Here is a 57,671-nt window from a genome sequence, read left to right as displayed (position 1 = left end):
AGCGCTCGAGAAAAAAGAGGATGCTTTGAAAACCTACCGACGGTCGCTTGCGCTCGATCCGGCTTTGCCGTTTCCGTATTTGCGGATGGCGGAGTTGTTCATGGAAGACGAGCGCTGGAAAGAGGCACAAGCGGTGATTGAAGAAGGGCTCACTCAAGACGACCAGCAAGACATTTTGCATTTATACTTGGGCCATATTGCCATCGAACAGAAGCGCTACGTACAAGCGGAAACGTCGTACCGGCGCGCACTCGAACTCGATCCCGAAGATTTGTTTGCGCCGGTTCATATTGCGCACGCCTTGTTCGGCCAACAACGCAACGAGGAAGCTTTAGCATTATTGAACGACTGTTTGCCAAAAGCCGACGCTGCATTCCGCTTGCGCGCTGCGGACATTATATGGGACCAAGTGACGGATGCTAGTGGGAAAGTGTACGCCTTGGAGTTGATCGAAGACGGTTTGGCGGAGGCCTCGACAGAAGATCTTCATTTGCTGGCACAGCGCTACGCAGAATTCGGTGAGGAGCCAACGGTGAGACACCGCGTCATCAGCGGTCTCAAACGCTTGCGCCATTTGGAGGACCCGCTGCTATTATGTTTGGAAGCGGACCTTCACGAACTTGCGGGCAATGGGCGTTTTGCAAAGCAATTATACGAGCGTGCCGGCAATTTCCCTGAGGCACTCGTCAAGCGCGGGCTGCTGCAGGAGTCGATAGAAGACTATCCGCATGCGATCCGATTGTATCAACAGGCAACCGAGCAAGAAGCCGGCAATGCACCGGCGCTCGGCGGGTTGGTGCGCTGTTACCGCGAACTGGAAATGCACGGCAAGGCCTTTACGGCGACACTTGATTATTTGTCGGTCGAACCTTTGTCCACGGTCTTGCCGGAACTGGTCGATTTTGTCGACACAGAAGACGATATCCAAAAACTTGAGCGCACCATTGACCGCATCGAAGACCAAGTGCCGGCAGAGTGGCTGTATGCCGCTCGCGCCCATGTCCAGGAAGCGGCAGGAAACTTTCAGGAAGCGGAACAATGGTTCTTGCGCGCCAATGAAGAGCCGTCGGCGTTTCCCTCGCGCTTTCAATATGTCCAGTTTTTAAACCGCGTCGGCCAAACGAAACGCGCGCTCTTATTGCTCGAACAATTGATCAGCGAAGTGCCGGAAGAAGCCGAGTTGTACAGTGAATACATCGCGACGCTAGAAGCGCTCAGCAAAATGCCGCGCATTCATAAACGCATGAGCAAAGTCTTGTCGGGTGAGGCGCTGGGCAAGGCCTATGTACACGCGGCAGAAGCGCTCATCGCGCGGGTCGAGACGCTGGATGCGGATGAAACGCATGGGTTTTTCGGCAAGCTGCGACTTCAAAGCAAAAAGGTGCTATTTCCTAAAGCGGTGATCACATTGTGCGAATCGGCGGTGAAATTATTGCCGGACAGCGAAGAGCCGGTGTTAGTACTCGCGCAATTTTACTTGACTGGTGGCATGGCAGGTGAGGCGGCGTCAGAACTCAGACCGTATGCAGGCATTCCGGGCAATGCGAAGCGTTTGTTCATTTTCGCCAATTTGCAGCAAGCCCATGAAACGGCCAAACCGAAAGACTATAAAGCGGTACTCGCACAGCTTGAATCCTACGACCAGGCCTTCGATGCCGAAATGCTTACGTGGTGGAGCGAAGCCTTGGCGGCGACAGACGAGCCTAAGCAGGCGATCGTTAAATTAGATGAAGCGATAGCGCTAGAGCCATTCACTCCGGATCTCTACACGCGCAAATGGGATTTGCTCAGTCAAGTGGATGAGCAGGCATTGGGGGTGTTCGAACAGTCATTACCTGAGGAGCTCTTGGCGGCTGAATGGCTCATTCTGATCCGTGCAGCGACTTATTCCACACAAGGACAAGGCCAGCGGGCGAAAGAGTTAGTTGATCCCTTGCTCGCGGAACTGCCGGAGTTTGTGCCAGCGCGTTATGAATTGGCGCGCGCTGAAATGGCCCGAAACAATCCGAAAGTCGCAAAGGGGATTTTGCAGCAGTTGCTTGCTGAGGAGGAAAGTACCGCAATTTGGGAAATGGCAAGGGAAGACAGCCTATTCGATGATATTTTTGTTGAGCTTTCTAGGGCGAAATAGGGAGAATTGGCACTCGCGCCGGTGTTTTTTATGTGATATTGTGAGAGGGCAATAGAAAGATTGGATTATTGCAAAGCCACGGAGATTACCAAAAAGGGGTGTTCCGTATGAAGCTTGAAAGTATCCGCACCTTTTTATCAACGCTACAAGAATACCGCGGTGTGCGCATCACCCAAACTTTTAATTCCCCAGAGGGAAAAAGTTTGACTGTGACATGCGAACCGAGCACCGGGGCGTTTGTCATCCGTGATTTGGACAGGGCTGAAACTTGGCTGCACCAATCGATCGAAGATGCCGAAACGTTTATCGTCCACTACCTACAACTAGAAACAACAACTGTTAACGCTTGAACTTCGTGTTCAAGCGTTTTTTTATATGAGAAAATCGATCGTATATATTAAAGGCATTGCTTACAATTCAGGTAATAGTATTTTGAAGGGGAGGCGCGGAGATGAAAAAATGGATAGGGCTCATGACGCTCATATTCCTGCTTGCGGCATGCGGCAAGCAGGAATATGAGACGATTGCGATTGAAGAGATCGAAGCAAAACAGCAAGAGGGTTATCAAGTGATCGATGTACGGGAGCCGCTTGAATATGAGCAGGCGCATATTGTCGGAGCGGAAAACGTGCCGCTGAGCGGGCTACGGGAAGCGCAATTTCCGGGGCTGTCGACAGATGAGCAGTATGTGGTGATCTGCCAGACGGGCAACCGTTCCCAAGAAGCGAGTGCGATTTTACATGAGGCGGGGTATAAGGTTGTAAATGTGTCGGAAGGCATGTCGACGTGGGAAGGCGATGTAGAGTAAGAGCCGCTTTTTTGGGGCTTTTTTTTAATATGTAGAAATTGGAAAGGGTTGAGATTGCGCTCCTGGCGGAAGCTTGCCGGGGGGTGGGCGTCGAGCCCTTGTGGCTTCGCCACTTTGGTCTCGCCAGTCCCACGCGCCCCCCAGGCGTCACCGCCATGCGCTCCATCTCTAAATTATAATTAGTAAAACGATCTTCACTTTTTATACACCTAAACGTCAAAAATATAGCGCTCTTAACAAGAAGTAATGTTCATATTAGTAGGTTTTAGTCAGACATATGAGTATAGAATTGGATCCGTTTCGTTCCATCCATCCATCTAACTAAATAACTAACTAATGAAGTCTTTAAGGAGCCGAGCGCATACGGGCTAGCCGGAGCAATGAGGTAAGTGTTCTTCTTTGTTCATTGTGAGAGGCATACCAAAGTATGGCTGCGATTATTTGAAGAGTATATCTCTAGAACATATATGCAATTTACCTTTTCAAACCTAAAAGGGATGATTGAAGCCATGGATACAAAAAAGCGCAGCTCAATGGCTGCGTTTTTTGCTATTCGACCGTTTTTCCAAAGCGTTTTTGCGTGCTCGATAGTCTATAGAAGAAGGGCATAAGCAGCGAAATGAGCGGCATGTAGATGAGGAACACTAAAACGATAGTCAGCCACCCTGCATCTTGATAGGTACGTAAATAAGATGTTAAGAAAACAAAAGGCATCGTAAATAACATCGTAGTCAGGAAGCCTGATTTGCCGGAAACGTATTGGTTTTTATGGCAATTCGGACATTCCTTCTTTCCTTTAAAGCTGAGCTGCATCATGTCGCCCCAGCTCCATTTAAAGTCGCAGTTTTGGCAATGTGCCATGAAAGAACTCCTTCCTGAATCACTCCAGTTTTCTTACCAGAGCGGTTTTTGTTCGTTGGAAAGCTTGATGGTATAAGGCAAGATGCTGAGCATGCTGAGAATGTGCAACACGGAAAGCGTGATGAAAATCGGCATCGGGAACTCGAGGAAGCTATTAAAAATAATCAAGGTCAGCAACGGGAGAAACAGCAATACGTAGATTTTCGGGCTGAAGTTCGGAGTGATGTATTGCCTTGATCCACATGTGTCGCATCGTTTGCTTCCTTTAAAGCCGATTTTCAGAGTTTCGGCCCAGCTCCATTCAGCACCACAGTTTTGGCAGATCGGCAAGGTGTTCATGATCGATCTCCTTTCTCGTTCAACAACAGTAGCAGGTTAATAATCATATACCCTACATTTTTCGGGAAACCCAAAAATATGGAAAAAAAACACAAAATTCCTTCTGCACAGATAAAAATGCTGCAGGAACTTCTTCTAGCATGGCGTTTGAACAGCTTTGGTTAGTGGCTAAATCTTAAGTTAGATTCAATTGATTTTCGAATTCAGATAACGACTCTTAATTGCGTTTTTTGGTGTTCGATAGCTTGTAGAAAAAAGGCCAATGTCCCGAAAGCCATGAAGACGATGAACGCCCCAATCGCCAGCGGCCAGCTGAAACCGAAATCGGTCGTGAGGTAGGAGTACAGCAGCACCAGCGGAAAAGCAGCAAGAAAAGCCGACAGGTAATTCGATACGCTCAATACATATTGGTCTTTCTGGCAGTTCAGGCAAGGCATCTTTCCTTTGAGCGCACCTTTGATCACATCGCTCCATGTCCATTTGATTCCGCAATTTTGGCAATGTGGCATCGGTTTTCTCCTTCTTGATATGTCTTCATTGAGAACGAACCCTCTTTTATTTTAAAGAATAGCTTATTTTCAGTAATAATGAATGAATTTTAAAAAATTCTATTGACTACAATCACTGAAGTTTTTCATCGATCAACAACTCCGGGCACCGCTCCTTCAGTTCTGCTATAAATGCATCCTGGTCTGTCGGTGAGATTTTTATCGTGCTGAACATTGTCTTATTATTGGTGAGTTCCAGTGCATCGCGCGCCGACAACAAGCGGTAGCCGGTGAAAATGTTGCGTGTCGGGGAAACTTTCAAGATGTCGTTGTAAGGAATGCGGCTTCTAAAAGGGCCGCCTTTAACGAATAGATGATCCTTGTGAAAAATGTATTGTATATCGAAAATAGTCCAAAGGATAAAACCTGTAGTTACAAAGAAAATGGCCATTAAGATCAGCATTTCAGAAAACTGAACATCTTCAAGAAATAGCGGGACAATAGTAGCCGCTGCAATTAACAGGATCGCCGCCGAGATAGAACCGATAAAAGGAGCATCCATTTTTGAACGGAAAATCATATGTTTCGTCACCTCCACTATAGTTTACGGACAACTGCGATGAAAGGTTCACTTTTTTAGCTATTCTTTATAAGAAGCAATCACAATCTATGCAGAGAAGCTTGCTAGTTACCCCACAGCCGAGCACAAAGCATGCCCAAAACCTGGTTGCGGTTAAATTGATAATAAAAGTAAAGCGAATCCGATGTCACACCCTTAAGTTATGCTTATAAACGCCAACAAATCAATCCTCTTAACCGAAACAGCACGTGTAAGCGCCTTTCTTAACCTTGCTTTAACCTTATTAAATTAAGCTATGGCTATAAAGCGAGAAGATAGGGGGAGTGACATGAAACGAATAAAGAATGAAGTGAAGCTTGCGCTGCTCATCGCGGCGAGCGGCGCCGGGATGCTTTCACTTAATGCAGCATCAGCTTATGCGCAATACCAAGAGCTTGTCGGGCTGCCGGATGGCGTAGTGGCGAGCGATTTGGCCGTACATGACAAACAACTAGTAGCGGTGCTGGTAAAGCGTTCGGAAGCGCAAGCGGTCGTCGGCTATAACTTACAAGGCGGGGAACTTTGGCGCAAACCGCTCAACGGTGCACATTATGCGATTGGCGACGGGGCGTTTGCGGTCGTTTCTGAAAATACAGTGGCGGTGCATTCTCTCGAAGACGGAGAAGAAACCGTCACGTTTTCACTTGCCGATGAATTCCGCATGAGCGGTTCAGGTGCCAGTATCGAAATCGAATCGGGCCACTTGCTCATCACCGGCAATCTCGGTTCACGCCTAAGGGTCTATCAACTCAATGGAACGCTAGTGGCAGACGTTTCGGGGGGCACTATCCGCCAAGCGAATATTTCAAGCGAATATTTGGTGTATTTCGATGGTACAGTTCTTCAGGGGCGTCTACTGAGTGGAGGCCAGGTATGGCGCTCGAAGGATGTATTAGCACCTTATGTGCTGGGACAAGATGGCATCATTTATTATGTAAAAGCGCCGACAGAAGACATGGACACACTGGTCTTGGTCGCGCGTTCGCTCAAGCAGGAAAAAGTGCTTTACGAAACGGCGTTGCTGGCCGCAGAAGAAATGGTGTTGTCCGGTGTCGATAGCGAGGGAGTGATCGCCGAAATGGTAGCTAGCGGTGAATGGGTATTTTTCGACGCACAAGGTGAGGAGCGTATGCGCAAACCGGTCCGCTCGGCTGCTTTTAAGGCAATGGAACACCGCTACCGCCCTGTTTTCACACAAACTGAACTCGGGCTTGAGAATCAATGGAATCATCAATTATTGGTGCTCGGTGAAAAAGGGACGAGTGCACTCGGCAATCCGTATCAGCTCGGGGCGATTGACGTCGTTTCCAAAGACGGCGGATTCCAGAAAGTGCTGGAGCATGCGGTCGAAGCGGCCGCACTCTATCCGTCAGGCGCTGCGGCAGTGCTCGGCGGTGAAAAATTGAAGTTTTACGATCCGAAAGGCAATCCAATCAAGGCCGAAACCGTACCGGACGGCAGCGAGGACTTGCTGTTGTCGAATGGGGCCTTATATGTCTATGGCGGTAGCGGCATCGCGTCGGTAATGGATGAGCCCGAACCGAAAGCGGCGGCAGTCGAGAAAATCAGCAGTGCCGACCCTTATGAAACGGCAGTGTTGTTATCGGCGGCTGTCTGGGATTCAGCTGACACGATTGTGCTGGCCACCGGTGAATCTTTTGCTGATGCCTTGTCTGGCGTACCCCTAGCCTATCAAGAAGGCGGTCCGTTGCTGTTTACTAGGCAAGACGGTTTGAATGACCAGATGAAAGCGGAAATCGAGCGGCTCGGTGCAACAAACGCTATCGTTCTTGGCAGCAAATCAGCTATTTCGGATGAGCAGCTGGAGGAACTTGAGGCAATCGGGGTGTCGAGTGAACGCATCGGAGGGGAAAACCGCTACGCGACGGCGGCTCTTGTTGCCGAGCAGATGGATGCTGACGGGGCGATCATCGCGGACGGATTGGCGTTTAAAGATGTTTCCCAAGCATCGGTTTTTGCCGCTCGGCACGGTTATCCGATCTTATTGGCTAAAGACAGCAAGATGCCTAGTGAAACGAGTCGTGCGATGTCAGGGCGCAGCGATATCGTGTTGGCTGGTGATGATTTAAGCTTGAAGTCGCGTGCCGACGCCGAGCAGCCGCAGACATTGGCGGTGATCGCCCCTGCGTCGAGCTTTACGGATGCTTTATTAGCAGCAACTGCAGCCGCCAAGCGCAACGGCACATTGTATTTGGTTGAAGACAGTGGCATGACGGACAAGCTGGTCGAACAGCTTGCAGAGTATGAATCATTTCTGATTGTCGACTCGCTTGGTCTGATGGATGCCCAAGTTGTGCGTACACTCGAGGCGCTTGTCGATTAAGCGCTGTGCGCTATAATAGAGAGATGACTGCTTGAAAAGGATTTTGTACATGAAAAAATTAAGCTGGGCCTGGTTATGGCCAATCGTATGGATGGCGTTGATCTTTTATTTGTCCCATCAGCCGGCGGGCGTCTCGAGCGGCATCAGCTCCAGTTTGGCGCGGCATTTATTTGATGTGGTGGCACCGATTGTCCCGGTGGAGTTTGAAACGATTCATACTTTGTTGCGGAAAAATGCACATTTCTTGGCGTATTTCGTTCTGTCGATTTTGCTCGTCCGTGCTTTGCGAAAAAGCGGTGTGGGACTCGCACGTGCCATCATCTGGGCATTTGTCGGCAGTAGTTTGTATGCTGTGACGGATGAAGTGCATCAATTGTTTATTCCCGGGCGCAGCGGTGAATTGCGCGATGTCTTGATCGATAGCGCAGGAGCGGCAACGGGGCTCTTCGTCTACGGGATCGTTTCGCGAATGGAGTGGAAACAGCAGAAAAAGGCCAGTGCACATCAGTGACTGGCCTTTTTGCTTGCCGCGAGGGTGGTTTTTGGAACCGCAGAACGGGAATAGGAGGAGCAGGAGGTGGATCATTTTGAAAAACAAATTGAAGGATAAAGAAGAAAAGTTCGCCATCAGCAGTGAATACCGTGAAAATCTCAAGCAGACGATCCAAGTATTGCAAGAGCAAGTCGACATCACCGAGCAGTTTGAAGAAGATAAGGACATCGATGCGATGAAAGGGAAAATCGGGGATCTCGTCGCAAAGCACGAGCAACTCGATGAGCAATCGCATCGTTTGTCGAAGCTGTTATTGGATATATAAGCCTGGTGCCGCAGCGTTTTCTGATCTATTCAGGAAATTTGCGGTTTTTTTGCGGCAAATAATAAATGGAAGAATATGTTTTTAACTTATTTTCTTCCAAAAATTATGTGCCCAATGCCATTTCCTGCTAAACTTAGGACAACGAGTAGAGCGGGGTGTTTATATGGAAGAAATCTTTTTTTATTTCCTCGAAAATATGGCGCTGATCATCGCGATGATGTATCTCGGTCTGAAAGCGCGCGAATATTGGATGCCGAAGCTGGCAGAATCGAACAAAGGGCCGATGTTGAATGGCATTTTGATCGGTTTATTGGCGTTCGCCATTATGTACAATCCGTTTTTTTATGAAGGGATGCGCCTCGATTTACGCGAAGTGCCGCTTTATTTCATCGGCTTTATCGGCGGCTGGATACCCGGAATCATCGCGATGATTGTTCCGCTTGCCTACCGCATTTACATGGGTGGGCCGACAGTGTGGCTCGGAGTGGGACAGGCGATTTTGCTGCCGGTCTTTATCGGTGCGCTGTTTCACAACCGCAAAAGGCTGCGGACGCCTTTTGCATTGGTCGATATTCCTCGCTTGATGGCGGGGTTGCTGGTCTTCGAATTGATTAAATCAATCAGCATGGTCATCACAACGCCTGCGACGCCCGGTCTTGCAGCGATCATGGCATTGATGGCGGCCATCGGCGTACTGGCGCTCGGCTGGATTGTCAACGATGCACACCGGAATATTTTACGCTGGAAAACGCTGGAACATCAGTCGATGCATGACACGCTGACCGGATTGCCGAATTTGCGATTTTTCCATGAACGGGTGCGCGATTTGAAATACCGAGGAGTGCCACTGGCGATTGTCATGATGGACGTCGATTCGTTCAAAAACTATAACGATACGCATGGCCATCCTGCAGGAGACGAAGTGCTCAGAACAATCGGGCGCTTGATGAAGGAAGCGGCGCGCCCGGATGATATCGTCGCTCGTTACGGCGGCGAGGAGTTCATCCTGTGCTTTACCGGTGTCGAAGATGAGGCAGAAGCATTCGTATTGGCGGACGCATTACGCGAACGCATCGAAAGTCATGATTTTTACGGAGCCGAGAGCCAACCTACTGGGCGCTTAACAGTGTCACTCGGTGTCGGCATTTCTGAGCCGGTCAAACCGATTGATGAGCTGATCGAACGTGCGGACCAAGCACTGTATCAATCGAAAAGATCCGGGCGCAATCAAGTAACGGTGGCCAAAAGTGAAGATGAATCCGAGGTTGGGCACGAATACCAAATGAATCGGTGACACATTATGCTGAAGCGGTCCTTGAGGCCGTTTCGGTTTTTTTATAGAAAGAAGTTAGCGATGGCATTCTGAACAACGCGTATAGGCGAGCGGATCTCTTCGCCGTTCTATATGCTGTTTCAAGCTTGTAGTTGACATGCAAAAAAGCTAACCCAAATGGCGGGTTAGCTTTTTGTCAGTTCTTCGCCGATTTATAGTCGTTATACCAAGGAACGACAGTATGATCGACGTATTGATGGAAAAACCATTCGCCGGCGGACAGGACAACTGCGCAGATGAGCGCCGGCACGGCCATAGCGGCCAGTTCTCCGGTGAGCAACCAGCCGACGAGCCAGATTATGGCGACGGCCATAAACAAATCGCTGACGGTAGCGATCGTATTGCGGCCGTATTGGTTTTCAGGTTTCCCAGCGTTCAGGAAGATGAGCATGTCGCCGGTCGCATACGACAGCGCAGTGAGCGCTAGGCTGATGAGCAACGTATGCAGCAAGCTGACGTCGAATGCCCAGGTCAGAACGACGAGCAGGACGATGGTGATCATGGCGAACTTGATGGCAAGCGCGATGAGGTGCTTCACGATATTCCTCCTCCAATAAGAAGTTGTGTTAGGGATGTTTACCCTGTTCTTGGTGATTTTATGCAACGGAAACTAGGGAATACGGTAGAGGAGAGTCGTCTGATAAAATAGTTTCAGCTTATTTCTTACTAAATAAACCATTCTTTTTTGATTATGGTAATATTATGTAAAAAAGCAGAAAAGGGCGTTTTAATGTGGGGAAACTAAAATCGGCCGGAAAGTTTATCATCGGCCAATGGGATTATGCCTTGTTTGTGTTGTTATTGCTTGGGAAAGTGTATTATTTCTCGGAAGTGAGCGGGAATCTCTTTACGACGTTGGGACCGGTTGCATACGCTAAGGAATTTACCGCCTGGCTATTCGGTGCAGAAAGTGAGCAGATTTTTGACGGGGTGCTGATGATCAGCATCGGCACGGTGTTGTTGTGCACGTTTTGGCTATTGCTGCTGAGCGGCCGCAAGCGCTTGTTGTGGATGGCGATCACCAATATCGTGCTCAGTTTCATCATTTTAGCGGATTCCGTGTATTTCCGTTATTTCGAAGACATCATTTCGGTGACGGTGCTCATGCAAATGGGCCAAGTGGGGGACGTTGGGGACAGCATTCTCGCATTGTTCCGTTTGAGCGATGCGCTGCTTGTGGTCGATGTGCTGCTGATGGCGGTCTTGCTTATCGTCATGGCGCGCAAGAAAGTCGTCATCAACAAGACATCCCCATGGGCGAAAGTCGGTACCGCGCTGTTGGTGTTGGTGATCGGCTGGCAGATGACTGCTGTGCCGTTCAATAAATCAATGGAAAACGGCGGCGAATGGCAGTTCAATAAATTGATTTCCAATATGCGTGTCTATAATTTTACCGGCTTGCTTGGCTTCCATAGCGCCAATATTACGCGCTATGTGGAGGATAACCTCATCAACCGCAAAGTGTATAGCGCAGATGAAATATCAGCGGCTGAAGACTGGTTTGCCGAGCGCAACGCCGACCGCGCGCCGGGCCCTTATAGCGGCGCGGCAACTGGTGACAATATCATCGTCTTGCAAGTCGAGGCGCTGCAGCAGTTTGTCATCAATGCCGAAGTGAACGGCCAGGAAATCACGCCGAACTTGAACCGTTTGATCCGAGAAGGTTTGTACTTCCCGAACTTCTACGAACAGACGGCGCTCGGCCGGACTTCGGATGCCGAATTTTTGTTGAATACGTCCTTGTACCCGACAGCGGAAGGCTCTGCATACATGCTGTATGCAGAAAACAGCTATGACGCATTGCCGGCGATCTTGCAAGAAAAAGGCTATCAGACGAATGTGTTTCATCCTTACAAGCCGAGCTTCTGGAACCGCTACATCATTTATCCGCAGCTTGGCATCGACCGCTTCTACAGTGAAGGCGACTTCGACGAAGCGGAAGTGATCGGCTGGGCAATCAACGATGAAGCCTTGCTCGAGCAGTCTTTAGCTGAAATGGAAACGATGGAACAGCCGTTTTATTCGCACATCGTCACGTTGACGAGCCATCACCCGTTCGAGATGCCGGAGCGGTTGCAAGCGCTCGACACAGACGGCTATAACGGCTATCACGACCGTCATTTTCGCAATTACTTGCAGTCGATTCACTATGTCGATGGGGCAATCGGCAAGTTTGTCGATGCTCTTGAACAAAAAGGCATGCTCGACAATACGATGCTGGCCATTTACGGCGACCATAGCACAGGCATGACCTCCGATACCGAAGCATTTATCCGCTTCACCGGTGCGCAAGATCCATTTGATTATTTCGAGACCAATAAAAACGTTCCGCTTATCTTGAATATTCCTGGCGTTGAGCCGAATCAATTCAGCCAAGTGGCTAGCCAGCTCGACTTGGCCCCGACTTTGCTCGATATTCTCGGGGGCGATCCATCGGCGCATCATTTTATCGGACGTGATATGTGGGATACAGATGAAAGCCAGGCAACCTTCCGCGACGGGTCATTCATCACGAACGAACTGACGTATATCGCTTCTTCCGATGGCATCGATGAAAACGGCAGCTGCTATTGGCGCATGACGGGCGAATTGATGGGCGTCGAAGCGTGCGAAGAACCGCGCGTAAACGGCGCGAAGGAATTGGAAATATCCGATGACATGCTGCGCGGCAATTTGCTTGAGAAATTCAATCGCGAACCTTAAGCAAAATCCACCAACTTTCTTTGCGGGAGCGTTACACTAAGTGTGTTGAATCCACTCGAGAAAGGAAGTTTTCGCATGCATTACAATTTCGATGAAGCGGTCGAACGCCGAGGTACCTATTCATTAAAATGGGACGGAGCGGAATTGATCAAACAATTCGGCATTACCGACCGGTTCGATGAAGACACCATCCCGCTGTTTACTGCGGACATGGATTTACCGGTTGCGCAGCCGATCGTCGACGCGCTCCATAAAACTGTCGACCACCGCATTTTCGGCTATACGATTTTGCCGGACAGCTATTTCGAAGCGATCCAGCATTATTTCAACAAGCGCTATGAATGGAATATCCCGAAAGAGCAGATCGTCTTTAGTCCAGGCACGGTGCATGCCTTGAACATTGCGGTCAAAGCGTACACCGAACCTGGCGACGGCGTCATCATCCAGCGACCGGTATACCCGCCATTCACATCGGCTGTGGAAGGCAACGGTCGCGTCGTTAAAAACAACGCACTCGTAGCTGGAGAAGACGGCCATTACACAATCAATTTCGAGGAATTTGAAGAACTGGCGAAAGACGAAGACACGAAATTGTTCATCCATTGCCATCCGCACAATCCGACGGGGCGTGTCTTCACTCCGGAAGAATCGCAAAAGCTTGCGGCCATTTGCAAGCGCCACAACGTGACGATCATCGCCGATGAAATCCACGGAGACTTGATCCGTACCGGACAGACCTTTACGCCGATGGTGCTCGCGACAGACGACAGCGATCATATCATCACGTGCACTGCCATCAATAAAACGTTCAACGTCGCAGGCTTGCATTGCACGAACGTCATCATCGAGGATGAAAAATTGCGTGAGAAGTTTACGTTGGAGCTCGGTATGCAATTGCCGACGCCGTTTACGGTCGCGGCACTGATCGCCGCCTATACCGAAGGGGACGACTGGCTCGAACAATTAAACAGCTATCTCGACGGCACGCTCGAATGGGTGCAGGCGTTTCTCAAAGAGCGCATGCCGAAAGTGAAAGTGCGCATCCCGGAAGGTACGTATGTCTTGTGGCTCGATTTCCGTGCTTATGGCATCGACGATCAGGAGATCCACGACCGCATTTACAATAAAGCGAACGTTGTGTTGGAGGATGGGACGATGTTCGGCGAGGAAGGCGTAGGATTCCAGCGCATGTGCATTCCGTCGCCGCGACCGCTTATCGAACAAGCGATGGAGCGCATTGCGCATGAATTCGAAGATTTGAAATGATGTTTTCGTGTAAGGTTTTCCGGGAAAGCTAGAGGGAGACGGAAAACGAAAGGACGTGCTCCTGTGGCATTGAAAGCGGTATTTCTTAATTGTTCATTAAAGAGTTCAGAAGAAGAATCCAATACAGAAGGTTTCATGAAAGATGTGCAAGTGCATTACAATCAGCTCGGCGTTGAATCGGAAATTATTCGTCTGGCGGATTACTACATCGCATTCGGCGTAGAAGAAGATATGGAAGACGGCGACGAGTGGCCGGAGATTTTGGAGCTGGTAAAAGATGCGGACATCCTGATCATCGGCACGCCGCTTTGGCTCGGCGAGAAAAGCTCGATCGCGACACAAGCAATCGAGCGGCTTTACGGTTCGAGCAGCGTGACGAACGATAAAGGCCAGTCGATTTTTTACAACAAAGTCGGTGCTGCGGCAATTACTGGAAATGAAGATGGTGCCAAGCATGCGGCGGCGTCCTTATTGTATGGCTTGTCGCATATCGGCTTTGTCATACCGCCGAATGTGGATGCCTATTGGGTCGGGGAAGCAGGTCCTGGGCCGTCTTATTTAGAAGCAGGCCACGGCAACGACTTCTCGAAATCGGCCATCCAGCGCCTTGCGTATAATACTTTCCATTTGGCGAGCATGTTGAAGAACACGCCGATTCCGGCACAAGGCAATACATTATAAAAATAAGCCCCTTTCTCATTTTGAGGAGGGGTTTTTGTGTTGTGTCATTGAATAGGAGATGGCGCTCCAAGGGGCACGCTTTAGGCCCGCAGGATGCGGGTCATGCAGCTGGCGCGACAGGACGTCGCGATGCCAGCTGCCCTCGGACTCGTTTCACTTATTCCGCAGGAGTCGCCTCCTTGCGCTGCATCTCTAGTTTTAGAGCGGGGAATCAAATACAGCATTCACTAAATTCATGGTGTAAAAGCAAGTTCCTGTAATTAAAAATACATATGCTTGAGTAAAGGGAGAGATTGAATGAAGACTATTGCGGGGTTTCTCATATTGACGGGCATCATCCTGTTTTTGACGGATGCTGATGTGCTAGCGCCTTTGGCGGAGTTTGCGTATTATTTCATCGGCGGGGGTTTGTTGCTGTTAGGCATCACTCAGCTTGCTGGAAACCGCGAGAAGCATTGGCTGTGCCGGATCGGGGTTTCATGATTTCGATCGCCAGGAGCGTGTGTTGGAAATGCCCGCCATGCGCTGGTATCGTTGCAAGCGCTGCGGCAAGGAAAAGCGGGCAGCGTCCATCGTCTGATGAATAAAAAACCAGGAATCTGCATTCCTGGTTTTTCTACGGTTAAAAATCGAGTGCTTCGCCGTCTGCTCAAACATAGTTTTAACTGGATTGAGCCTTTTAAATAATGGGGGGGCCTTCAATGCTCGAAAGGAAAGTCTTTCAACTAAACAATTTTTAACAATTAAAAGGCTTGTATCTGAACCTATATAGTAATATTGTAGACAGATGAACAGAGCGATTCGGAAAATATTTCAAGGTACTTGCAGATGTACACCGACGATCAGTTGGCGAGAATGGAGAGTTATTGTATGGTGAATGATCAATCGCGGTATTCGAGGCTTGCGAACATCACACGCATTATCAATACGAAGCTGGATTTGCACGAAGTTTTACAACAGGTAACGACGGCAATTTCAGAGGAAATTGTCCGATGCGATTCCGTCGGGATCTATTTGCCGGAAGGTGATGGAACTTACCGCGGATTTGCGGGAAAACCGGAGGTAATGAGCGGAGTGACACTGCAATCGCAAATTATCGATCCGGCAATAGACCCTTTGGCGGCAGAATTAATCGAGACAGGAAAAACCATTTATATAGCGGACACATCAACAGACAACCGGCCGGATCCGAGGTCGGTGAATGCTTTCCAAATCAAATCCCTATTGGCCTTGCCGATCTCTTATGAAACAGAATTTATCGGAATGGTGTTCCTGTTCGATTACGGCACGCCGATGAATTTGACACAATCCGAGATTGAAAGCGTTGAAGCTTACGTAAATATGGCTGCGGTCGCGATTCAAAACGCGAAAAGCTTTAATCAAAAAGAGAAGTTGTTGACAGAAAAGCAATTATTGCTCGACCTTACCCGTGAACTGTCTTTCTGTTCGACGATCCAAGAAAGCCTGGACGTTTGCTTCGGCTATTTGAAACAAGCGTTTGACGATGGGAATTTTGCCGCACATATTATAAAACCATCGAGCGTGTATGGCGGCACGCCGATCCAATTTCACGCAAACGATGGAATGGCCGAACAGGACTGGAATAAACACATTGACAGAACCGCCTTAACAACCAGTTATGTGGAACTGCTCAATCGTGCTGCATTGCATAAAAAGCCGATAAGGACTGACCTAGGCGCTCATCAAGAGTTGCTCCTGCTTCCCGTAATTTCCATGGGAAAAGTGCACGGCATTGTTTCTGCGGTATGCAGCTGCGGGGCGGCACAACATGCCATCGAGTTGCAGATTCCTTTTGCCCAATCCGTTATCGATGCCACCGCTCCGGTATTTTCGAATTTATTGTACATGGATCAATTGGCAGGTATGGTCGAAGAGCGGACGAGTGCACTGTATGCCGCGAACAAGCGGGTCAATAGTGTGATCGAAAACATCACGGACGGTTTTTTTGTGTTGAATAGAAACTGGGAATACACCTATATCAACCAGCATCTTTTTTTACCGGGAGGCAAAAAAGCGGACGAGGTGCTCGGCAAAATGATTTGGGATGTGTATCCGGAAACTATCGGAACACTCACCTATAACGAGTTCCATCACGCCATGGAAGAGCGCGTGACGGTGCGCTTTGAGGCGCAATCCGATGCGGAAGATTTTTACTTTGAAATTACCGCCTATCCGTTTGATGACGGCATATGCTGTGTGCTGAAAAACATCAAGGAAAAGAAGAAATACGAGAAAGAACTGAAAAGGCTGGCCAATTTGGATTTGATCGGCCAGATGGCGGCGGGGATCAGCCATGAAATCCGCAATCCGATGACCACGGTACGCGGCTTCCTGCAATTGATGGTAACGAATGAGCAACTGGAGCCGCATGCTGCGCATTTCAACCTGATGATCGATGAACTGGACCGGGCGAACACCATCATCACTGAATTTCTGTCGGTCGGCAATACCCGAACTTCCGATATGAAAATGATGAACCTAAACACCATTCTCGAAGATATTTCACCATTGATCAAAGTCGATACATCCAATCAGAACAAACAAATCCGAATTTATACGCAAGAGGTGCCGGAACTTTTGCTGAACCATAATGAAATCCGGCAATTGATCATCAATTTATACCGCAATGGACTCGAAGCAATGGATGAGGGGCAGACGCTGACCATCGGCACCTATTTGGAAAACGACGATTGCGTGGTGCTGGCAGTGCAGGATCAGGGCAGCGGCATCGATTCCGCGATCATCGAGAAAATCGGCACGCCTTTTTATACGACAAAAGACGAAGGTACAGGCCTCGGCCTCGGCATTTGTTACGCAGTGGCGGCACGCCATAATGCGACGATCAGCATCGAAACGGGACCCGAGGGAACCATCTTTTTTACAAAGTTTCCGGTCGGACCACAGATAGACGGGGAGCATTCATCTCTTCGTCAGTGAACTAAAGTTTACCTTAGGGTCAACTTGATCCGTGAATAGAAACAAGGGCAGCTGGAAAAGGTCATATCTCATGACCTTTTCCAGCTGCCCCTGTTAGTTCTTAAAAATTGAAAGCTTCACCGTCTTGTGGAACGTGCAGTTTATCAGAGAAGCCTTGCTTGACTGCATATTGCTTGAGATCTTCGCGGGATAATGTCCAGTGATTGACTGCTTCCATATGGCTCGCGATCAATGTCGCTTGCGGCGCCGCTTTGTGCGTTTGTTGGACATCCTCTTTGCCCATGACGAGTGAGCCGCCTTGTAGGAATTGATTGTCGCCTGCGTTCAAGACGATGACTTCCGGCTGATGAGCCTCAATCGCTTCTTGTACGCCTTCATACCAAACCGTGTCTCCAGCGACATAGAGCGTTTTTTCGTCTTCGTGTTGAAAGACCACGCCGCAGACAAGCCCTGCCATTTTCAAGATTTCGCCACGGCCGTGTTCGCCTTGCGTCTTGATTAGGCGGATGCCTTCGAAACTCGTATTTTTGCTGAGGATTGTGACATTCGTGAAGCCGTCGTTGCGGAGCACTTGTGCGTCCTCTTCGTTTTGGCTGAAGAGCGGCAGATGTTTCGGCAAGATCTCTTTAGCCGCTTTGTCGTAATGGTCCAGGTGAAGGTGAGTGATGATGAGCGCGTCGATTCCTTCGATGAGCTGTTCTTTCGGTATCGGCAACTCCTTCAAGGGATTGTTTTGATCTTGCCGTGCGGAATTCGGGAATGGCGGATAGCTTCCTTTATCGCCGAGGAACGGGTCGACGAGGAAATGCTTGCCAGCGTATTGGATGCGTAAAGTGGCGTTGCGGATCTGTTCGATTTTCATGATTCGAACTCCTTTCCTGAGGTGTGCCCCTAGTATATACTGAAACTCATGATAGAGACGATGGCCTCGTGAAGGTCTTTTGGCGTTTTCACTTGATTAATGAAAGGAATTGACCTGGGAATGGATTCGACGGATCAACTTATCCTGCGTGAACTTTCCGGCAACGGCCGCATGACAATGAAAGAGCTTGGCGAAAAAGTGCATTTGACGGGGCAGGCGACCGCTGCGCGCGTCTTGAAATTGGAGGAAGCGGGAATTATCGATGGCTATACGATCCGGGTGCCAAAAGAAAAACTCGGCTATCCTGTACACGCTTTTGTCACGGCCATTATGCACGAACCCCGTCACCAGAAGTTTCTCGATGTCTTGGACCGCCGGACAGAAACCGTCAGCCGTTATTTCAAGACAAGCGGAGAAGGCTGTTATTTGATCGAATGCCATTTCCCGACGCATCAAGAACTTGACAGTTTTCTAAACGACATCAGCGAGTTCGCGAGCTACAAAGTCACCATCGCCATCCAGCAATACGGATAGGATTTCGAATGAATACAATCCAATGCAAAAAAAGCCGTGCAGCTGCACGGCTTTTTCCGTTCCTTATTTCTTTCCGATCGCCAAGGCGAACTGTAAATACATCAAACCGTTGCGCGCTTTTTGCGTCATCATCAATGTCAGGCGCTCAAGCTCCGCTTCTGTAATGTGATGGCTTTGCGCACGGGCGCTTTCTTTCTCAAATGGCTCCGCTTTTTTGACTACTTGCAAATAGCTATTGTCGATGCGGTTGCGGATATGCAATGCTTTTTTCACCAACATGCTCTGCTCTTCAGACAACTCATAGCCGTATACTTCTTTCGACAGCCAGTACAAGGCCTTTAGTGCATCGTTTTTTGTCGTCTGGATAAATGGCTTGAGCGGTTTTTTCAAGCTCTCTTCTTCAAACCAAATACGCTGGAAGTTCGCCCGTGGCTCCTCGACGCCAAGTTGCAGCGCGTGGTTCATCAATAGCGCCATTTTATCGAACAAGGAATAGGCTTGGCGATACACTTGCTTTAAGTTTTCGTTGCGCTGCGAGTAGACTGTATTGTCGCCGTCCATCTTATGATCATCCGCCACTTCGTCGGCAGTCAAAGCCGTATAAAGCGAGCGGCGCATCGACGTGAACTCATGCGTCAACGAATCCAGGTAATTCCCGAGAAATGCATTGTTTTGGATACGCAGCGGCAAATCGCGTTTTGCCATTGTATCGGGCTCGATATCGTTGCCGCTGTTAAGGAACAAACGCTGTTCGGCAGACCAGTCCAAGTAACGTTGTTCGTCCTCAGTTGGCGCCGGCTGGTCGACCAGTTTCACCGGTTCGACGTCACCGAGCTGCCCGACCATGTTTTCGGCGAGTTTGATGCGCTCCTCGTATAGCTTTTTGCCTTTGTCATCTTGAATATCGGTTTGCGCAACATGGAACAATTCAAGCGCTTTTTCCAATGCGCGCAGGCGTTCCGCTTTAACGGGCAGGAATGTTGAGTAGAAAATCAATGTCCAGCCGAACTCGCCGTTCAAGCGCTGGAATGATGGATCTTTATCTTCTTTGACCATTTCCTTCAACACTGCTTGCGCGTCAATTGAGCGACCGGTGTGGACGAGCGTTTCGGCATAGTTTAAGCATACTTGGTTCCAGACGCTCGCCGGTATGCGCCCACGGTAGGTTTCGAGTGTGTTGTCGTACAATTCTAATTGGAGCTGTTTGAGGTCCGAGTTCCAATCTTTTTGCTGTTGGTGGCGAATCGATAGATGACTCGTCTCCAGCAAGACGACGAGCGGGTAAGCCGCTTTGCCTTTTAGGCGTTCTTTCAAATGGTTAATCATCGAATTGATGCGGCCCGGGTAGGCTTCCGCTTTTGCTTGCTGCAATTCCTGAAGCAGCTGGTGGGTGGCACTGTAAATTTCCTTTATTTCAAATTGACCTAAATCGTCGGATAGCGCGATGTCGCTTAAAGTTGCCATGCCATTTCCTCCTTGATGCGTTTTGATGTGTCTATCTCCATTCTAAGGGAAAAAAGTCCATTGGTCACCCCGCTGCAGGAAATTGGCAGAAAATATGGAATATAAGGGGAGAGGGTGAGAGGAGGAATGACGGTGGATAATTCTCATGAACCGTTTTTGTGGATTCCCGTAGTGACTGAACATCAAGGAGAAGACTTTCAATTAAAGGACACTATGATCACAGGCAAGGAGTTCCGGACAGCCGCGCAGGGTGAATCCCGTAAGCATGCCCCGATTTCGCGGGCCAATCTAGAAGAGATGGTGCGCGGCTTTGAAGGATATGAAGTGGAAACGATCGAGTTGAATATCGTCGGCGGCATCGAAACCGGCGTTGCCCTGCAATTTATTGTCGCTGGGAAAGCAGAAGCCGGCATGACGGTGACATTGAAAAAGATAGGTGCGGTGAAAGAGCCCAGGAGGGAATAGCTGGTAACAGATGCGCTGCCAAAAGCAGCGCATTTGTTCGCTTAAAGAAGTTTATGGAGGTCGAGATGTTATTATTTATGGGTTTATTTACATACAAGGGTGTCGATCTATGAGTAAGATCGTAAGCGCTTGAGTGAAAAGAGCTATGTGAAAAGCAGTAGTTTAAAGGTATAATGTTTATTATATTCCAATAAAAAGAGCTATATGAATCATATAGGAATTTCCATGTTGATTAAAAAGTCCTTGTTACTATAATTAGCTCTTACAAATAATAAAGGCCTCTAAAAGGATAGTCCATTTTTGGGTTTGCTATGTCAGGAGGGTCTGCTGTGTCCACGGTTCCACATATTAGTTTGATTTCACTCACATTTGTTGTTTCCGTTGCCACCAGTTATACGGTTTTGATTTTGATTGAATATGTCCGCAAGCGTAAACCGGCTGATAACATCCGTCAAACCTTAATAGGAGCAATAACGCTCGGAAGCGGTTTGCTTGCGATGCATTTGATCGGTATTTTAACGTTCATGGCAGAGTATCAATTTACGCCAAGATACTGGTTGCTCGGTTTAGCGTTCATTTCGGCATGCTTAAGTGTCGCTCTTTTATTGCGCATCCTTGGAAAACCGCTTGTCGGCCGTCGTACGCTTTGGCTGAATGCCCTATTCACGGGTTTTTTCGGCAAGGCTGCCTATTTTTTAACCGTTTCGGGAATGCTTGACGTCAGGTTTGCATCGATTTCGCCACTGTATTATTTATTGTCGGTCATGATTGTAGTTGCAGTATGCTTTTTTGGCTATCGTTTCATACAGCAAATGGAATTAAAGCCTCAAACCGAAACGAGACGCATCACGAATGCGTTTATTATTGGAGCAGTGCTGACACTGCTTCATTACACATCGATGAATACTTTTTACACGGATGCGGCGCTGCCTGCTCCTGCATCAGAAGGTATGTGGGCTGTGAACATCGCTGTCGCTGTTGCAGCTGTTGTTGCTTTGCTTTTAGTCTCATCGATAAATCTGGCAAAGGTGGACATGCGGGCCATGAACACGGAGACAAAGCTTTTAAGCCAAGTGAGGGAAAGTGAAAAGCGTTTCCGAACTCTTGCTTATACCGACCAATTGACAGGCATGCCGAACCGGCATTGGTTCTTCTTCCATTTGAGGGAGTTGATGACCAGTGAGCAGAAAGAAGTACAATCGGTGACGGTCGTATTGCTGGATTTTGATGATTTTAAATCGATTAATGAATTACTTGGCCATGACGGCGCCGATCAGTTTTTGAAATTGGTTGTCGGCCGCTTGGATAATGTGTTACCAAAAGACGTGCAGCTCGCACGCCTTGGAGGCGATGAATTTGTCTTCGCCATTCCGGATGCATCCACTGCCCAGGTTGAAAAACTATGCAAAGTCATTTTGGCGGAGATGCAGCAACCAGTTGCGGTCGGAGCACGGCGCATTACGGCGAGCCTCAGCATGGGCATCAGTTGCCAACAGCAAGTGGAGTTGACTGAAGAGGACTTAATCAAGCAAGCAGACGTGGCATTATTCATGGCGAAAAGCCGCGGCAAGGAAAACTTTGAATTTTTCTCTACTGAATTATTGGATGGATCGATCCGCAAACAGGAAATCGCCGCCGCGCTTCAACAAGCACTGCTCCACGGCGAGTTTTCAGTTCATTATCAACCACAAGTGGAATTGTCGAGTGGCCGGATTATCGGGTTTGAAGCGCTATTGCGTTGGAACTCGGCGCTCGGTGCCGTGTCGCCATCCGAATTCATCCCGATTGCCGAGGAATGCGGTGCTATCCATTCAATCGGCGAATGGGTGCTGCGCGAAGCATGCCTGCAGTTGAAATCATGGCGCGAGCAAGGGCGGCCGGACATCCGCGTCTCGGTCAATGTGTCTGCCAAACAATTCCGCGACCCTGAGTTTGCCCAAAAAGTAGAGCGTATTTTAGTTGAAACAAAGGTCCCGCCTAAGTTCGTGGAAATAGAAATTACCGAAAGCTTGATGCTCGACATTGGTGCAGCAGCGGAATTGCTGCAAGAGCTGAAAGCCATCGGCGTCAATCTGGCAATCGACGATTTCGGGACGGGCTATTCATCGCTCAATGCAGTCAAAAATATTCAAGTCGATACGTTGAAAATCGATAAATCCTTAGTCGATGAAGTGCTCGGCAGCGACCGCAGCATGGCCATCCTCACGACGATCATCGAACTTGGCAGAAACTTAGGTGCCGAGGTGGTCGTCGAAGGTTTGGAGACAATCGACCAAGTAGCGTTGATGCGCCAATACGAAGTCATCGGCCAAGGCTATTATTTCAGCCGGCCCTTGCCTGCCGACAAGGCCACAAGAGTATGGGACAAATATTTGGAGCAGCCGAACGGCATGTTCCGTGCGCCGATTCTATATTGAATTTAAAAAGGCATAGCACTAGGTGTCGGATAACAACTTTTAAATAAATAGAAATAATGATTAATGATTATTATTAAATATGAATTTGAATGTTGAGCAATGCGAGTTTGGTTAACTAAATATCTTCGATTAACGGACGCAGATGAGACTGCGTCTTTTTTTTATGCAGAAATAATTTTTACAATAGTGTGATAAATATGTTCTATTTATAAACCTTTTAAATATTATTTCAGGTCATTTGCTGAGAAATAAAAAGTTTAACTAATCTTTAACCTTTAAGAATAATAATGAAATTGACAAGTAATTAAGTATCAAATTCTAGATAAGGAGGATGGGGAGATGACGTTAGAAATTCAAATACCAATCATGACTATCGTTGAAAATAAAGAGGAATGGAATCAGATTGTGAAGACCTTCGCCATCCAAGATGTGTATTACACGTATGAGTACAACGAATGGAATGCCGAAAAAGAGAATGGTAATGCTAAACTAGTTTATTTTCAAAATAGTTTAGCTAGTGTAATTTATCCATTTATCATTAGAAAGATCGATTGTAATTTTACTGAGCAACCTATATACGATATAACAAATGCTTATGGTTATGGCGGGCCTATTTGCATAGGAGATCCTGGAGGGCTTAAGGAGTTTGGAACACTTTTTCGAGAGTACTGCAAAAACATGAATATCATTTCTGAAGTGGTACGCTTGCATCCTCTTATTGATAACGCTAGTTATTTGGATATTTATTGTAAATTGCAATACATCCGAAAAACAACGGCTGTTGATTTGACCGATAGCCTTCAAAATATTCAGCAGCGTTATAGTCCTATGACAAGACGTAATATCAAAAAGGCTTTATCAAATCATTTGCAATGCCGAGTAGTTGAAAAGAGCGATGAAAATATTGCTATGTTTCTAAAGCTTTATAACGATACGATGTGTAGAAAGGAGGCTTCAAATAGTTATTACTTTAACTCGTCAATAATCAAAAAACAATTGGAAGATACAGGAGTATCCAAATCATTTTTGATATTTGTTTACTACGGGGAGCGAGTAATAGCGGCAGTAATCTTACTGATGACCAAACGTTTTGCGCATTATCATTTGGGAGCCTCAGATAAATTGTTTTTGAGTATGAGACCTAATAATTTATTGTTCGATTTCATGGTATCTTTTTCCAAGGAAAATGGCTGCGAAACTTTGCACTTGGGTGGGGGCTATCAAGAAGATGATTCTTTATTCAAGTATAAAACTTCTTTCACCAATCAAAATAATTATGATTATTATTTAGGAACTAATATTTACGACGATGCATTGTATGAAAAACTCACACTATTAAAGAACAACAGTGACAGTGAAAGGAATTTTTTTCCTTTGTATCGTAAGCCGTAAAAAGCAATGAAAGTATTTTCATAATATTAAGGGAGGAATTTTAATGAATATTCATGGAAAAAAAGTTGTTTTACGTGCTCTAGAAAGTTCGGACATGGAAAGTCTGAGAAGTTTTCATAACGATCCAGCTATCGGTCAATTACTTGGAGGATGGTCTCACCCAATATCATCAGAACAGCAAATTGAATGGTTTCAACGACAAGCGCTCGATACGCATAATTTACGCTTTGCAATTGACACTAAGGAAGACGGTTTTATCGGTGTTTCGACCATTACGAATATTGATATAAAAAATCGATCAGCTTACCATGGAATTATTATTGGTAAAAAGAATATGCAAGGGCATGGATATGGTCGAGATACAGTTATGACAACAATGAAATATGCGTTTGAAGAACTTCAATTGCATCGTTTAGATGGTGATATTGTCGAGCATAATGTACCTTCCTATAATCTTTTTGTTCATAAATGTGGATGGAAAGAAGAAGGGAGAATTCGTGAGCATGCCTATCGTAATAATCGTTATTACGACCGGATTATTGTAGGGATATTGAAAAATGAATATGAGGAGTTGTGTAATCAACAGGATTATTGGGGGCGTAAAACAGCAGAGCCGCTGAAAAGTTAATTGAAGATTTGATAATGGCTAGTGGGGGAGGGATATATATGGATCGAAAGCTAGAAGGGAAAGTCGCCATAATTACTGGAGCAGCAGGAACGCTGGGGACTGCCATAGCGGAACAGCTACTGGCAGAGGGTGCGAAAGTCGCGCTTATTGATCTCAATCAACAAGCCTTAGATGAGTTGGTAGAGCGCTTTAACAATGCTGAAGAAGTGCTTGGTTTGGTAGCGAATGTCAGTGTGGAAGAAGATGTTAAACGTTATGTGGGAAGAGTGATCGAACATTGGGGGAGTATCGATATTTTCATGAATAATGCTGGGATAATTGGTAAAACTGCTCCTCTAACTGAGCAAACTATAACGGACTTCGAAGCAATAATGAATTTGAATGTACGTGGAGTTTTTTTAGGACTTAAATATGTCTTGCCTATTATGTCTGCTCAAAAAAAAGGTAGCATCATTAATACCTCATCTGTTTCGGGCCTCATGGGAAGTAGTGGTAATTCACTTTACTCGGCTTCTAAGCATGCAGTTGTAGGATTAACAAAAACAGCCGCCTTAGAAGTTGCAAGAGATTCTGTCAGAGTTAACTCAATTCATCCTGCGCCACTCATATCAAGCATGATGGAAACAATTGAGCAATCAATAAATAAAGAGGAGCCTACTCAGGTTAGACAAAAAATAACTTCTAGAATTCCACTTGGGCGTTATGGTCAAACTGAAGAGGTTGCGAAGCTTGTTTTGTTCTTGGCTAGTGATGACTCTCAATTTATTACTGGAAGCCAATATAGAATAGATGGTGGCATGGGTGCACGGTAAGACTGGTCTTATTAATCAATAGAGGGGAATGATAAATGAAAATATTGATAGTGACAGATAATATAACAAGTTGATGAGTATTCTAATGGAATGCGGAAGGCGATTTCCTGGTGAGATTGCATACTATGTGCAAGTGTTTGTAATAGTAAACAGTCCTGAAATAACTTGTCTGTTTGAACAGTCGAGAATGAGTAAATTTTGTACCTGCGTTATCAACCCTATGAACTAAAGAGGTGAAGTTCCCGGCAGTCTTCATTAGACTATCGGGATTTTTTAGGTTTAACCTATGTTTAACATTTTATAAGTAAAATGTTAAACATAATTATTAAGAAAGGGGTTGCCGATTATGACATTTTGGAAAAAACCGCGAGAAACAGAATTGCTTCCACGTAATAAAGAAGACGTAATCCGGGAAATGTGGAGTCCGAAAAAGACATCGGATCAATTGTTCAATGTGAAATCCTACGGTGCAATCGGCGACGGCAAGGCGGATGACCGCAAAGCGCTGCAAAAAGCGATCGATGCGGCGTACGGTACAAGTAAGGGTGGCAATTTGTTTTTTCCGCCTGGGCTTTACTGCATTAGCGGGCCAGTGGAAGTTCCGGACTGGGGAACGGCTGCGGTGTCGTGGATCGGCCACAGTTCCGAGACGACGCGCATCGCACCTTCTGAACCAATGGATTACCTGGTACGCATGCGCGGGGGGAGCGGGGCTGTGAAGGGCATTCAGTTTATGGGGACAGATCCAGAAAACGGCCATATCCAACTGGCGAAAGTGTGCATGCTCGCGAGTGATATCCGCGATAAGTTGTTTTCAGGTGCTGCGTTCACTTGGGCATCTGTGCACGGTTTGCAGATTCTAGGCGAAGGCAATAACAATCTTTGCGTGTTCGACCGACTTTGCCAGTTTTCACAAAACGGCTCGGTCATTGAAGGAAGCGGCGCATCTGGAGGTGGTACGAGTGTTTCCTTCATGAAATTGGATCCTGAAGCGAGCGATGTCCATGTCGGCGCGTATTTCAAAGTCGGCTCCGGTGAAGGGTCGGTCTATCATATCGATGAAGTCGGTTCGCGCAGCATCAAAGTATCGCCGCCGTTAAAAGAGACGATTTCTCCGGGCACCCCCTATAAAATCCACCTCGGCTGCGGGTTGCAGACCGACCGCGGCAGCGACAACAACGTTTACGGTATTTATGATTGCCATTTTGTTGGTAATGCTGCTACAGGATTGATGGTGCGAGGACTTTACGGACATCACATTCAAGGCGGCAACTTCGATTCCAACGGCATATCCGGCATCCATATCGGCAGCGGAGCGATTAACACGACACCTGCTTATTCGGGCAGCATCAACCATAGCTATTTCGAAAACAATGGCTATGCCAATGTATTGCTCGATTATGCCTCAGGGCTCAGCATCATCGAACCGCTCCTCGCCGAACCTCGTGACGGCGTCGCCGGGGGGCTTGCATCGATCACTTCGCTGTATAGTGAAGAATTCCAGTATGATACGACGAGTATTTTGTTCAACGGCCGCTTGCACCAATACGTTCCGGAAGGCGGCCGTTCGCCGCTCGATATGAAAGATGAGCCGCGCGTGACGGTCAATCGCAGGGCAGGAGCAAACGATGAAGAAACGGTGAAATTACCGCCAGCGCCGAGCCACCATTTCAAAGAGGAAGTGGAGATTTTCGTTGAACACAGTGGTGGACAGGGAGTAAGGCTCATCTGTGACAACGCCAAAGTGAATAATAAGCCGGGTGAGGTTGGTGTGTTAGCACCAGTGGGTATTGGCTATAAGATCACAGCGTATTATAACCGGACAGAAAAAAGTTGGATGGTCTCGCATACAAGGCCTCTAAATTAATACTATAAAATAGAAGCTGAATTTTCAGAATTCAATTGACGATTCTGTTTATTATTGGTATTTTTGTATTACTCTAAAAAGGTTTAATGAGTATTTTGATTTTTTTATGTGCTATATGATCGATATTTTATAAAGGAGGGAGCTCTATGGAAAAGAAGAAGATTTTGATATTAGGAGGCACATTTCATATGATTGAAGTTGTGGAAGCCGCTAAACGCATCGGTCTGTATACGATCGTTACAGATAACATGAGTGGTTCGCCGGCAAAAAAAGTGGCGGACCAGTTCTATAACGTCAGTACAGGGGATATTCAAAAGCTTGCTGAAATCGGACGCTTTGAACACATAGACGGAGTATTCACTGCATTTGACGACCACAATACTTGGCATGCGATTGCACTTTGCAAAACGATGAACTTACCGTTTTATGCTACTCCAGCGCAGTTCGACACAACTTGCCATAAAGATCGCTTCAAAGAGTATTGCCATACATTCGGCGTTACGGTCATTGAAGAGTGTGAAGGCCGCTCACGAAGCCAGAAGCCGCTGGTAGATATTGAGTTTCCATTCGTAACCAAACCAATCGACAGCTTCACCAGTAAAGTTATACCAGTTTACTAGACGAAGGACCATCTTCAAAAGTAGTGATAAATGGTGACACATCACGGAATTTGGAAGAAGATTATGCTCGAGCACTTTGTTGTTAGTGACATTCAGACTCAAATTTTTTTATCTTCCGAACAGACCATAACATCTCGACAATTGTCGTGTACAACTGTATTACAAAAGAGCGGTGTGTCTCTACGGTGATTGATTTTTTATTTGGGTATTAGGCACTGCTGAGCCTGAGGAAGGTCCATTTTTTAAGAAGGCATTATATAAAACGGAAAAGATATGTATAATAGAAAAAAATTTGGGATTTCAAATTGACAAAACCTTAATTTGGTTGGTAAGTTTGTTCTGTTCACTATGAAAAAAGTTTCATAACTTGAAGCCTGAAAATAACTAGTTAATGGTATCTATAAAGACTAAGGGGGGTGTTTCCAGTGGTAAAACAGAAGAAGTTGCTCATTCTCGGGGGCATTACGCATATGATCGATGTGGTCGAAACTGCTAAAAACATGGGTCTTTATACCATTGTGACCGATAGTAACAAAGAGTCGCCGGCAAAGAAATTCGCCGACAAATCTTATAGTATCAGTACTGCAGATATCGATGCCTTGGAATTTTTGGCACAGCAAGAGGAGATCAGTGGTGTGCTAACTGCTTTCGATGATATCAACACGTGGAACGCCCAGTTACTGACCGAACGTCTTGGCTTACCGTTCTATGCCACAAAAGAGCACCTAGATATAAGTTCCAATAAAGACCGTTTTAAGGAATTCTGCCGACGTTTCAATGTGCCAGTTATAGAGCAATATGAAAAAGATGATGGTATGCCTGTGCGCTATCCAGTCATTGTCAAGCCTGTCGACAGTTCTGCCAGCAAAGGTATCACAGTTTGTCAGAATGAAGCAGAGCTATACGATGCGATTGATAAAGCCAGACGCTTTTCCCATAAAAGTCGTGTGATTGTTGAACGTTTTATTGACACGAACCATGGCGTTGAAATGTATTATACGCTCCAAAATGGTGATGTTATCTTATCGGCTGTTACAGATCGTTTTGTCCACAATCAAGGGCAACAAAGCCCTCCCCTGCCAGTGGCGACCATTTATCCTTCTAGTCACCTTTCCGAATTCGTCGCAAAGTATGATGCCAACATAAGAGAAATGCTTAGTGGCATCGGATTCCGGAATGGTCTTGTAATCATCCAGTCTTTATACGAAGATGGAAATTTTTATATTTACGAGATGGGTTATCGACTAAGTGGGGAGCAGCATTACCAAATTATTCAGCGTCAGACAGACGTTAATTTACTAGAGATGATGATTGATTTTGCGGTTGGAGAAGATATCTCCCGTTACGATTTAAGTGATTTTGACGATGGTTTTGTGCGTTATCCATCCTGCAATTTGTCGGTGCTTCTTGGACCAGGAAAAATTCGTGACATCAATGGCTTAAGTGAAATTCTAGATTTGCCGTCAGTGATTTCTTGGGTGCCGATACGTGAAATTGGCGATGAAATTACAGTGACTGGATCTTATTCCCAAATGCTAGGTCGATTCAATATCGTGTGCCAGACGATGGAGGAGTTAAACGGAACAATCCGCGAGATCAATCGGACACTTGAAGTTATCTCGCAAAATGGTGAGGATATGTTACTAGCACGCTATTTGGCGGAAGAGAAAATAACCTAAGTCGCAGCAGTTGCTGCGATTTTTTATTTTCAACAATAGAATGGTATGTCCTTAAGAATGTATATCAAATTGGGAGACCATCGCAAATGAAAATGGGATTGCGCCACATGATGAATCTCAGCTTTCCAATCATTAGTCATCCATGCCTTCCCGCACTGGTAAGACTTTAACTTTTGAAATGAATCGCATACTTAAGTATAGATAAATACTCTTAAACCCATTCAAAGAAATTATTTACTACCTCATTCGAAGCCTTTCAACTGCTATCAAGTCTAAATAAACATTTTCAATCAGCCTAAAAGCAAGATTTTGAAAGTACAATGTCTTATTAAGAAGACTTTAAAATATTTAAAATATCTATCGCGCAAGCATCAGCTGAAATGACGAGAATAGAATTTTAGAGGACCTATTAAAATTCTGGTAAAAGAAACGATTCAATATTGATAAATTATCAATTAAAATACTCATCGGAATTTCATTTTTTCCAAATAATAAAGAGGCTTCCATTTGGAAGCCTCTTTATTATTTGGAATATGTGGTGACGTATGAAGGACGTGGAAAGATATTCGGGCGTTTGTCGATGCCTTCCGATGTGCCGCGCTTCTTGTGAGCGTGCGAGTATGCTTGGGAAGACTGCCAATTGATAAAGGAAGCTTCATCTTCCCATAAAGTAAGAATAACATAGGTATCAGAAACAATCGGACGCAAAATGCGGATGGCTACAAATCCCGGTTCTTTCTCGACGAGCCCGGCGCGGTTCTGGAAACGTGATTCGAACAGTTCTCGGCCGTCTTCTGTAACTGGGATATTATTGAAAACTGCGAAGGATCCGGCTTCAAGCAAACCTTTTTGATCAAGAATTTCGTATTCTTCAATCTGATCACCACTAGTAGCTTCGTGTTCGTTGATTGCTGCTGCTGCGTCGTCATTTGTTAAAACGAACCAACCATTGCCTTTCAAGGCATCAGTTTCATGGTCTTTGCCGAGCCATTTATAAAGCTTCATCGGTACGCACCTCTTTTTTTATAATTCTACAGTTCTCATATTAAGTAAAGTAGTTCATTTTCGCAAAGAATTTTGTTTTCTAATATGTACAATTCTCCCTAAATATCAATCTGAAAAATTTTCCGAACTTGTTTAACCTGACCTTAACCCGAACTTCCTAGAATGTATTCTAAGAAATGTTTTCATTTAGAAAGGGGTGTTTATAATGGTAGGAACTCCACCAGTTAGTTGGCGTGACTATTCGGAACTTACAACAAGAAAGAAGGAAAAAAAGATGAGGGATCTGTATTTCGATGAGCGATATGGAAAGTTGTACGAAGAAATTGAGAAAGGCGTCTGCCAATTGTTTGAATTTAATCATCCCTTTGGGCGGGTTCGTCATATGTTCATCAAGCGCATGATTCCGATTCTGATTGGGCCCAATCGTTATTACGATATTATTACTCCTTACGGATACGGTGGACCAATGATGACGGATTGTACTACAGAAAACCGACAAGAACTGGGAGAAGCGTTTGAAAAGGCATTTGCAGCATATTGTGATTCCGAAAATATAGTAAGTGAGTTCATCCGATTCCATCCTGTCCACTGCAATGCCGAAGATTTTAAGGCAATCTATGAGGTGAACTATTTGCGTGACACTGTCGGCACTTCGATTAGGGTACATGATGATCCTATACAAGCAGAGTTTAGCTCTTCTGCCCGAAAAAATATTCGGAAAGCGTTGCGTGACGGAATCGAATACCGTGTGACACTTGCTCCAAGCGACTTACGAGCATTTCAGCAAATTTATTTTGCTACGATGGAAAGAAATCGTGCAGAATCGTTCTATTACTTCAATGAGCAGTATTTTAATCAACTGCTAGAATCATTCGGTGAGCGATTATTACTTGTCGAAGCGTTGTACAAGGGTGAAGTGATCGGCATGGAGTTGCAATTTGTCGATAATGATATAATCCATACACATTTATCTGGCACTTATGAAGCATTTCATCATCTTTCCCCAGTTTATATCATGCAATATGCTACGGTGCTGTGGGCTAAAGAACGTGGCATCAGCCTCATTCATGGAGGCGGTGGGCGTACAAATAGCCCGGACGATAACTTGCTTCGTTTCAAAAGGCAATTTGCACGCTGTACGAGCTTTTCGTTCTACACGGGTCAAAAAGTGTGGAATGAAGATATGTATAATCAACTTTGCAAAATAGCAAATACAGAGATAACTGATGAGTTCTTTCCCGCATACCGAAAGTTGCAGGAAAATGATACGAACAAAGTTTCGAAGTTCAATAGTGATGAGTCGGAGATGGAAATATAATCAACAAAACTGAAAATTGGTATAGCAAAAAAAATATGCGGAATCAACGTGTCAGATGGAGCAACCATTTATCTCACTACTTACAGTCGCAAAGCTTAGTATTAAGCCTTCTGCGTCTAAGTGGCATCTTTAGAAAGGATGTGGACCCTTTGAAGGATTTGTTTTTTTTAAAATCATACGGCAAATTATATGAAAAGGTGGAGCAAGGTAGATGCAAGGAATTCGTTTTCGAGAGTTCTTATGGAGAAGTAAGGCATATATTTATTAAACGCGAAGTTCCGATGTCTATCAACGGCGAGACTTGGTACGATGCTATCACTCCTTATGGATATGGGGGCCCAAGGATTACGCGTTGTGCTAAAGGCTGCCATTCCAAGTTAGTTTCGGCTTTTGAGGAAGCATTCCTTAAGTATTGTACTGACGAGCGAATTGTCAGCGAATTTGTACGCTTTCATCCGATATTCGAAAACGCTAATGATTTTTCTAAATGTTATGATGTCAGTTTTCAACGTGAAACTGTTGGAACGACAATAGATGGCCACGAGGATCCGGTGACTTCCGAGTTTTCAAAATCCGCTAAAAAAACTTTGAGACGCTCGTTGAATGCTGGTGTTACATACCGCATTACAAAGTCTCCCACTGATTTAAGTGATTTCAAAAGAATTTATTACGAAACGATGAATCGTGTGCAAGCTGATTGCTATTATTTCTTTGACGATATTTATTTTGATAACTGTCTGCAGAATCTAGCCGAGAGAATTGTTTTAGCAGAAGCCATTTATGATGGACAGGTAATAGCAGCAGAGTTGCATTTTCTCTTTGAAGACATCATGCATACACATCTTTCGGGAACAATCAGTGAGTTCCACCAGCTGTCGCCGATCTATGTTTTACAATATGGGATAGTTCGCTGGTGCAAAGAGAACGGCATAAAGTTGATTCACGCTGGAGGCGGAAGGACAAATGATGCTGACGACTCTCTTTACAAGTTCAAGAAAAAGTTTGGTCAGCATACGGGCTTCAGTTTTTACACAGGCCGGAAAATCTGGAATGCAGAGATTTACGATAAGTTGTGCAAAAAGGCCGGAGCCAATCAGGACAAATCATTCTTCCCGCTTTACCGTGCGAATGCCAACAAGCAACTCAGTAATGTCTGACAATTGAAGAAGTACAGCAAGCGCCTGCCAAGTTCCGGTGGGCGTTTTTATATTGAGTTGATATTGCTAATTGGACCTTTGGGTATGATTAATCAGTCAATTAATGTGCAGTTGATCATTTCACAGACACCTCAGCTCTTGCTGAAGGGGGTGTAAATGAGTTAATCGATTTCTACTTTTACGATGTTATTTAGGTGGATAAAAAAGTCGATGACTTAATTGGATATTTAGTAGTCACGTTAAAGAATAATTGTCATCTTGAGAATTATTCTGATTTTTATTCGTGCTTTATATATTAGTTTCGAAGTAAATACATTTTAGAAGAAGGAGAATCTCGAATGATTCTCATCGTGAGTTTATAAGTGACCCTTAATAGAAAGAAAGAATTAAAGATTTTTCACTCTTTGATTATGTTTCATGAAGTTGTTCAAAATATTCATCCAAGATCAGTTTCTGGAGGAATGTCATTTATTTACTAAAACCATAGATAGAGTGGTTATGAATTTCGCCATTATCTCCCCTCTTCCCCTTTAAGCAGTGTGATCAGCTGAATATCCCTTACCTTTTTCGTTATGAAGTTAGTGAAATACTAAAAGTTTTTTCTAAGCACATATTCAATTTAACCCTCTTTTAACCTCTGTTCCCTATGATTACTAGCAACAGGATTATATTTGCGAAAAAAGTTGAAGAATGAAGAAGGAGGCCGCCTTATAACGACTGCAGAACCAAATTAGCTATGGATAATAGAACTCTGGGAGCGGTTCCTGCTTCAAGAATTAATTTAAAAGAGGTTGATAATATGGAAAAAACAGTAATATCTATTATGTTCATTGTTATTATTACGAAAGTTATGGGGTTTTCTCGTGATATATTCCTGGCCTACTTTTATGGTGCAGATGGTCTCACAGATGCTTATTTAATTTCCACTAGTATATCTACTGTCATTTTTGCCTTCGTCGGTATGGGTATTGCAGCCAGCTATATTCCAGTCTATACAAAAATATTTAATGAGCGCGGAAGAGAACCAGCAGAAAAATTCACTGTAAATGTCACCAATGCAGTCATGTTATTAACAACAGTTCTGATACTTATAATCATGTGCTTCACTACTCCGATTGTTAAATTGTTTGCATTTGGCTTTGAAGGAGAAACTTTGCGTATAGCAGTTATTTTTACACGTATCATTTCAGTGACATTATATTTCACTGCACTAATTTATATTTTCACAAGCTATTTAGAAGTTAAGAATCGCTTTCTTACTACAGAATTAAGTGGTTTGCCTCTAAATATAATATTGATTACTACTATTGCGATTAGCTCATGGCTGGGATTGTATGTACTCGCAATAGGAACAGTAATTGCGGTAATTGTTCAATTTTTGAGTATGATACCAGCGATAAAAAGGAGTGGTTATCGACATAGTTTGATATTGAATTTTAAAGATCAGGATTTAAAACAAATGGTGTTTCTAGCAATTCCAGTAATTATTGGTGTCTCTGCTGATCAAATAAACGTTTTAGTTGACAGAACTATTGCATCGCAAATTATAGAAGGTGGAATTTCAGCTTTAACCTATGCACACAGACTAGTTTTTTTTGTCCAAGCGATATTTGTTCTAGTTATAGTAAAGGTCATGTTTCCAAAAATTTCAAAGTTAGCTGCAAGAAAAGAAATAAGTGAACTGAAAAGCGTAGTTGGAAAAGTGATTACGACAGTATCTTTAATTGTCATACCCGCAGCGGTCGGCATGATGATATTTTCTAGACAGATTACTGAATTGCTGTTTGGTAGAGGCGAATTCGAAGAGTACGAAATTGAAATGACTACGGGTTTAATGTTCTTTTATGCTCTTGGGCTGCTGGGGTTCGGTTTACGGGAGGTATTGACGAAAGTGTTTTATTCCTTAGAAGACTCACGAACTCCGATGATTAATGCATTTGGAGCGATGTTTCTAAATGTGAGTTTGAATTTGGTGCTCACGCGTATTATCGGCCTGAATGGCTTGGCGCTTGCGACAAGTATTGCCGCAATCGTCAGTACGATGCTCTTGTATATATCCCTTATCAGGAAAATAGGCTCACTAGACAGTCGGCGGCTAATGTTTGACTTAGCGAAGGGTTTACTCGCAGCACTCATCATGGGAGTCGCCGCAAAGGCGGTATTCACGCTTTCCTTAAGTGCGATGGGTGATCTTCCAGCATTATTCATAGGAGTTTTAACAGGTTTCCTTGTATATACAGGAATGCTGTGGATACTTCAATTAAGTGATATCGCCTATTACAAAGCCAGGTTGATGGGATTGGCCAGACGCTGAAAGAAAGGGGTGAAGGTTTGTGAGTTATGTACTTGGTTTTTTTGTAATACAGATTCTCGCAACATTTTTAATCAAAGATTTTCTTCCGCCCGGTGAAGTATATTCGATGCTACTTGTCTTTACTGGTATCGTCGCTATTTCCCTATACCTATACCGCAATTTGAAAAATGAATGGTTGTTTATCATTTTTATAGGTTTTGCTGTTCGAGTGATTATCCTATTTATAGACCTATATGTACCATCGATTGGAATATTTTCAAGTGGAACAGACACGGAATATTTTCATGAAGTGTCGGTTTTAGTTGCCAATGGACAATATCCGCTTGACCAGACACACACTGTGTATGTTCCCTTCTTATCCGCGCTCTATTATATGGTTGGCGATCAGCGTGCTTACTCGCAATTCCTTAATATTGCTTGCTGGGTTTTCTCGGTAGTATTCCTTTTCAAAACTTTGAATTATTTGCAGATTGAGAAAAACCTGATTTTTATTGCAATGCTCATTTTCACACTAATGCCTAACAGTATTTTCATGTCGAGCATCTTACTCCGAGAAGCGCTGATTATCTTTTTTACGACCGTTTCACTTTTTTACTTTATAAGATGGGTCGGTGAACGGTCATTTCTGCAGTTTGGCTGGGCAGTGGTTTTGTCAATCTTAGCTATGACGTTCCACAGCGGAATGATTGGATTGGTTTTTGTTTACATTGCATCATTTGTATGGCTTGAGCGCAACAAAATGGGAAAGCAGATTTCGACACCACTTATTTATCTTCTATTCATAGCTAGTATCACCTTTATCATTTTTCAGAACTCAGATTTGTTCTTAAGTAAGTTTGTCAATGATGAAGGGGCAGCGGTTGATTATGAGATTTTCGCTGAAGGCGGCTCAGTGTACTTAGCTAGCTTCAGTGGATTATCGGGGGTAGCAGCGTTGCTTGTCGCTCCACTTAAAATGTTCTACTTTCTGTTTTCGCCACTTCCGCTTGATTGGCGTGGAGGTGTTGACATGGTTAGCTTTCTGTTTGATTCAAGTGTATATCTTTTCTTGATTGGCGCTACGTTCTACGGACTCTACCGCAGCCAGATGCCGTTAAGGACAAAAATATTCATTTTGCTAGTGATTGGGGTAACTGTTTTCATTTATTCATACGGAACACAGAGCGCCGGTACAGCAATGCGCCATCGTAATAAAATCATTCCACTACTGTTGTTATCATTCGCTTCAGCGAATAGCAGACAGTTGCTAGATTTCATTAAAATTAAATGGATAGGGAAGAAGGGGGAGAAGGTGGACTCATGATAGAGAATATGAAAATCGCAATTGTAGGAGCTGGTGAGACGAGTGTGCTAGCTGCAAAAACATTCAGCCGTGTCTATCCGGTTATTGTCTTTGATACTGATCACTCTAAAAAATCCATGTTTGATGAAAATGGTATTGCTTTTACTGATCAAGCAGACAAACTGGCTAATGCCGACATCTTCCTTTTAACTGGTTCAAAGAGTCTTATCTACTCATTGGATGTATTGTCCGAGCAATGCAAAATCGTAGGACAATATATGAAAAAAGGTTCTGTAATTATTTTTGAAGCACCTGTCTATCCAGGGACAACTGAACAGGTGTGCATTCCATTGCTTGAGCAGCACTCTGGTTTTGTTGTCGAGAAGGAGTTTTTTGTTGGCTATGTACCCTCAGCATGGCATAGCAGTGGAGAGCAGAGAAAGATGGGCGGGATGTGTAAGGTGATTGCCGGTCAAAGTAATCCGGTCACCAATTACCTCGCTGATTTATTTGCACCAATTCATGATGGAGGGTTATACAAAGCGAAAGCAATCAGTATCGCCGAAGCTGCACAAGTACTAGAAATTGCACAAAAAGAAGTGAATATTGCACTGCTGAATGAAGTTGCGCTGACTTTGAACCAGCAAGGAATTGACATGCAAGACGTATTAGAGACCGCTAGTAAAAAGCGAGGTTTTATCAAATTCGAACCGAACCTTCTCGGTGAGGATACCATTTCAGTGCAGGGAGCCGAGCAATATTGGTGCAGGGCAGAGAAAAAAGGTCGGCAAGTAGCACAGCGAATCATTAAAAATCTGATTCAAAATGAAGTAGTTATCCATCAATCGCGTATTACGGTACTTGGTATCTCGGCAGGGAAAGGAAAAAGTGGTACGCCTGAAGCTGGTGTACTTGAGCTTGTGAAAGAGCTTCAGGAATATGGTATGGAAGTCCAGGTAGCGGATTCTAAACTAGATTTTGAGAAAGTAGAGTGTGCCGGAGGCATAATGCTGACAAAGCAAGAAGAATTGCTTCCTGGCGATTCGGTGATACTTGCGGTTCCACATGAAGAATATCGCAAAGCGGGCTGGAAGTTGATCGAGCGATTGCTTGAAAGGGATGAGGGATATGTATTTGATGTAAAAAGTATACTGGGGCGCAATGAAAAACCGGAAAAGGTGACTTTATGGAGAATATGAGGAGGGTGCAGCCTATGATTATCAGAGATCTCAGTGAAGAAAAAAAGAACCCGAAGCGAACGAACTCGGCAGTCAGGTTTCTAGAGGTTCTGATCGCCAGTGTGTTGCTATTATTGTTATCCCCGTTATTGTTAGCTGTCCCTTTATTGATTCGCCTTGAATCTAAAGGCCCTGCAATGTTTAAACAGCAGCGTGGGGGACTTTACGGACGGCATTTTACTATATATAAATTCCGAACGATGGAGCACGGGCAGGATAAAAATTTCACTAATGCTGCTCTATTGGATGGTGATCCGAGCATTACGAAAGTTGGTAATTTTCTCCGTAAAACTAGCATTGATGAATTGCCTCAACTTATCAATATTATTAAGGGAGATATGACGTTTGTTGGGCCTAGGCCAACAGTTACTGATCAGACTGACAATTACAACGATTATCAGAAGCAGCGGCTGATGGTAAAACCAGGGGTTACCGGACTGGCACAAGTGAGCGGTCGTAATAGCTTGAGTTGGGATGAAAAAATTGATATCGATATCGATTATATCAAACAAAAAAGTGTGTGGCTCGATTTCTATATATTACTTCAAACTGTGATTAAGGTGTTCAGAACAGAAGAAGTTTATGAAAAAAATTGAGCGGAGGATAACATATGACGACAAAATTGATTCATGCCGTAACTGTTTCTGAAAGCTTGAGCTTTATGGATGGCCAACTGCGTTACCTTAAAGGCAGGGGATTCGAGCCTAAAGCAATGAGTTCAAAAGGCTTGGATTTCGAAAAGTTTCGTGCAAGCGAGCAAGTAGAGATGCTTGAATTGCAAATGGACAGAGGAATTTCACCATTACATGATTTACGATCACTTTTCAATTGCATATCGATTATCCACCATGAACGTCCTTTAGTTGTAAACGCAAGCACGCCAAAAGCTGGCCTGATTGTCACGATGGCAGCATGGATTTGTCGCGTACCTGTTAGAGTTTATACAATACGTGGCTTGAGAATGGAGACCACTTCAGGCTTGAAGCGCAGCTTATTGTTGACTATGGAAAAAATGGCTGCTTCATCTGCAACTCATTGTTTAGCAGTGTCAGAAAGTTTACGGGAAAAGGCGATCGATTTCGGTATTGCAAGTGAAGATAAAATCAAAGTCCTTGGGATAGGTAGCGGCGATGGTTTTGAAATTGATAGGTTTGTAGAGAGCCCGGAAATTTTGATCACCCGAGACAAACTGCGAGAATGCTATAAGTTAAGCAAGGAGCACCTCATTCTTGGGTTTGTAGGGAGGCTGACAAAAGACAAAGGGGTTAATGAACTTGTTGAAGTATTCAAAAAATTGAGTGTTGAAAATGAACATTTACGTTTATTGATTGTCGGCGACTATGAGGACGATGACCCGGTGGGGGCTGAAGTGAAATGGGAGATCGAGAACAATCCGAAAATTATCAAAACCGGATTTTTGCCAGACCCAGTTGCTTACTACTACTTGATGGATGTTTTTGTGTTCTTAACTAAACGTGAAGGTTTTGGAAATGTGTCAATCGAAGCTGCTTTATGTGGTCGACCGGTTATCGCATCAGATGTCACAGGTGCAAGAAATACAATTGTGGATGGAAACACAGGATATCTGGTAAATCCTGATGATTCTCAGGATGTAAAAGAAAAATTAAGTCGTTTGATAGAATCTGAAAGTTTACGCTTACGGTTTGGGGAAGCCGGTCGTCAATGGGCAAGGGCAAACTTCAGCAACGAAATGCTATGGAACGAACTGGATATTTTTTATAAAGGCTGTCTCAGTGAAGCTCTAGTAATAGTTAGTGAATCGACCTGAGTGTTCGGGTTATGCGGGGGACTTAAAAGTAAAGGGGAAGTTTCAATTGAAAATATACTATTATATTGCATCTGTAGGAGTGCTAGGGGTGAAAACAAATATAAAAAATTTTGGTTGGTCATATGGACATAATGTTCCGGAGGGCACAAGGGAACAATATGAACGTTGCGTTGTCCGGATGCATGTCAATCTTGAAGAGTTCAATGATGATATTGACCACATAGGGTTGGGGAAATACCATTATTTCAACGGGATGCAAGGGGCGGATAAAATTTACTACACACGCAATTACGCTGGCATTGGATGTATGCGAATTCGGGCAGAAGGCTTTTTATCGGATGAACCTAAAATAACTGTTAACCGAGCTTATTATAAACTTATTATTCATAGAATTATGAATCTTCATTCTATACCTTATATTATGACCGATCTTGCTACTTTGTTGTTATTGAAGAAAGGGTATGCGCCAATTCATTGCTCAGCGTTTAAGAAAAACGAGTCTACTTTAACTGTTTTTGCGCCATCGAATACTGGTAAAACCATGAGCTGTCTGATAGCTTGCACAGATTATGGAGCTGAATTCATAGCAGAAGACTTGGCTATTACAGATGGATTTTCAGCCTATTCGGTTCCATGGACAAATTCCTTTAGGCATTATCCTGGAATAAGAAATAATGAACAGACAAAAACTTCATATATAACTAAAACGAGATTTTCAATATATGATTATTTCAATAAAAAAACTAACAATAAGAAAAAGATTACTGAGTATGTTGGTGACTCCTCACGAACAAATGTCCATAAGGTAACACATATTGCAATCTTAGAAAGAGGAGATAATTTAGTTAGAGAAACCACTGAAGAAGAATCTCTACAAAAAATTATGAACTTAAATCGTTATATTTTTAATTATCTTCGTTCGCCTCTTCTTACCGCTTATGAATTTTTCAATCCTGAATTGAGAATCGATCAGGCCCTGGCTAATGAGCGCGAGATATTAACCGATTTGATTCGGAATAGTGAAAAAGTGTTTTCTGTTAAAAAGAATGATGCAACTCAGTATGCTAAGGAATTGCTCGGACAAATTGGTAGTCCAATCACACATGCCGATGCGGTGAAGGGGTTCTGGAAGGAAGCGGTTGATTATGAGAAAGAAATTGTTGTACGCCATGACTATTCCACAAAGTCTGCAGATAGTGAAGGGCCAATTGAAGACATTGGAAATGGCCGGGTATGAAGTAAAAGCTTTAACGTCTGAAGGGGGATATGCACAGATTTTTGAACAAGCGGAAGGGGTTCGGGTGCTCCATATCAATATGGAGCGTGAAATCGCGTTGAAGCAAGACTTGAAATCGCTGTTCGCCTGCATCCGTCTCATCCGCTCCGAAAAGCCCAACATCGTCAATGCCGGTACACCAAAAGCCGGACTCATCGTCTCGCTCGCCTCTTATTATTGCAGGGTGCCGGTGCGCATTTATAACGTGCTCGGCCTGCGCTTGGAAACGACTACAGGTGTGAAGCGCCAAATCTTGCTGATGGCGGAAAAGATCGCTGCCGCTTCGTCGACCCATATGCTTGCCGTGTCGCCTAGCTTGAAACAGCAAATCGTCGAACTGGGTATTGCGCCGGAAGAGAAAATCCGGATTTTAGGCCACGGCAGCGTCAATGGGTTTGATTTACAAGGTTTTGAAATGGATGGGGTGATGCAGGCGCGAATCGATGAAAAACGTGCTGCGTATGGCTGGACAGATGAACATCTCGTTCTTGGATCAATGGGGAGAATTACAAAAGATAAAGGGATTGACGAAACAGTGCGTGCTTTTCTCGAGCTGAACAGTCGTTACCCGAATCTGCGCCTGCTCATTGTCGGCGATTACGAGTCAGCAGATGCAGTGTCAGAAAGTACACGCAAGAAGATTTCCGAACATCCGCACATCGTACACGAAGACTACCAATTAGACCCGGTGCCGTACTATCATATTATGGATATGTTTTTGTTCCTGACAAAACGTGAGGGTTTTGGAAATGTGTCGGCAGAAGCTGCGCTGACAGGCATTCCGGTCGTAGCGGCGAACGTGACAGGCGCCCGCGATACACTGGTGGACGGGGAGACCGGCTATTTGGTCGATCCAAATAATCATGCAGATGTGCTGGAAAAACTGGAGCTGCTCATCCAAAACACCGAACTTCGTAAACGATTAGGCATAGCGGGGCAAAAGTGGGTGCGCCAATACTTCAGCAACGAAGCTTTGTGGGAAGAAATGGACGGCTATTACCAAAACTGCCTGCTGGAAAAATCCGGCGTGCTCGAAGAAGCATAATGATAAAGATGTACCGGATAGACTGATTGGGCAGCCAATAGGTTTTCCGGTTTTTTTGTGCTTTATATTAATATGAGTAAAAAAGGCGTCTTGGATTTATCATCTAAAATAGCAAAGTCTATTAGACTGCGCTGCAGGGGCACGCTTAGGGCCCGCAGGATGCGGGTCATGCAGCTGATGCGACAGGACGTCGCGTTTTCAGCTGCCCGGGTGTGGGGCGGGTGCCCGTCCAATGTGCCGCAAAATAAGGTCCCTGCTCTACATCTGTAAGCAGATGCCTCGCAAATGAATAAGCTCAGGTCCCCTTCACTTATTCATTTGCTCCGTCTCTAGATTTAGAGTGGTTGAAAGTTTTTTCGTCCTTACAAATTAATGTGTAGACATTGATATTCCGTTGTAGCGAAGTTCGGTGTTGCACCATTTTCCTGATAATTAGATATGTGCAACAGGTTTTCAACATCCATTTTTGAGCAATACTCATTTACTTTTCTGAACCCTCGACTAAGGAAACGATTCCCAAAACAGCGGACAAAAACTTCAAAGAAAGCTCATCGTTAACACGCAAGCATCAAAGAAAACGCAAAGCTGCCTAGCGCAAACGGGTGAGCCGATGCAGCAAGACAGACGTTCTTCCTGGCTTGCTGCAAGAGGCCATCCCTAAGCATGGCAGCGAATCGATTAGTGATACTCAAACAAAAAACACCGCATCTCCGCAAGTTAATTCCAGCTCACTTTTCTCCGATCCAATTCTAAGGAAGCGATTCCTCAACCAGCGGACGCATTCCACAAAGAAAGCCCCACTTTAACTGGCTAGTCTCAAAGAAAAAGAAAAGCCGCCTAGCGCTCACGGGTGAGCCGATGTCGTAAGACAGGCGATCTTCCCTGGCTTATGACAAGAGGCCAACCCAAAGCAAGGCGGCGGATATTTGAGTGACGGCCAGCACACCGACCCATACATCTCTGCAAGCCAATTCTAGCTCTCCTAAGTCCTAAAGATGATCCAAGTAAGCAACGTTCCCATCCACAAACGAAATTATGCAAACACAAAAAAGCTCAGCCAAAGCAGGTGCGTTTTCGCTGAGCTAATGGATGAAACTATTCTTCACGTTCGTCGATGCTCAATGGCCGGATCGAGCCCCACGGAGAAACATCGATCGTGACTTGTAGATCGACAGCTGCCTCAAGTTCAGGGCCGCGGCCTTGTTCGACATAAAAGTTTTCAAGTTGAGGCGCAACTATTCGGCGGTCGTATTTGTTGCCGTTGATGGCACCGAAAAACGGACGCTCCTCAATCCGGTCGATGACGGCATAGCCATCTTCGCCTTCAGTCAAGGTGAAATAGACGGCACCATCCGAAATCCCGGACGGTGCATCAAGATCCGGATATTGCAGCATGACATACTCGCCGTAAAACGGATCGAACGGATCAAATGGTTCGGCACGCAAGACGTATTGTTCCCCGAACCAGGAGGTAGCATAAAAACTCAGGACGAGCAGGCCGACGAATGCGGTCTGCAGGGCGGGCATTAGCCATTTCTTCATGACACAGCACCTTCTTTCTTGCGGTTAAGCCACCAGGCGATGCCTGATAGCACGAACAGCAGGATGGCGCCGATCAGGAAGAACAGCGACATGTCGAGCCGTTCCCATGCATAGATGACGTAGATAACAAATTGGACGACGATGAAATAGACAAAGCCCATAGCGAGCGGTTTTTCTTGCCGCTGAGCGATAATCAAGTAGCCGAGTGCAGTCAATTCAGCCACGATGGCAAGAGCGATGGCCGTTTCATCATAGAGCATGAAGCCTACAAAACCGAGCACAGCGAGCCACATCAATTCGCGGTGGCGCAACCATGCGAATGCGAACACAGCGGCTCCGGCCACTGCCAAGAGGATCGATTCAGTCATGTTCAAGTCCACAAACCGCATATCGCTTTCGCCGCGCATCGCGAGATAGACAACCAGCTGAATCGCTCCTGTAATGAGGTATAGCGGAGCCAATAGCTTCTGCTTGTCTTTTGGGATAAGAAGCATCAGCGGAACAAGCGCAAACAATGTCCAGATCGGCACGAGCGGGCTTTCGATGTCCCATATATTCCAGACGAGAAAACCGGAGCCGAACAACAGCAGCCAACTGAAGATCATCGCCGCGCCATCCTTGCTTAGGAACAACCAAGCGGCGGCGACAACGATGAACAGCAGCCATTCGATCAGCCCGATTCCCGGCGCAGCACCGGTCAGAATGGAAATCCCGCTAATAAACGCTATGAGAGTGAACGCAGCGTGTCGCCAAATGAAGAAATGCGCCAAAGCGGCAATGAACAATGCCCACGGAACGATGCTTGAGGAGGTTCCAAGGTGGAAGGCTTGCCCTGTCACAATCAAACTGGCGCCGAACATCGCATAGCCAATAATGCGGAATATAATCGGTTGGCCAAAATGTTTTTTCTCGGAAAAATGGGCGAGCACGTAGAAGATCCACATAAGCAGGACGACCATGCCGACTTTAGCGATTGGTGGAATAGCTTGCCAGTTGGCAGCGATAAAACTGAAAACGGCAAGTGCAAAGAAAATCAAGCCGATGATGAGCAAAAGCGGCAGTTTTCGCTTTTTCGGCTGACGGGTTTCAAACGCCTGGATGCGTTCTACGGCTTCCTGGTCGATGAGGCCTTCGGAGCGCCACTGGGCGAGTTTGCGATCCCATTCCATATAAGACACCTCCCTAATTATTAACTATATTATAAACCTTTATTGTCAGAAAAGACAGAAAGTGTTTTTGTTTTATAGGTCTATTTTAGTGATTCGAACCGCGTAATATATGGCTTCGGATAACAGGAAGTTAGCGGATTCTATACAATTATCTCCCCGATAAATTGCATTAAAAGGGTTCTCGGGCTACGGTGGCGAAAGATTATATATTATCGATGTGGAAACGAATCCACATTAACTAATGACGGCTGGGGTGTGGGAAAGGTGGAGGTCATTTATCAATGGATGGGCATAATCCAACTGGGGAGCTTTTTGCTCGGGGGGCTATTGCTTCCGTTTTGGTTAAAGCGAATGGTATGGCTTAAATTTGTCGCAATCGGATACTGCTTTTATGTGCTATGGGGTCTATATAGCTGGTATGGCCCACAAAATGGGCTTTGGGCAAATTATGAACGGATGATAGTGCCTTATTTAGCGGTGATTTCTTTGATTGGTTATGTGCTGCAGAAGTCCGCTGACCGAGGAGACAAGGGTTCGGAACAATAGAAAAAGGAGTGGGCGTTCGTGATTATCGATCCTACAGAACAAACGAGCAAGGAAAATTATAAGCTGCTGATCGGCAGTGTGTTGCCGCGCCCGATAGCTTGGGTGTCTTCATTGTCAAAGGCAGGCGAATTGAATTTAGCGCCTTTTAGTTTTTTTACGGTCGCTTCGCGCAATCCTCCGATGCTCATTTTCTCAATCGGCGAAGGGGTCGAAGCGCGGTCCGGGACGGTGAAAGACACGCTGGCGAATATTAGAGAGTGCGGTGAATTTGTGGTGAACATCGTATCGGCGCCGCTGGCCAACAAGATGGCTATAAGCGGCGAGCATGTCGCGCCAGATGTCGATGAATTTGACTACGCGGGACTCACGCCAACGGCATCTGAAGTGGTCTCTGTGCCCCGTGTAGAAGAGTCGCCAGTCAGCATGGAATGTGTGCTGCATCAAGTGATTGCGCTCGGTGATGATCATTTGGTCATCGGAAAAGTGGTGCGTTTTCATGTTCAGGACGAGTTATACCATAACGGGCGCATCGACACGAAAAAGCTAGCGCCGATCGGTCGTCTTGCCGGCAATTACTCGCCGGTCGAATCCATGTTTTCACTGCCGAACGAACGCCTCGGAGAATATTTGCAGCCGCTGGTGGACAAAGACCGGGATTGATGCTGCGCCGGAGGGATGCTTAATGGGATTGCAAGTGGACAATATCAGTTTTGAGAGGCTGCGGCGTGAGCATTTGCCGCTGCTGTATGAATGGATCACTAAAGAACCGCCGATCAACCGCTTCTGGGGATATAGCTATAGCGGGACTTACAAAGAGTTTGTGCACGAATTCGTCGGCAGCATTAAAGGGAGCGACCCGACGGAACCGTATATGATTTTTTACGAGGAGCAACCGATCGGCTATATCCAAACCTTTCGATGGAGCGATTACCCGGGCAGTGAAAAATTCGCGGAACTGGAGCGCGCGGCCGGTCTCGATGTTTTGATCGGGGCGCCGCCGTTTCGGGGCAAAGGTTTCGGGCAACAAATCATCCGGCGCTTTTTGGAAGATATCGTGTTTAGCGACGGCTCGGTGAATTGCTGTGTGACCGACCCGGACGTCCGCAATATCCCTGCCATCCGTGCGTATGAAAAAGTCGGATTCAAGATTGTCCAGCGGGTAGAGGAAGTATCGGATATTTCGCGCCCGGTGTGGTTTATGAAAGTAGCGAGGCAACAGCTTGAACAGAAGAAAAACTAGCCGTCCCATATGCGGGAGGCTAGTTTTTGAGTTTTTGTTCGGCATCGCGAATTGCCTGTTCCATAAAGCGCACTGGATGGTCAAGCATTCGGCCGTGGCCGACAGCCAGGTAGGTCGGCTGCAGCGCGGTTAACTTTTTCGCGCTGTCGAGCGCAATCTGTTTGTCCCATGTGGCGAGTGCCGGAAATGGGAAAAGCGGTTTCAATGTTCCGGACACGGCGATGCCGCCGCGTGTTTGGAACGCATCTCCCGCAATCAGAAAGCCGGTGCGTCTGTCGAAAAAAGAAATCGAACCTGGCGAATGGCCCGGAGAATCAACGACTTCGAGCGAGCCGACAAAATCGCCTTGTTCCAAGAGACGGTCCGGCTTTGTTGCGATGTTTTTCGGGACGCCGCCTTTGACGAGCTTGCCGGCATCTCCGGTTGAAGGGCTTTTATCGCCTGAAAGAATTTTTGCTTCCCGCTCGGAGGCGCTGACCTCCGCCTCCGGAAAGCGTTTCTTCAATTCGTCGAGAGCACCGACGTGGTCGACGTGGGCATGAGTCAAAGCGATTTTGGTGATGGGTTTGCCGATCGCTTTTGCGGATAATGCAATGTCGCGTGCTGCTCCTGCCAATCCGCAATCGATGAGCGTCAGTTCTTCCTGCTCTTCGACCAAATAACAGTTGATGGGAAACAACGACGGCAGAAACGCCAGTTGATAGACGTTTGCTATTTTCTTGACGCGCATAGCTGCCAACTCCTTATAGGTGATTTCTTCCATTTTAGCGCAAAAGACATACAAAATGAAGCTAGGGGTTTATTAGTTGTGCGGAGCAGTAAGCTGGCGCATAATGACCGTATATTGTATTTACAGCGGAGGAGGAGAAACTGGTGGTTGTGTTAAAGGGTGTATTGCCGGTTATGCGGAATTTGAAAGAATTTGAACGCTTGCTTGCGAGCAACCAGGAAACGATTATTTTCCTCGAAGTGCGTCTCGCGCAACTCAAGCCGCTTGTTGCAGCAGCGAAAAAAGCAGGCAAGAAAGTGATTCTGCATGCGGATTTGATTCAGGGCTTGAAAGCGGATGCATATGGGTTTGAATACTTGATCCGTGAAGTAAAGCCGGACGGCATCGTTTCGACGCGAAGCAGCGTCATCGCGCTTGCGAAAAAGAATAAATTGACAACCATTCAGCGCTTGTTCTTGCTCGATAGCCATGCGCTTGAACATAATTTATCATTGATCGACCAAGTGAAGCCGGATTATATTGAACTGTTGCCTGGTTTGATTCCATCGATCATCAAAGAAGTGCACGAACGCACCGGAATCCCGATCATTGCGGGCGGTTTGATCCGCACGCAGGAAGATATCGAACTGGCTTATGAGGGCGGGGCGCAGGCGATTTCGACATCCCAGCCCGAGCTATGGGATAAATGAGGAAATCCATAGCTTCAGGAAAAGTCAGCAGCTGGACCATCGTTGCTTGACTACATAGCGGCAACTGAAACTGTTGACAGCGTTTTCAGAAACTGCTAAATTGATTTTACAAGTTAAGCACCGTGCAGGAGATTAGGAGACCCGCATCGGACAAGGCTCATATTATAGAGCCTCGGTTCGTTGCGGGTTTTTTTCGTGTTCGGGTATTCAAGTATAAGTGATGAGCCGGGCTTTTCCTTGCTTCAATTTTCGCAAGAGCGGTGCATCCAAAAAGGAGCGAGCAATATGACAGTGTTTTTGGCAGAGTTGATCGGTACGATGATCCTCATCATTTTTGGGGCAGGAGTCGTTGCCGGCGTTGTTTTAAAAGATTCCAAAGCGGAAAACTCAGGTTGGATCGTCATTACTATCGCGTGGGGACTTGCAGTCACCATGGGGGTTTATGCAGTCGGGAATTTCTCAGGAGCACACTTGAATCCGGCAGTTACGCTCGGGTTTGCGTTTGTCGGCGAATTTGCTTGGTCTGAAGTGCCAGTATACATAGCAGGACAGTTAGCTGGTGCCATAATCGGTGCAGTCATTGTGTTCTTTAATTATTTGCCTCACTGGGAACGGACGAAAGAGGCGGAAAGCAAGCTGGGCGTCTTTGCGACAATCCCTGCAGTCCGCCGCCCCTTATCCAATCTGGTCAGCGAAATCATTGGTACGGCAGTGCTCGTCATGGGCTTATTGTTTATCGGTGCCAATGAATTTACAGAAGGCTTGAATCCATTGATTGTCGGTGCATTGATCATTGCGATCGGCATGTCGCTCGGCGGAACGACCGGTTATGCCATCAATCCGGCCCGTGATTTGGGGCCCCGCATTGCGCATGCACTGCTGCCGATTCCCGGTAAAGGTTCGTCGGACTGGAGTTATGCATGGGTGCCGATTGTCGGGCCAATCTTTGGCGGCATCTACGGCGCGGTTTTCTACAAAGCGATGTTTACAGGCGACTTTAGCGTGCCGTTCTTCGCGATGAGTTTTGTACTCATCCTGGTATTTGCCGGTGCCGCAAGTGTAGAATTGAAAAAGGACAGCGTAAAAGCGAAACAATATAACGAAAACACCATTTCCTAAACAAGCGGAGGCGATTCCATTGAGCAAAAAATATATTTTATCGATCGACCAAGGAACAACGAGTTCACGTGCAGTTTTGTGGAACCATGCAGGCGAAATTGTCGGCACGGGGCAGCAGGAATTCCAGCAATTTTTCCCGAAACCAGGCTGGGTGGAGCATGATGCCAACGAAATTTGGACTTCGGTCCTCGCGTGCATCGCGGAAGTACTGCGCGTTACGGATATCGACCCATCAGAAATCTCTGGCATCGGCATCACCAACCAGCGGGAAACTACGGTTGTTTGGGACCGTCATACCGGCAAGCCGATTTATAAAGCAATCGTCTGGCAATCGCGCCAGACAGACGGTATCTGCAACGACTTGAAAGAACGTGATTTAAATGAGACATTCCGCAAGAAAACCGGCCTGTTGATCGACGCGTATTTTTCCGGCACGAAAGTCAAATGGATTCTCGATAATGTCGAAGGCGCCAGAGAAAAAGCCGAACAGGGCGACTTGATGTTCGGAACGATCGACACTTGGCTCGTCTATAAATTATCGGGCGGTGCTGCGCACATTACCGATTACAGCAACGCATCCCGTACACTCATGTACAATATCCACGAACTAAAATGGGATGATGAGCTGCTCGAAATCTTGACGGTACCAAAAAGCATGCTGCCAGAAGTGCGCCAGTCATCAGAAGTATACGCAAATACGATCGAGTATCATTTCTTCGGCTATAGCGTGCCGATCGCAGGCATTGCCGGCGACCAGCAGGCTGCATTGTTCGGACAAGCTTGCTTTGAAAAAGGCATGGCGAAAAACACGTACGGAACCGGCTGCTTCATGCTCATGAACACGGGTGAAAAAGCGGTGGAATCCGAACATGGGCTGCTCACAACACTCGCTTGGGGCGTCGATGGCAAAGTGGAATATGCACTCGAAGGCAGCATCTTTGTCGCGGGCTCAGCAATCCAATGGCTGCGCGACGGGTTGCAAATCATTGAGACTGCTCCGGAAAGCGAAGACTATGCCAATCAAGTAGACTCGACAGACGGCGTTTACATGGTGCCGGCATTTGTAGGACTCGGCACGCCTTATTGGGATACCGATGCGAGAGGCGCGGTGTTCGGTTTGACGCGCGGTACGACGAAAGCGCATTTCATCCGGGCGACGCTCGAGGCGCTTGCATACCAGACAAAAGACGTCGTAGATGTTATGATAGAAGATGCAGGGATTGAATTGAAGACTTTGCGCGTAGACGGCGGTGCGGTCGGCAACGATATGCTGATGCAGTTCCAGTCCGATCTTCTGCACGTGGCGGTCGAACGTCCCCAAATCCAGGAAACGACTGCACTTGGCGCTGCGTACTTGGCAGGCTTAGCAACAGGATTCTGGAAAGATAAAGACGAAATCGCGGCACAATGGCAGCTCGACAAAACCTACGAGCCGCATATGTCGGATGAAACGAGCGAGCGGCTTTACGCTGGCTGGAAAAATGCCGTAGCAGCGACGCGGACTTTCAAGCCCGTCAACTAAACCAACAAGTTAATATCGAGACATATATGGCCGGAGATACGGAGAGACCATACCAGTGCAGCAGGAGCGAATTCTGCGGCTGTGTACAGGTCTCTCTTTTTATATGGAAAATAATGGATAAGGAGTCGGTAAAGAATGAAATTTTCAAGCTTATTGCGTACAGAAACTTACCAACAATTAACACATGCACCACTTGATGTATTGATCATCGGAGGCGGCATTACAGGGGCTGGGATTGCACTTGACGCGTCCGCACGTGGCATGCGTGCTGGCGTTCTTGAAATGCAGGATTTTGCAGCCGGTACGTCTAGCCGTTCGACCAAGCTTGTCCATGGCGGCTTGCGCTACTTGAAGCAATTCGAAGTGAAGATGGTCGCAGAAGTCGGCAAAGAACGTGAAATCGTCTATGAAAACGGCCCGCACGTCACAACGCCGGAATGGATGATGCTGCCGTTCCATAAAGGCGGCACATTCGGACCGCTCAGCACAAATGTCGGCTTGCGTGTCTATGACTTCTTGGCAGGCGTCAAAAAAGGCGAACGCCGCCAAATGCTATCACGATCTAAAGCGATGAACCTAGAGCCGTTAGTGAAACAAGACGGTTTGAAAGGCGCGGGCTATTACGTCGAGTATAAAACCGATGATGCACGCCTGACGATGGAAGTGATGAAAAAAGCAGTTGAAAAAGGTGCGCTTGCCTTGAACTATGTAAAAGTGAAAGGGTTCCTTTACGATAACGGCAAAGTGGTTGGTGTCGTGGCGGAAGACCAGCTCAACGGCAAAATCCATGAGATTTTCGCCAAGAAAATCGTCAATGCAGCTGGCCCATGGGTCGACACTTTGCGCGATGAAGACAAATCGAAAAACGGCAAAACTTTGCAGCTGACAAAAGGCATCCACTTAGTATTCGACCAATCGCGTTTCCCATTGCGCCAAGCCATTTACTTTGACATGCCGGACGGCCGCATGGCATTCGCCATTCCGCGACAAGGCAAAGTGTATGTCGGCACGACCGATACGGTATATAAACAAGACATCGCCCACCCGACGATGACACGTGAAGACCGCGATTATGTGTTGGAAGCCGTCAACTTCATGTTCCCTGATGTGGCCATTACAGTGGAGGACGTCGAATCGAGCTGGGCTGGACTGCGTCCGCTCATCCATGAAGAAGGCAAAGACCCATCAGAAATATCCCGCAAAGACGAAATCTTCGTCTCGGATTCCGGTTTGATTTCCATTGCTGGGGGCAAATTGACCGGCTACCGCAAAATGGGCGAGAACATCATCGACCTTGTCTCCAAGCAATTAGAGAGCGAAAGCGGTGCAACATTCCCGAAAGTGTCAACGAAGAAAATGGCGTTATCTGGTGGGGAAGTCGGCGGGTCGAAAGGGTTTAAAGCATTGAAAGCAGATCGCTTGAACCGTTCTTCTGAATACGGCCTGACGACGGATGCGATGGAATTGCTCGTCGACCGTTACGGAGCCAATGTCGATGTGGTGTTGGATTTCTATAAAGAAGGCTTGGCCGAAGCGGCTGATGCCAGCCTGGACCCGCTTGTCTACGCTATGCTGCGCTACGGCATCGAAGCCGAAGCGGTATGCAAACCAGTCGACTTTTTCATTCGCCGTACGGGCGCCTTGTATTTTGATATTGAGTGGGTGCGCTCGCACAAACGTGCGGTGAACGACTATATGGCTGTCGTGTTCCAATGGACGGACGATCAGCAGGAGCGTTATATGAACGAATTGGACGTCTTGCTGCATGAAGCGGTCATTCCAACAACTGTTTCGGAATTGAGCAAATAACAGATTACCAGTTGCAACAGCTGCTTATCATTCTTTTGATAAGCAGCTGTTTTTTTAATAGAAGTATTTAAGTTTATGTCAAAAGTGCTAAAATTTGATTAAAGTGAGATAGAGATTAGTATCCATTTCTTATTGAAATTCAAAAGAATTTTAACATTCACTAGGAAAATATCCGGAAAGGCCGTATAATTTCCTTAATTAATATGTTGAATTTTCAGAAAAATAGGGATGATTAGACTAATCGTATAGTGAGGAGAATGATCATGAAGAACACCACGGCAATTATAGCGGCTATTGTATTAGTCCTTTCTCTGATTGGCATCAACCCTTCGGAAAATGTTCAAGCGGCTGCACAGCCGACGACGGATCGCGTCATCGTGAAAATGGATGAAACGACTGAGTTGGATGTATTCAGTACACAAAAAGTCCCTACTGCAGGCGCCACCAGCGATCCCATTGTCACAATCGATGTACCGGAAGGCCAAACGCTGGAATCGTTCATGGCGGAACTCGAGAAGCGTGAGGATATCGAATATGTCGAGCCTGACTACCAAGTGCAGCTGACCGTCATACCAACCGATCCTTATTATAAAGGGTATCAATATCATCATCAGCGCATCGGTTCAGAAGCCGCATGGCAGAAGACGACCGGCAAGCCGGATGTGCTGGTGGCGGTCATTGATGATGGCTTCGATTTGAAACATCCTGATTTAAAAGGGCGCATCGTCGCTCCGTATAACATCATTACGAAAAATGCCAAGGTCAGTATCGATGCGCACGGCACCCATGTGGCAGGGCTGATTGCAAGCGGCATGAACAATGGTGTGGGCGGCGTTGGCGTCGCTCCGAACACGAGCATTATGCCGATCGATGTATTTGACGGCGAGGTCGGTTATATCACCGATGTGGCAGCTGGTGTCTATCATGCGGTGTCGGCTGGGGCAGATATCATCAATTTGAGCCTCGGAGCTTATTTTGATGCGGATGTTTTAGCTAAAGCTGTACGTTATGCTTCTGCACAAGGCGTTTTGGTCATCGCGGCGGCAGGCAACGATGATATTGATTCCCCGCATTATCCGGCAGCATATGGAGAAGTATTGGCGGTCGCGTCTACCGATGCTGGGGATAAGCGTTCTGAGTTCTCAAACTACGGGTTATGGGTTGATATCGCAGCGCCTGGCAGCAATATCTTCTCGATTTTGCCGACCGACCCGGCTATAGGATACGAATCGTTCGGGGAACTGAGCGGAACGTCGATGTCGACACCAATTGTATCCGGAGCTGCGGCATTACTGAAAGCGCACGAGCCGAATTTGACGGGCAACGATATTATGGGGCGTTTGATGCTGACAGCGACAGATCTTGGAGTGAAAGGAAAAGATCCGTATTACGGTTACGGGCGCCTGAATATAAACGAAGCGCTCAAGATGGACGCGACAAAATGGTCCAATCGCATTGCGGGTGCGAACCGCTATGAAACGGCAGTCAATATTTCCAAAGCCGGCTGGTCGGATGCTTCGACCGTGGTCATTGCGACAGGCACTGATTTTCCGGATGCGTTAGCCGGTGGGCCGCTCGCTTACGGGGAAGGAGCTCCGATCCTGCTGACAAAAGGCGATACATTGCATCCGGATACGGCAGCGGAAATCCGCCGCTTAGGTGCGAGTAATGCCATCTTGTTAGGCAGTACAGGTGCTTTGTCAGTAAAAGTTGAAGCTCAGATCAAGAACATCGGGCTAGAAATCACCCGTATCGGTGGACAAACCCGTTATGAAACAGCCGCTTTGATCGCGAAACGCATCCCGAGCAAACGTGCCGTCATCACCAATGGCCAAAACTTCCCGGACGTGTTGTCCGTTTCTCCTTACGCGGCGAAACAAGGCATTCCGATTTTACTGACACGGACCACAAGCTTGCCGCCTGAAACGAAAGCAGCTCTGGCCGGCAAAAGCTCAACCATTGTAACCGGCGGGACCGGTGCCATCAGTGCAGAAGTGTTCAAGCAATTGCCGGGCGCTGAACGCTTCGGCGGCGCAACTCGCTACGATACGGGCAAACTGATCAATCAACGGTTGCCAATGGGCAATCAAAAAGCATTTATCGCGACGGGCATGAATTTTCCGGATGCACTCGCTGGTTCCGTCCTTGCAGCGAAAGTGGATGCGCCGATCTTGTTGACGGCAAAAAATTCAGTGCCGCATTCCACCTACAGCCTGCTGCCGAATTATACCAATTTTACTATTTTCGGAAGTAAAGGAGCGGTCAGTTCGGAAGTGAAGTTTGAAATCGATAAGTTATTGAAATAGTTTAATCCCTCTCAGCACTGAGGGGGATTTTTTAGTTGAGCGCACAATGATTGCTATGCCAATAGTTTTAAAAAAACAATCCACCCAGTACATATTCTTTAACGGATGAGGGTAAAGAGGGTTATCAGGCGGCTTGAGCCGCAGCAGTTACTGTATTGGAGGATGGAAAAAATGAACAAAATGAAAACAATGAAAGAGATGAAAGAAATGAATCGTGGAATGATCACAGCACTTGGGGCAATCGGCGTTGCTCAGGCATTAAAAATTGTCACCCATAAAGTGGTAACAGATAAATGGGATTGGCAACAAGCGTTCACCACTGGAGGCATGCCAAGTTCCCACTCTGCAGGCGTAGCAGCACTTGCTTCTTATGTCGCAGCCAATAAAGGTGCCCGTCATACTGAAACGGCGCTTGCCGTCGTATTCGGTGCCATCGTCATGTATGATGCACAGGGCATCCGCCGTCACACGGGTGAAATCGCGAGACTGGTCAATGACCTAGAAGACAGCTTTTCAAAAATCTCGGGTGAATTCCCAAGTTTCGAGTATGTAGAACGCGATAAAGAGCTAAAAGAATTGCTGGGCCATCAGCCGGTCGAAGTATTTGTCGGTGCTGGATTCGGTGTTCTATTGGGTCTTATTTCCGCAAAAATCGAAAACCGTGAACGTGAATTGGAACAGCAAAAGAAAGTTCCGCGTAACAGCCGCAAGACTCGAGCTGACTATAGATAACGAAAAACCGCTGGCATGTGCCAGTGGTTTTTTTTATGGGAAAAAATAATTGTAAAGTTTGTTAAGAATTGATGAAGTGTTTGCTGAAGTAGTCACGAGATGAGAAAAGTCGGTTACGCTAATAGTGAAAGCAGCCCCATTCAAAGGAGGAAAATCATTTGAAGATTTCTGCTCTGAACATGTCATTTTCGGCACTGGCTTTTGGACTGGCACTCGCACATTTTGAACCAGCAACATATCCGCTGCAAACCGCACAGGCGGATAAAGAACACGAACCGGGCCGTGAAGTGATCGAACGGCTGGGCCCTCATGAACAAGGTTTGTTGAAAGACTTGGAACAGCTGGAGCAGCACGTGGAGAGTAAAGGGTTTTTGACGATAGAGGAATATCAGGAAATTCAAAGCCAATTGGATGAGTTGTTGCAGCGTATAAACGATGAAGTGAAAACAAGCGGGCAGGCGGATGCGAAGCTGTTCGGGGAAGTGCTGGAACTGCAGGAAGTCGTGGTCGGAATAGATGTCAGGTGATTGGGCACAATATAAAGCGGGGATCGAAGCGATGCTGAGGCGTTGCTTTTTTTATTATATATAGTTTGTTTTCTATACTTGTTATGAAGAAATTTACAGAGAAATGGCATTTTTTTTTAGTTTTAAGAGTTCAGCTAGTGTACCCCATGAAATAGTAAGCACATGATGCAGACAGTTGCAAATGACCAACTAATTTTCAAGCAGCGGGTCGTAGGACTAATTTCTAAAAAAGCAACCCATATTCGTTCTGAATTTTGAAATATATTACCAAATGAGGACAAAATATTACAAAAGCAACCTAAGGTGGAGGTTTGGCGTTCTAAGGTTTATAATGAAGAAAATTCGGGGATGAGAAATGTCCGGCAGGAGGTACAGCTATGAAATGCACAAAATGTGGCGCAACGAACAGCGAGTCTGCAAAAGTCTGTGAGAAATGCGGAGCTACGATGGGCACGCGTAAAATGCGCAAGCCAAAACGCAACAAGTTTTTATATGCAATCGTATTATTAGTAGCGCTTTTAGGGTTGGGACTTGGGCTTAGCCAATTGATCGGAAACGATGAACCGGAACAGGCGTTGCCGCAGGAAGAAACCGAAGCAGTCGAAGAAGAGGTTGTCGAAGAAGAGCCGGCGGAAGAAGTCGTAGAAGCAGAGCCAGAAGCGGAAGTTGAGGAAGAGGTAATAGTAGAAGAGCCGGAAACGCAAGTGTCTTCTGAAGAACAGGTCGAAGGTACTGTAACGAAAGCTGAAAACATTACACACCCTTCCGATCAAGAAGAAAAAGTGGAACCGAAAAAGATTGATAAAACAGCCATCATCAAAGATGCGCAGTCGCGCGTCTATACCATTTTGACTGAAGGCGGCCAAGGCTCCGGGTTCTTGTTTACGGAAACGGGCATGGTTGTCACGAACGCTCACGTAGTGGCAGGGTATACGGATGTCATTGTCCGCAATATTAACGGCCAGGACCACGAAGGAACCGTTGTTGGAATTTCAGCGGAATCGGACATCGCATTGATTCAGGTGGGAGACTTAACAGGGATTGAACCGCTTGAAGTAGAAATGGCAGCCACTGCAGTCGGCACGGAAGTTATTGCGCTAGGCAGCCCATCCGGTTTTGAAAATACCGCATCTTTGGGGTATTTGACAGGCATTGACCGTGATTTCTACCAGGAGTTTACGTATGAGGATATTTACCAAATTGATGCAGCACTAGCCCCAGGCTCAA

51 protein-coding genes (2 of these 51 cut by a window edge) are annotated in these 57,671 nt (G+C 46.1%); 40 read left to right on the top strand and 11 right to left on the bottom strand.

Translation table 11 applies throughout. From position 1 onward, the window contains the following. The 3 genes from ACFO5U_RS08370 to ACFO5U_RS08360 form a co-directional block, all read left to right on the top strand. Nucleotides 1–2,131, top strand: the 3' portion of a protein-coding gene (locus tag ACFO5U_RS08370; protein WP_377278358.1) for a tetratricopeptide repeat protein. The gene continues 1,988 nt to the left of window position 1, outside the view; 2,131 of the gene's 4,119 nt are visible here — the last part of the coding sequence; the start codon falls outside the window, past its left edge; the stop codon is at nt 2,129–2,131. 107 nt (nt 2,132–2,238) lie between these two features. Beyond that, nucleotides 2,239–2,481 (top strand): hypothetical protein, encoded by a 243-nt coding sequence (locus tag ACFO5U_RS08365; protein ID WP_377278356.1) that lies wholly within the window; start codon nt 2,239–2,241, stop codon nt 2,479–2,481. Between the two features lie 101 nt (nt 2,482–2,582). Further along, on the top strand, nt 2,583–2,939 hold the full coding sequence (locus ACFO5U_RS08360) for a rhodanese-like domain-containing protein (RefSeq protein ID WP_377278355.1): 357 nt from the start codon (nt 2,583–2,585) through the stop codon (nt 2,937–2,939). 549 nt (nt 2,940–3,488) lie between these two features. Here the strand turns inward: ACFO5U_RS08360 and ACFO5U_RS08355 are convergent. From ACFO5U_RS08355 to ACFO5U_RS08340, 4 genes are all read right to left on the bottom strand, one after another. Beyond that, nucleotides 3,489–3,800, bottom strand: coding sequence for a TIGR04104 family putative zinc finger protein (locus ACFO5U_RS08355; protein WP_377278353.1), 312 nt, complete (start codon nt 3,798–3,800; stop codon nt 3,489–3,491). 33 nt (nt 3,801–3,833) lie between these two features. Next, nucleotides 3,834–4,139 (bottom strand): TIGR04104 family putative zinc finger protein, encoded by a 306-nt coding sequence (locus tag ACFO5U_RS08350; protein ID WP_377278351.1) that lies wholly within the window; start codon nt 4,137–4,139, stop codon nt 3,834–3,836. A gap of 203 nt (nt 4,140–4,342) precedes the next feature. Further along, complete coding sequence (locus tag ACFO5U_RS08345) at nt 4,343–4,648, bottom strand: TIGR04104 family putative zinc finger protein (protein WP_377278349.1); 306 nt, start codon at nt 4,646–4,648, stop codon at nt 4,343–4,345. Nucleotides 4,649–4,760: 112 nt separating this feature from the next. Then, nucleotides 4,761–5,207, bottom strand: coding sequence for a PH domain-containing protein (locus tag ACFO5U_RS08340; protein ID WP_377278347.1), 447 nt, complete (start codon nt 5,205–5,207; stop codon nt 4,761–4,763). Between the two features lie 328 nt (nt 5,208–5,535). Between ACFO5U_RS08340 and ACFO5U_RS08335 the strand changes: the two genes are divergently transcribed. The 4 genes from ACFO5U_RS08335 (at nt 5,536) to ACFO5U_RS08320 (ending at nt 9,702) form a co-directional block, all read left to right on the top strand. Continuing rightward, nucleotides 5,536–7,590, top strand: coding sequence for a cell wall-binding repeat-containing protein (locus ACFO5U_RS08335; RefSeq protein WP_377278345.1), 2,055 nt, complete (start codon nt 5,536–5,538; stop codon nt 7,588–7,590). A gap of 49 nt (nt 7,591–7,639) precedes the next feature. After that, on the top strand, nt 7,640–8,101 hold the full coding sequence (locus ACFO5U_RS08330) for a VanZ family protein (RefSeq protein WP_377278344.1): 462 nt from the start codon (nt 7,640–7,642) through the stop codon (nt 8,099–8,101). Between the two features lie 76 nt (nt 8,102–8,177). Then, entirely contained in the window at nt 8,178–8,408 is a 231-nt protein-coding gene (locus ACFO5U_RS08325; RefSeq protein WP_377278342.1) for a hypothetical protein, read from the top strand. A gap of 163 nt (nt 8,409–8,571) precedes the next feature. Then, complete coding sequence (locus ACFO5U_RS08320; protein WP_377278340.1) at nt 8,572–9,702, top strand: diguanylate cyclase; 1,131 nt, start codon at nt 8,572–8,574, stop codon at nt 9,700–9,702. Between the two features lie 175 nt (nt 9,703–9,877). On the opposite strand, the gene ACFO5U_RS08315 is transcribed toward ACFO5U_RS08320, so the two are convergent. Then, a complete protein-coding gene (locus ACFO5U_RS08315) occupies nt 9,878–10,279 on the bottom strand; it encodes a DUF2512 family protein (RefSeq protein WP_377278339.1) in 402 nt (133 codons plus the stop codon). A gap of 194 nt (nt 10,280–10,473) precedes the next feature. Between ACFO5U_RS08315 and ACFO5U_RS08310 the strand changes: the two genes are divergently transcribed. The 5 genes from ACFO5U_RS08310 to ACFO5U_RS08290 all read left to right on the top strand — a co-directional run bounded on the left by ACFO5U_RS08310 (nt 10,474) and on the right by ACFO5U_RS08290 (nt 17,349). Then, nucleotides 10,474–12,444, top strand: a complete 1,971-nt coding sequence (locus ACFO5U_RS08310; RefSeq protein ID WP_377278338.1) for an LTA synthase family protein — start codon at nt 10,474–10,476, stop codon at nt 12,442–12,444. A 75-nt stretch (nt 12,445–12,519) separates the two neighbouring features. Beyond that, on the top strand, nt 12,520–13,710 hold the full coding sequence (locus ACFO5U_RS08305) for a MalY/PatB family protein (protein WP_377278336.1): 1,191 nt from the start codon (nt 12,520–12,522) through the stop codon (nt 13,708–13,710). A 63-nt stretch (nt 13,711–13,773) separates the two neighbouring features. Then, nucleotides 13,774–14,391 (top strand): flavodoxin family protein, encoded by a 618-nt coding sequence (locus ACFO5U_RS08300; protein WP_377278335.1) that lies wholly within the window; start codon nt 13,774–13,776, stop codon nt 14,389–14,391. A gap of 297 nt (nt 14,392–14,688) precedes the next feature. Then, nucleotides 14,689–14,874 carry a hypothetical protein gene (locus ACFO5U_RS08295; protein ID WP_377278333.1) on the top strand — a complete coding sequence of 62 codons (186 nt, stop codon included), beginning with the start codon at nt 14,689–14,691 and terminating at the stop codon, nt 14,872–14,874. 387 nt (nt 14,875–15,261) lie between these two features. Continuing rightward, nucleotides 15,262–17,349, top strand: a complete 2,088-nt coding sequence (locus ACFO5U_RS08290; protein ID WP_377278332.1) for a GAF domain-containing sensor histidine kinase — start codon at nt 15,262–15,264, stop codon at nt 17,347–17,349. Nucleotides 17,350–17,449: 100 nt separating this feature from the next. Here the strand turns inward: ACFO5U_RS08290 and ACFO5U_RS08285 are convergent, their stop codons facing one another. Next, nucleotides 17,450–18,211 (bottom strand): MBL fold metallo-hydrolase, encoded by a 762-nt coding sequence (locus tag ACFO5U_RS08285; RefSeq protein WP_377278330.1) that lies wholly within the window; start codon nt 18,209–18,211, stop codon nt 17,450–17,452. A 120-nt stretch (nt 18,212–18,331) separates the two neighbouring features. Here ACFO5U_RS08285 and ACFO5U_RS08280 point away from each other — a divergent pair, with 120 nt between their 5' ends. Beyond that, a complete protein-coding gene (locus ACFO5U_RS08280) occupies nt 18,332–18,745 on the top strand; it encodes an Lrp/AsnC family transcriptional regulator (RefSeq protein ID WP_377278328.1) in 414 nt (137 codons plus the stop codon). 63 nt (nt 18,746–18,808) lie between these two features. Here ACFO5U_RS08280 and ACFO5U_RS08275 read toward each other — a convergent pair whose 3' ends face one another. Beyond that, a complete protein-coding gene (locus tag ACFO5U_RS08275) occupies nt 18,809–20,209 on the bottom strand; it encodes an LA2681 family HEPN domain-containing protein (protein ID WP_377278326.1) in 1,401 nt (466 codons plus the stop codon). A 132-nt stretch (nt 20,210–20,341) separates the two neighbouring features. Between ACFO5U_RS08275 and ACFO5U_RS08270 the strand changes: the two genes are divergently transcribed. The 8 genes from ACFO5U_RS08270 (at nt 20,342) to ACFO5U_RS08235 (ending at nt 30,089) form a co-directional block, all read left to right on the top strand. Beyond that, on the top strand, nt 20,342–20,674 hold the full coding sequence (locus ACFO5U_RS08270; protein ID WP_377278324.1) for a hypothetical protein: 333 nt from the start codon (nt 20,342–20,344) through the stop codon (nt 20,672–20,674). A 329-nt stretch (nt 20,675–21,003) separates the two neighbouring features. Beyond that, nucleotides 21,004–23,091: a bifunctional diguanylate cyclase/phosphodiesterase gene (locus tag ACFO5U_RS08265; RefSeq protein ID WP_377278322.1), complete on the top strand. Its 2,088-nt coding sequence runs from the start codon at nt 21,004–21,006 to the stop codon at nt 23,089–23,091. A 339-nt stretch (nt 23,092–23,430) separates the two neighbouring features. Beyond that, complete coding sequence (locus tag ACFO5U_RS08260) at nt 23,431–24,483, top strand: GNAT family N-acetyltransferase (protein WP_377278321.1); 1,053 nt, start codon at nt 23,431–23,433, stop codon at nt 24,481–24,483. A gap of 43 nt (nt 24,484–24,526) precedes the next feature. Then, entirely contained in the window at nt 24,527–25,111 is a 585-nt protein-coding gene (locus ACFO5U_RS08255; protein WP_377278319.1) for a GNAT family N-acetyltransferase, read from the top strand. Nucleotides 25,112–25,149: 38 nt separating this feature from the next. Beyond that, nucleotides 25,150–25,923, top strand: coding sequence for an SDR family NAD(P)-dependent oxidoreductase (locus ACFO5U_RS08250; protein WP_377278318.1), 774 nt, complete (start codon nt 25,150–25,152; stop codon nt 25,921–25,923). Between the two features lie 346 nt (nt 25,924–26,269). Further along, nucleotides 26,270–27,790 (top strand): right-handed parallel beta-helix repeat-containing protein, encoded by a 1,521-nt coding sequence (locus ACFO5U_RS08245; RefSeq protein WP_377278316.1) that lies wholly within the window; start codon nt 26,270–26,272, stop codon nt 27,788–27,790. 146 nt (nt 27,791–27,936) lie between these two features. Next, nucleotides 27,937–28,410 carry an ATP-grasp domain-containing protein gene (locus tag ACFO5U_RS08240; RefSeq protein WP_377278315.1) on the top strand — a complete coding sequence of 158 codons (474 nt, stop codon included), beginning with the start codon at nt 27,937–27,939 and terminating at the stop codon, nt 28,408–28,410. Between the two features lie 425 nt (nt 28,411–28,835). Then, nucleotides 28,836–30,089, top strand: coding sequence for an ATP-binding protein (locus ACFO5U_RS08235; protein WP_377278313.1), 1,254 nt, complete (start codon nt 28,836–28,838; stop codon nt 30,087–30,089). 522 nt (nt 30,090–30,611) lie between these two features. Here the strand turns inward: ACFO5U_RS08235 and ACFO5U_RS08230 are convergent. Beyond that, a complete protein-coding gene (locus ACFO5U_RS08230) occupies nt 30,612–31,094 on the bottom strand; it encodes an antibiotic biosynthesis monooxygenase family protein (RefSeq protein WP_377278311.1) in 483 nt (160 codons plus the stop codon). Nucleotides 31,095–31,299: 205 nt separating this feature from the next. On the opposite strand from ACFO5U_RS08230, the gene ACFO5U_RS08225 reads away from it, so the two are divergent. The 9 genes from ACFO5U_RS08225 to ACFO5U_RS08185 all read left to right on the top strand — a co-directional run bounded on the left by ACFO5U_RS08225 (nt 31,300) and on the right by ACFO5U_RS08185 (nt 42,513). Further along, complete coding sequence (locus ACFO5U_RS08225; RefSeq protein WP_377278309.1) at nt 31,300–32,412, top strand: GNAT family N-acetyltransferase; 1,113 nt, start codon at nt 31,300–31,302, stop codon at nt 32,410–32,412. A gap of 149 nt (nt 32,413–32,561) precedes the next feature. Beyond that, on the top strand, nt 32,562–33,569 hold the full coding sequence (locus ACFO5U_RS08220; protein WP_377278307.1) for a peptidoglycan bridge formation glycyltransferase FemA/FemB family protein: 1,008 nt from the start codon (nt 32,562–32,564) through the stop codon (nt 33,567–33,569). A 799-nt stretch (nt 33,570–34,368) separates the two neighbouring features. Next, nucleotides 34,369–35,883, top strand: a complete 1,515-nt coding sequence (murJ, locus tag ACFO5U_RS08215) for a murein biosynthesis integral membrane protein MurJ (RefSeq protein ID WP_377278305.1) — start codon at nt 34,369–34,371, stop codon at nt 35,881–35,883. 19 nt (nt 35,884–35,902) lie between these two features. Continuing rightward, entirely contained in the window at nt 35,903–37,186 is a 1,284-nt protein-coding gene (locus tag ACFO5U_RS08210; RefSeq protein WP_377278303.1) for a phospholipid carrier-dependent glycosyltransferase, read from the top strand. Further along, nucleotides 37,183–38,364 carry a UDP binding domain-containing protein gene (locus ACFO5U_RS08205; RefSeq protein WP_377278301.1) on the top strand — a complete coding sequence of 394 codons (1,182 nt, stop codon included), beginning with the start codon at nt 37,183–37,185 and terminating at the stop codon, nt 38,362–38,364. Before ACFO5U_RS08210 ends, ACFO5U_RS08205 begins: the two co-directional genes overlap by 4 nt. A gap of 14 nt (nt 38,365–38,378) precedes the next feature. After that, nucleotides 38,379–38,999 (top strand): sugar transferase, encoded by a 621-nt coding sequence (locus ACFO5U_RS08200; RefSeq protein ID WP_377278300.1) that lies wholly within the window; start codon nt 38,379–38,381, stop codon nt 38,997–38,999. Between the two features lie 14 nt (nt 39,000–39,013). Continuing rightward, on the top strand, nt 39,014–40,192 hold the full coding sequence (locus ACFO5U_RS08195; protein WP_377278299.1) for a glycosyltransferase family 4 protein: 1,179 nt from the start codon (nt 39,014–39,016) through the stop codon (nt 40,190–40,192). Nucleotides 40,193–40,280: 88 nt separating this feature from the next. Next, nucleotides 40,281–41,429, top strand: a complete 1,149-nt coding sequence (locus tag ACFO5U_RS08190) for a hypothetical protein (protein WP_377278297.1) — start codon at nt 40,281–40,283, stop codon at nt 41,427–41,429. Further along, nucleotides 41,338–42,513, top strand: a complete 1,176-nt coding sequence (locus ACFO5U_RS08185; protein WP_377278295.1) for a glycosyltransferase family 4 protein — start codon at nt 41,338–41,340, stop codon at nt 42,511–42,513. The genes ACFO5U_RS08190 and ACFO5U_RS08185 overlap by 92 nt, the downstream gene beginning before the upstream one ends. Nucleotides 42,514–43,608: 1,095 nt before the next feature. Here the strand turns inward: ACFO5U_RS08185 and ACFO5U_RS08180 are convergent. Both ACFO5U_RS08180 and ACFO5U_RS08175 read right to left on the bottom strand, forming a co-directional pair. Beyond that, nucleotides 43,609–44,055 carry a GDYXXLXY domain-containing protein gene (locus tag ACFO5U_RS08180; RefSeq protein WP_377278293.1) on the bottom strand — a complete coding sequence of 149 codons (447 nt, stop codon included), beginning with the start codon at nt 44,053–44,055 and terminating at the stop codon, nt 43,609–43,611. Then, the gene (locus ACFO5U_RS08175) at nt 44,052–45,224 is read right to left on the bottom strand and encodes a DUF2157 domain-containing protein (RefSeq protein WP_377278292.1); all 1,173 of its coding nucleotides are present in this window, start codon (nt 45,222–45,224) and stop codon (nt 44,052–44,054) included. Before ACFO5U_RS08175 ends, ACFO5U_RS08180 begins: the two co-directional genes overlap by 4 nt. A 564-nt stretch (nt 45,225–45,788) precedes the next feature. Here ACFO5U_RS08175 and ACFO5U_RS08170 point away from each other — a divergent pair. Together ACFO5U_RS08170 and ACFO5U_RS08165 are read left to right on the top strand one after the other, a co-directional pair. Next, nucleotides 45,789–46,430: a flavin reductase family protein gene (locus ACFO5U_RS08170; protein ID WP_377278290.1), complete on the top strand. Its 642-nt coding sequence runs from the start codon at nt 45,789–45,791 to the stop codon at nt 46,428–46,430. 22 nt (nt 46,431–46,452) lie between these two features. After that, nucleotides 46,453–47,010: a GNAT family N-acetyltransferase gene (locus ACFO5U_RS08165; protein WP_377278289.1), complete on the top strand. Its 558-nt coding sequence runs from the start codon at nt 46,453–46,455 to the stop codon at nt 47,008–47,010. A 19-nt stretch (nt 47,011–47,029) separates the two neighbouring features. On the opposite strand, the gene ACFO5U_RS08160 is transcribed toward ACFO5U_RS08165, so the two are convergent. Continuing rightward, on the bottom strand, nt 47,030–47,740 hold the full coding sequence (locus ACFO5U_RS08160) for an MBL fold metallo-hydrolase (RefSeq protein WP_377278287.1): 711 nt from the start codon (nt 47,738–47,740) through the stop codon (nt 47,030–47,032). 173 nt (nt 47,741–47,913) lie between these two features. Here ACFO5U_RS08160 and ACFO5U_RS08155 point away from each other — a divergent pair, with 173 nt between their 5' ends. From ACFO5U_RS08155 to ACFO5U_RS08120, 8 genes are all read left to right on the top strand, one after another. Next, nucleotides 47,914–48,429 carry a glycerol-3-phosphate responsive antiterminator gene (locus tag ACFO5U_RS08155; protein ID WP_377279479.1) on the top strand — a complete coding sequence of 172 codons (516 nt, stop codon included), beginning with the start codon at nt 47,914–47,916 and terminating at the stop codon, nt 48,427–48,429. A 285-nt stretch (nt 48,430–48,714) separates the two neighbouring features. After that, nucleotides 48,715–49,548, top strand: a complete 834-nt coding sequence (locus ACFO5U_RS08150) for an MIP/aquaporin family protein (RefSeq protein WP_377278285.1) — start codon at nt 48,715–48,717, stop codon at nt 49,546–49,548. A gap of 19 nt (nt 49,549–49,567) precedes the next feature. After that, the gene (glpK, locus tag ACFO5U_RS08145) at nt 49,568–51,070 is read left to right on the top strand and encodes a glycerol kinase GlpK (protein WP_377278283.1); all 1,503 of its coding nucleotides are present in this window, start codon (nt 49,568–49,570) and stop codon (nt 51,068–51,070) included. Nucleotides 51,071–51,205: 135 nt separating this feature from the next. Continuing rightward, nucleotides 51,206–52,879: a glycerol-3-phosphate dehydrogenase/oxidase gene (locus tag ACFO5U_RS08140; protein ID WP_377278282.1), complete on the top strand. Its 1,674-nt coding sequence runs from the start codon at nt 51,206–51,208 to the stop codon at nt 52,877–52,879. Between the two features lie 263 nt (nt 52,880–53,142). After that, on the top strand, nt 53,143–55,185 hold the full coding sequence (locus tag ACFO5U_RS08135) for a S8 family serine peptidase (protein ID WP_377278280.1): 2,043 nt from the start codon (nt 53,143–53,145) through the stop codon (nt 55,183–55,185). Between the two features lie 198 nt (nt 55,186–55,383). Then, nucleotides 55,384–55,917, top strand: coding sequence for a divergent PAP2 family protein (locus tag ACFO5U_RS08130; RefSeq protein WP_377279478.1), 534 nt, complete (start codon nt 55,384–55,386; stop codon nt 55,915–55,917). 158 nt (nt 55,918–56,075) lie between these two features. Further along, nucleotides 56,076–56,444, top strand: coding sequence for a hypothetical protein (locus tag ACFO5U_RS08125; RefSeq protein ID WP_377278278.1), 369 nt, complete (start codon nt 56,076–56,078; stop codon nt 56,442–56,444). Nucleotides 56,445–56,821: 377 nt separating this feature from the next. Further along, a protein-coding gene (locus tag ACFO5U_RS08120) for a trypsin-like peptidase domain-containing protein (RefSeq protein WP_377278276.1) crosses the window boundary here: on the top strand, nt 56,822–57,671 show its 5' portion. Its footprint extends 599 nt past the window's final position; the window shows 850 of its 1,449 coding nt (coding positions 1–850); it begins with the start codon at nt 56,822–56,824; the stop codon falls past the right edge of the window.

The sequence above is a fragment of the Planococcus dechangensis genome, from assembly GCF_042654465.1.
Classification (GTDB): Bacteria; Bacillota; Bacilli; order Bacillales_A; family Planococcaceae; genus Planococcus; species Planococcus dechangensis.
The sequence above is the reverse complement of the archived record's forward strand: the minus strand, read 5'-3'. Positions and strand labels throughout refer to the sequence as shown.

What these genes read in the sequence shown, in the direction of transcription:
- ACFO5U_RS08365 (WP_377278356.1), top strand. Translation starts at nt 2,239, where the DNA reads ATGAAGCTTGAAAGTATCCGCACCTTTTTATCAACGCTACAAGAATAC.
- ACFO5U_RS08360 (WP_377278355.1), top strand. Translation starts at nt 2,583, where the DNA reads ATGAAAAAATGGATAGGGCTCATGACGCTCATATTCCTGCTTGCGGCA.
- ACFO5U_RS08355 (WP_377278353.1), bottom strand. Translation starts at nt 3,800, where the DNA reads ATGGCACATTGCCAAAACTGCGACTTTAAATGGAGCTGGGGCGACATG.
- ACFO5U_RS08350 (WP_377278351.1), bottom strand. Translation starts at nt 4,139, where the DNA reads ATGAACACCTTGCCGATCTGCCAAAACTGTGGTGCTGAATGGAGCTGG.
- ACFO5U_RS08345 (WP_377278349.1), bottom strand. Translation starts at nt 4,648, where the DNA reads ATGCCACATTGCCAAAATTGCGGAATCAAATGGACATGGAGCGATGTG.
- ACFO5U_RS08340 (WP_377278347.1), bottom strand. Translation starts at nt 5,207, where the DNA reads ATGATTTTCCGTTCAAAAATGGATGCTCCTTTTATCGGTTCTATCTCG.
- ACFO5U_RS08335 (WP_377278345.1), top strand. Translation starts at nt 5,536, where the DNA reads ATGAAACGAATAAAGAATGAAGTGAAGCTTGCGCTGCTCATCGCGGCG.
- ACFO5U_RS08330 (WP_377278344.1), top strand. Translation starts at nt 7,640, where the DNA reads ATGAAAAAATTAAGCTGGGCCTGGTTATGGCCAATCGTATGGATGGCG.
- ACFO5U_RS08320 (WP_377278340.1), top strand. Translation starts at nt 8,572, where the DNA reads ATGGAAGAAATCTTTTTTTATTTCCTCGAAAATATGGCGCTGATCATC.
- ACFO5U_RS08305 (WP_377278336.1), top strand. Translation starts at nt 12,520, where the DNA reads ATGCATTACAATTTCGATGAAGCGGTCGAACGCCGAGGTACCTATTCA.
- ACFO5U_RS08295 (WP_377278333.1), top strand. Translation starts at nt 14,689, where the DNA reads ATGAAGACTATTGCGGGGTTTCTCATATTGACGGGCATCATCCTGTTT.
- ACFO5U_RS08290 (WP_377278332.1), top strand. Translation starts at nt 15,262, where the DNA reads ATGGTGAATGATCAATCGCGGTATTCGAGGCTTGCGAACATCACACGC.
- ACFO5U_RS08285 (WP_377278330.1), bottom strand. Translation starts at nt 18,211, where the DNA reads ATGAAAATCGAACAGATCCGCAACGCCACTTTACGCATCCAATACGCT.
- ACFO5U_RS08280 (WP_377278328.1), top strand. Translation starts at nt 18,332, where the DNA reads ATGGATTCGACGGATCAACTTATCCTGCGTGAACTTTCCGGCAACGGC.
- ACFO5U_RS08275 (WP_377278326.1), bottom strand. Translation starts at nt 20,209, where the DNA reads ATGGCAACTTTAAGCGACATCGCGCTATCCGACGATTTAGGTCAATTT.
- ACFO5U_RS08260 (WP_377278321.1), top strand. Translation starts at nt 23,431, where the DNA reads ATGACGTTAGAAATTCAAATACCAATCATGACTATCGTTGAAAATAAA.
- ACFO5U_RS08255 (WP_377278319.1), top strand. Translation starts at nt 24,527, where the DNA reads ATGAATATTCATGGAAAAAAAGTTGTTTTACGTGCTCTAGAAAGTTCG.
- ACFO5U_RS08250 (WP_377278318.1), top strand. Translation starts at nt 25,150, where the DNA reads ATGGATCGAAAGCTAGAAGGGAAAGTCGCCATAATTACTGGAGCAGCA.
- ACFO5U_RS08245 (WP_377278316.1), top strand. Translation starts at nt 26,270, where the DNA reads ATGACATTTTGGAAAAAACCGCGAGAAACAGAATTGCTTCCACGTAAT.
- ACFO5U_RS08240 (WP_377278315.1), top strand. Translation starts at nt 27,937, where the DNA reads ATGGAAAAGAAGAAGATTTTGATATTAGGAGGCACATTTCATATGATT.
- ACFO5U_RS08230 (WP_377278311.1), bottom strand. Translation starts at nt 31,094, where the DNA reads ATGAAGCTTTATAAATGGCTCGGCAAAGACCATGAAACTGATGCCTTG.
- ACFO5U_RS08225 (WP_377278309.1), top strand. Translation starts at nt 31,300, where the DNA reads ATGGTAGGAACTCCACCAGTTAGTTGGCGTGACTATTCGGAACTTACA.
- murJ (WP_377278305.1), top strand. Translation starts at nt 34,369, where the DNA reads ATGGAAAAAACAGTAATATCTATTATGTTCATTGTTATTATTACGAAA.
- ACFO5U_RS08205 (WP_377278301.1), top strand. Translation starts at nt 37,183, where the DNA reads ATGATAGAGAATATGAAAATCGCAATTGTAGGAGCTGGTGAGACGAGT.
- ACFO5U_RS08200 (WP_377278300.1), top strand. Translation starts at nt 38,379, where the DNA reads ATGATTATCAGAGATCTCAGTGAAGAAAAAAAGAACCCGAAGCGAACG.
- ACFO5U_RS08195 (WP_377278299.1), top strand. Translation starts at nt 39,014, where the DNA reads ATGACGACAAAATTGATTCATGCCGTAACTGTTTCTGAAAGCTTGAGC.
- ACFO5U_RS08185 (WP_377278295.1), top strand. Translation starts at nt 41,338, where the DNA reads ATGAGAAAGAAATTGTTGTACGCCATGACTATTCCACAAAGTCTGCAG.
- ACFO5U_RS08180 (WP_377278293.1), bottom strand. Translation starts at nt 44,055, where the DNA reads ATGAAGAAATGGCTAATGCCCGCCCTGCAGACCGCATTCGTCGGCCTG.
- ACFO5U_RS08175 (WP_377278292.1), bottom strand. Translation starts at nt 45,224, where the DNA reads ATGGAATGGGATCGCAAACTCGCCCAGTGGCGCTCCGAAGGCCTCATC.
- ACFO5U_RS08165 (WP_377278289.1), top strand. Translation starts at nt 46,453, where the DNA reads ATGGGATTGCAAGTGGACAATATCAGTTTTGAGAGGCTGCGGCGTGAG.
- ACFO5U_RS08160 (WP_377278287.1), bottom strand. Translation starts at nt 47,740, where the DNA reads ATGCGCGTCAAGAAAATAGCAAACGTCTATCAACTGGCGTTTCTGCCG.
- ACFO5U_RS08155 (WP_377279479.1), top strand. Translation starts at nt 47,914, where the DNA reads ATGCGGAATTTGAAAGAATTTGAACGCTTGCTTGCGAGCAACCAGGAA.
- ACFO5U_RS08150 (WP_377278285.1), top strand. Translation starts at nt 48,715, where the DNA reads ATGACAGTGTTTTTGGCAGAGTTGATCGGTACGATGATCCTCATCATT.
- ACFO5U_RS08140 (WP_377278282.1), top strand. Translation starts at nt 51,206, where the DNA reads ATGAAATTTTCAAGCTTATTGCGTACAGAAACTTACCAACAATTAACA.
- ACFO5U_RS08135 (WP_377278280.1), top strand. Translation starts at nt 53,143, where the DNA reads ATGAAGAACACCACGGCAATTATAGCGGCTATTGTATTAGTCCTTTCT.
- ACFO5U_RS08130 (WP_377279478.1), top strand. Translation starts at nt 55,384, where the DNA reads ATGAAAGAAATGAATCGTGGAATGATCACAGCACTTGGGGCAATCGGC.